Source organism: Methylobacterium sp. HJ2 (assembly GCF_056431005.1).
This window is the reverse complement of the sequence record NZ_JBWJYM010000004.1, coordinates 385,379-440,540: the sequence shown is the minus strand read 5'-3', so window position 1 is coordinate 440,540 and position 55,162 is coordinate 385,379. Positions and strand designations below refer to the sequence as shown.

The following is a 55,162-nucleotide window of genomic DNA, read 5'->3' as shown; positions in this document are numbered from 1 at the left end:
GATCGTGAACTCGCCCGGATTGCCGATGTTGATCGGGCCGGTCACCTCGGGGCCGGTCTCCATCAGCCGGACGAAGCCGTCGATCAGGTCGTCGACGTAGCAGAAGGAGCGCGTCTGCTGGCCGTCCCCGTAGAGCGTGATGTCCTCGCCGCGCAGCGCCTGCAGCACGATGTTCGAGACGACGCGGCCGTCGTTCGGGTGCATGCGCGGCCCATAGGTGTTGAAGATCCGCACGACCTTGATCGCCAGCCCGTGCTGCCGGCGGTAATCGAAGAACAGGGTCTCGGCGCAGCGCTTGCCCTCGTCGTAGCACGAGCGGAACCCGATCGGGTTGACCCGACCCCAGTATTCCTCCGGCTGCGGATGGACCTCCGGATCGCCGTAGACCTCCGAGGTCGAGGCCTGGAAGATCTTGGCTTTCACCCGCTTGGCGAGGCCCAGCATGTTGATCGCCCCGATCACGCTCGTCTTGGTCGTCTGCACGGGGTCGAACTGGTAGTGGACGGGCGAAGCGGGGCAGGCGAGGTTGTAGATCTCGTCGACCTCCACGTAGAGCGGAAACGTCACGTCGTGGCGCATCAGCTCGAACCGGGCATGCCCCAGCAGGTGGGCGACGTTGCGCCGGGTCCCCGTGAAGAAGTTGTCGACGCACAGAACCTCGTGGCCCTGCGACAGCAGGCGCTCGCATAAATGCGAGCCGAGGAAGCCCGCGCCGCCCGTCACCAGGATCTTCTTGACGGTGTCGTACCGCATCGGGTGCCTTCCGGGGAAATTCTCGCCGCCGAGCCTGCGCCGACGGAGCGCCCGAAAGCAATCTCCGGTCCCGTCCGCGCCCGCCGTCGTCGCGGCCGGGCTGGATTCGGCGGCCCGCCTGTGCGACGCGGTGGGCCAGGCGCCGCCGCACGGGCGCGAACCGACAGGGAGTGTGGAAAGATGTTGCCCGAGCTGCGCGTTCTGTACTTCGAGGATCTGGAGGTCGGCCTGTCCGAGACGCTCTCGAAGGTGATCGCCTCCTCGGACGTGGTGGGCTTCGCCGAGATCACCGGCGACCGCAACCCGATCCACCTGTCCGAGCACTTCGCCGCGCGCACGCCCTTCGGCACCCGCATCGCCCACGGCCTCTACACCGCGGGCCTGATCTCGGCGGTGCTCGGCACCCGCCTGCCCGGCCCCGGCGCCGTCTATATCAGCCAGACCCTGAACTTCCGCGCGCCGGTGCGCATCGGCGACACCGTCGACGTGACCGTCGAGGTGGCCGAACTCGTGCCGGAGCGCCGCCGCGCCCGGCTCAAATGCACCTGCGCCGTGGCGGGCGAGATCGTGCTCGACGGCGAGGCCCTGGTGAAGGTGCCGACCAAGGCCGAGGCCGATCCGCTGGCCGTGCGCACCGGGCGCCCCGCCTGACGTGACCCCGGTCGCGATCGACGATCCGGCCGACCCGCGCCTCGCCCCCTACGCCGCCATGCGCGAGCGCGACCTCGTGGGCCGGGCCGGGCGCTTCATCGTCGAGGGCGAGGTCACGCTCCGGCTGCTCGCCTCGGCGCGGGCGCGCTTCCGGGCGGAATCGGTGCTGCTCGTGCCCGAGCGCTGGCCCGGCCTCGCGGGCGCGCTCGCCGGCCTCGACGCCCCCGTCTACCTCGCGGGCAAGGCGGTGATGAGCGCCGTGACCGGCTTCCCGATCCATCGCGGCGTGCTGGCGGTCGGCCTGCGCGGGGCGGATGCGGCGCCCGCGGCGCTCGTCCCGCCCGCCCCGGCCCCGGCGCTCGTGCTCGGGCTCGCCGGCCTGACGAACCACGACAACGTCGGCGCCTGCCTTCGCAACGCCGCCGCCTTCGGGGCCGACGCGGTGCTCCTCGACGCCGCCACCTGCGATCCGCTCTACCGCAAGGCGATCCGGGTCTCGGCGGGCGCCGCGCTGGTCACGCCCTTCGCGCGGCTCCCGGCCGGTGCGGACTGGGCGATGCTCGCCGAAACCCTCGCCCTCGTGCCGCTGGCGCTGAGCCCGTCCGGCCGCGAGAGCCTCGACGGCCTCGCGGCGCCGCCCCGCGCGCTTCTGATCCTCGGCACCGAGGGGCCGGGCCTGCCGGACGCGGTCCTGGCCCGCACCCGGACCCTGCGCATCCCGATGGCCCCGGGCTTCGACAGCCTCAACGTCGCCACCGCCGGCGCCGTCGCGCTGCACCGCCTCGCGGGCGCGCGGACGGCCTGAGCGGCGGGCCGCATTCCACGGGGCGGAGTGCGGAGATCCCCGGGCCCGGGGCCGTATCGCGGCCTTGACAGCGCCGCCCCGGCACGCGCGACAAAGGGATGCAATTGCCGGACGCGCAAAGGTCTCTAGCTTGGCCGCAGAGATGGCGGTCGATAGCGCGGCGTGCGACGGTCGGTCCCGACGCGGAGCGTCGCGCGCGAGCCTGACGCGGAGCGTCGCGCGCGAGATTGAGGAGTCGAGAGCGTTGCTTCACTCGGGAGAGGGCCTTCGGACGCTGTCCGGACGCCGGGTCGTCGTCGTCGGGGCCGGCCCCGGCGGCCTGGCATCGGCGCTGCTCCTGGCGCGGGCGGGCATCCACGTCACGCTGATCGAGAAGGACACGCAGGTCGGCGGGCGCACCAAGACCGTGGAGACGCCGGGCGGCTACCGCTTCGACATCGGCCCGACCTTCTTCCTCTATCCCCAGATCCTGGCCGACATCTTCGAGAGCTGCGGCGAGCGCCTCGAGGACCACGTCAAGCTCGAGCGGCTCGATCCGCAATACCACCTCGTCTTCGAGGGCGGCGGCGAGATCCGCGCCACCGGCGACGTCGCGCGGCTGGAGGCCGAGATCGCCCGGATCGCCCCGGACGACGCGAAGAACGTCCGGGCCTTCTTCTCCGAGAACCGTCAGAAGCTGACCTACTTCAAGCCCGTGCTGGAGCAGGCCTTCCACAAGCTGCGCAGCATGGCGAGCCCGGCCATGCTCGCCGCCCTCCCCCATCTGCATCCCGGCCGCAGCGTCGACCGCGACCTGCGCCGCTACTTCGCCGATCCGCGGGTGCGCCTCGCCTTCTCGTTCCAGACCAAATACCTCGGGATGTCGCCCTTCCGCTGCCCGAGCCTGTTCACCATCCTGTCGTTCCTCGAGTACGAGCACGGCGTCTATCATCCGGTCGGCGGCTGCGGCGCGGTCTCGGAGGCGATGGCGGGGCTCGCCCGCCGCATGGGCGTCGACATCCGCCTCGGCCAGAGCGTCGAGCGGGTGACCTTCGCGGGCAAGACGGCGAACGGCGTGATCGTCGGGGGCGAGCACCTGCGCGCCGACGCGGTGATGATCAACGGCGACTTCGCCAAGGTGGTGCCGGAGCTGGTGCCGGAGGCGCACCGGCCGCGCTGGCGCGACGCCAAGGTGGCCAAGGCGCGGCTCTCCTGCTCGACCTTCATGCTCTATCTCGGCATCGAGGGCCCGATGCCGGAGGCGCTCGGCCATCACACCATCCTGCTGGCGAAGGACTACGCCCGCAACATCCGCGAGATCACCGAGGGCACGCTGTCGATGCAGCCCTCGATCTACGTCCAGCACGCGGGCTACACCGACGGCGGCATGGCGCCCCCCGGCCACACCGCCCTCTACGTGCTGGTGCCGGTGCCGAACCTGAAGGCCGGGATCGACTGGCCGGCGACGCGGGCGCGCTACCGCGCCCTGGTGCTGGAGCGCCTGCAGGCGCTCGGGATCACGGACCTCGAATCGCGCATCCGCTACGAGCGCATCGTCGACCCGACCGAGTGGCGCGACGAGTTCGCGGTCCACGAGGGCGCCACCTTCAACCTCGCCCACGACCTGATGCAGATGCTCTATTTCCGGCCCCACAACCGCTTCGGGCCGGGCCTCTACCTCGTGGGCGGCGGCACCCATCCGGGCTCGGGCCTGCCGGTGATCTACGAGGGCGCGCGCATCTCGGCCCGCCTGCTGATCGAGGAGCTGCTGGGCGCCCGCGTGCCGGCCGGCGCCGGCCTGCCCGAGACCGCCCCGCTGGCGGCCGGCGGCGAGGCCTCGTGACGGGAACGGCGCGCAGGCGCGGGGCGGGGCTGGTCGCGCTCGGCCTCTGCCTCGCCGCGCCCGCCCGGGCCGCCACGCTCCAGGTCGAGGTCGACGGCATCGAGCCCGGCGCGGGCACCGTCTACGTCACGCTCTGCCAGGGCGGCTTGTCCGAGGCGTCCTGCACCCGCGGCGACAGGGTGCCGGCGAGCGGTCCGGCCGCCGCCGTCGCGTTCCGGGACGTGGCGCCCGGCACCTACGCGGTCGCCGCCTTCCAGGACCAGAACGGCGACGGCCGCCTCGACCGCACCGGGCTCGGCCTGCCGCTCGAGCCCTACGCCCTCTCGGGCGGGGCCGGGCGCAGGGGCCGGCCCGATTTCGCCGAGGCGGCCTTCGGCCTGCGCGAGCCGGGCGCCGCCATCCGGCTGCGCCTCGCCCGCGCCCTGCCCCGGCGCTGAGGCGGTGTCGCCCCATCCCAGCCCGGCGGAGCCGCTGCTCGCGGCGGCGGGCGTCGCCCTGTCCTATCGCGGGCGGCGTGTGCTCGACGGGATCGACCTCGCCCTCGCCCCCGGCGCGACCCTGGCGCTGCTCGGGCCGAATGGGGCCGGCAAGACCTCGCTGATGCGCCTGGCCGCCGGGCGCCTCGCCCCGGAGGCCGGGACGATCCGGGTCGCGGGCCGCGATCCCTTCGCCGAGCGCGCGGTGCGCAGCGCCATCGGCTGGGTGCCCCAGGAGATCGCGCTCTATCCCCGGCTCACCGTGGCGGAGAATCTCGGGATCTTCGCCCGGCTCGCGGGCCTCCCCCGGCGCGAGCGGGCCCGGGCGGTGGCGGCGGCCCTCGCCCTGACCGACGTCGCCGACGTCGCCGACCGCCTCGTCGGCCAGCTCTCGGGCGGCTACCAGCGCCGGGTCAACATCGCCGCGAGCCTGATGGGCCGGCCCCGCCTCGTCCTCCTCGACGAGCCGACGCAGGGGGTCGATCTCGCGGCGCGCGCGGCGATCCACGCGGTGCTCGCGCGGCTGCGGGCCGAGGGCACCGCGATCCTGATCGCCACCCACGACTTCGCCGAGGCCGAGCGGCTGGCCGACCGCGTCGCCTTCGTGGCGCAGGGCCGGATCGTGCTGGAGGGCGCACTCGCCGACCTGCTCGCCACCTTGCGGACCGGGACGCCGGAGCGCGAGGTGGTGCTGACGGGAAGCCCCGATCCCGGCGCCGAGGCGGTCCTGCGCCGCGCCGGCTTCGCGCCCCACGAGGGCGGGCTGCTCTGGCGGGCCGAGCGCGCCGCCTCGGGCCTCGACGGGGCGGCGCTCCTCGGGCAATTGCGGGCGCAGGGCGTCCCGGCCTCGGAGGTGCGGGTGCGCGCGCCGGGCCTCGAGGCGCTCTATCTCGACGCGCTGCGCCCGCGCCCGGTCGCCGAGGTGGCGCGCGCCCGGATCGGGGGCGCGCGATGATCGGCGCGGCCTTCCGGGTGATGCTGCTGACGCTCCTGCGCGACCGGGCCGCCCTGGTGATGGCCTTCGTGCTGCCGACGGTGATCTTCGTGATCTTCGCGGCGATCTTCTCGGGCGCCGTCGGCGACCGCATCCGCATCCATCTCGGGCTCGCCGACCTCGCCCGCACCCCGACGACGGAGCGCCTGATGGGCGCCCTCGAGGCCGACCCCACCCTGCGCGTCAGCCGCCTGCCGGGCGACGACCTCGCGGCTTTGGCCCGCGCCGTGCGCTCGGGCGAGGTCGACGTCGCCCTGGTCCTGCGCGGCGACCTCTCCGCCGCGCCGTCCGCCCCCGTGGCTGCGCCCGCCGGTCCGCCGGCGGAGCCCGCCGGTTCGCAGGCGGAGGCCGTCCGCCCGCCGGCTGAGGCCCTCCGCCCGCCGGCTGAGGCCCTCCGCCCGGTGGTGCTAGTCGAGAACCCCGCCAAGGCGCTCGCCACCCCGATCGCGCTGGGCCAGCTCCAGCGCGTCCTGAACGAGGCCCTGCCCGACGTGGTGCTCTCGCGCGTCGTCGCCGACGTGGAGCGCACCGGCAAGATCGGACCGGACGAGCGCGCCTTCCTCGACGCGGCCTTCGCCGAGCAGCGCGCCAAGAAGGAGCCGTTCAGCTTCTCCAACCTCGTGGAGCGACGCAGCACCGCGGCGGCGGCCGGCAATGCCCGGGTGAGCTACTACGCGGGCGCGATCACCGCCGTGTTCCTGCTGTTCGCCGCCATGCAGGGCGCGATGTCGCTGGTGGAGGAGCGCGGCTCCGGGCTCGCCGACCGGCTGATGGCGGGGCCCGGCGGCCTCGCGGTGATCGTGCTCGGCAAGTTCGCCTTCCTCACCCTGCAGGGCGTCGTGCAGGCCGGGCTGATCTTCGGCGCCGCGGGCCTGCTCTACGGCGTCGCCATCGGCCCGCACTGGCCGGCCTTCCTGGTCACCTGCCTCCTCGTCTCGGCGATGGCCGCGGGGCTCGCCCTCGCGGCCTGCGCCGCCTCGGCCACCCGCCAGCAGGCCCATCTCGCCTCGACCTTCGGCGTGCTGCTGCTCTCGGCCGTGGGCGGCAGCATGGTGCCGCGCTTCCTGATGCCGCCCTGGCTGCAGCAGGCGGGCTGGCTCACCCCCAACGCCTGGGCGATCGAGGCCTATCAGGGCGCGCTGGGCGACGGCCTGCCCGCCGCGCTCGCCGCCTGGGGCGTGCTGGCGGCGCTCAGCCTCGCCGGGCTCGCCGCGGCTCTGGGACTGGTCTCGCGGCGTGCGGCCTGATGGCTGTGCACCGTCATCGGCGCGACCGGGTAGCACGTTGACCGTGCCGCCGCCGCGCTTAGCTTGCTCGGGCGGAACCCCGCCCGGGCGTTTCGTTGGAGCGTAACACGATGCAGTCCGGATCCTCGGTCGCCGTCATCGGCAGCGGTTTGGGCGGCCTCGCGGCGGCCTGCGTCTCGGCCGCGCGGGGGCATGCCGTCACCCTCTACGACAAGAACGACTGGCTCGGCGGCAAGGCGGCGGTGCTGCACGAGGGCGGCTTCCGCTTCGACATGGGGCCGACCATCCTGACCGTGCCGCGCGTGCTGGAGCGCATCTTCGCGGAGGCCGGGCGCGACATCAACGACTACCTCGACCTGCGCCGGCTCGACCCGCAATGGCGCTGCTTCTTCGATGACGGCCGCCACATCGACCTGATGCAGGACGTCGAGCGGATGGCCGCCGACATGGACCGCTTCGTGCCGGGCACGGGCGCCGGGGACGGCTACAAGAAATTCATCGCCATCTCCGAGCACCTGCACGGGGTGTCCGAGCGGTTCTTCTTCTGGAAGCCGGTCGAGGACCTGTTCGACACGATCAACATCCGCGCCAACATGAATCCCGGCACGCTGCGCGACGTGCTCTCCCTGCGCATGCACGCCTCGGTGGCCTCCACCATCCGCGGCAAGGTCAAGGACGCGCGCCTCGCGCAGATGCTCGACCATTTCGTGCAGTATGTCGGCTCCTCGCCCTACGGCGCGCCGGCCGTGCTCTGCGCCATCGCCCACATGCAGACGGCGGACGGGGTCTGGTACCCGATGGGCGGCACCCGCGCGGTGGCCGAGGCCCTGGCCAAGCTCGCGGGCGAGCTCGGGGCCACCCTGAAGCCCGGCTCCGAGGTGACCGGCCTCGACATCCGCGACGGCGCGGTGCGGGGCGTGCGCACCCAGGACGGCACGACCGCCCCCTACGACGCCGTGATCTCCAACATGGATTCGGTGCGCACCTACCGGGAGCTGGTCGGCGGCGAGGCGGGCCGCGCCTACGAGAAGAAGAACCCCGAGCCGGCCTGCTCGGGCGTGGTGCTCTATCTCGGCCTGAACAAGCGCTACGAGCACCTGAACCACCACGATTTCGTCTTCTCCCGCGATCCCGAGGAGGAGTTCGACTGGATCTACCGCAAGGGCGAGCCCGCCCCCGACCCGACCGCCTATCTCGCCGCCCCCTCCTCCACCGATCCGAGCGTGGCGCCCGAGGGCGGCGAGGCGCTCTACGTCCTCGTCCACACCCCCTATCTGCGCCCGCACCACGACTGGTCGAAGATGTTCCCGGCCTACCGGCAGGTGATCCTGGACAAGCTCAAGCGCACCGCCGGGATGCCGGACCTCGAAGAGCGCATCGTCGTCGAGCGCCACCTGACGCCGCAGGACATCCACGACCGCTACAAGGTGCTGAACGGGGCGATCTACGGCCTGGCCTCGCACGGTAAGGTTATGGGCGCCTTCAAGCCCGGCAACCGCTCGCGGCAGGTGCGCGGCCTCTATCTCGCGGGCGGCGCCGCCCATCCCGGACCCGGGATGCCGATGGTGATGATGTCGGGCTGGATCGCGGCCGACGCCCACGACCAGGATGCCCGCGGCGCCTCGGGCACGCCCGATCTGCGCAAGTCGGCCTGAGCGCGCGGGCGTGAGCCTCGACGAACTCCGCGCTCCGCCCCGGATTGACCCCGTGGGCGAGGCGGACCGGGCCCCGCCGGAGCGCGGCATGGGCGAGCCACCGAGACCCGACCGGGCCGTCCGGCACCGTGGCGTCGCCGAGCCGGTCCCGGTCTCGCCCGCGCTCTGGCGCTTCATGGTCGGCTATTTCGACCGCTTCGTGCGCCGCCACCTCAATGCCGTGCGGCTCGCCCGCTGGGGCGTGCCGGGCTTCGCCGCTCATCCGGGCCCGATCGTGGTCTATTGCAACCACCCGGCGTGGTGGGACGCCGCCGTGGTGATCCTGCTCGCCGGGCGTCTGTTCCCGGAGCGCGAGGGCCGGGCGCCCTTCGACGCGAAGATGCTCGCGCGCTACCGCATCTTCCAGCGCATGGGCGCCTTCGGGGTCGATCTCGACAGCCCGCGCGGGGCGGCGCAGTTCCTCGCCGCCTCGCGCGGCATCCTGGCCGGCCGGCACCGCATGATGTGGATCACCGCGCAGGGCCGCTTCGCCGACGTGCGGGCCCGCCCGCTTGGCCTGCGCCCCGGCGTGGCGCATCTCGCCGAGCTCGCCGAGGACACGCTGTTCGTGCCGCTGGCCCTCGAATACGCCCTCTGGGAGGAGCGCGGGGCCGAGGCCTTCGTCGGGTTCGGCGAGCCCGTCCACGCCCGCGACCTGCGCGCCCTGCCCCGGGCCGAGCGCCTCGCCCGGCTCGAGCAGGACCTGACGCGGACCCTCGACCGGCTCAGCGCCGACGTGATCGCCCGCGATCCGGAGCGCTTCGTGCCGCTCGTCTCGGGCGCCAAGGGGATCGGCGGCGTCTACGACGTCTGGCGCCGCCTGCGGGCCCTGCTCGCCGGGCGCCCCTTCGACCCGGCCCACAACGCCGCCGCCGGGGCGCCGGCCGGCGCGCCGGAGCGGGAGCCCGCCCGGTGAGCCTCGACGCGCTGTTCTGGGGCCTCGCCCTCGTCTGCCTCGTGGTCGCCGGGCAGCCGGCCCTGTTCTGCGCGATCAACCTCGCGCTGCTGCGCACGCCCGCGATCGAGCCCGGCGGCGCCGGCCTCGTCTCGATCCTGATCCCGGCGCGCAACGAGGCGCACAACATCGCCGGCACCCTCGCGGCCGCGCTCGCCAGCACCGGCACCCCGGTCGAGGTGGTGGTGGGCGACGACCACTCCACCGACGCCACCGCCGAGATCGTGCGGGCGATGGCCGCGGCCGATCCGCGCCTGCGCCTCGCCGCCGTGCCGCCGCTCCCCGAGGGCTGGACCGGCAAGAACAACGCCTGCGCCTTCCTCGCCACCCAGGCGCGGGGCGAGCACCTGCTCTTCCTCGACGCCGACGTGCGGCTCGCCCCCGAGGGCGCCGCGCGGCTCGCGGGCTACGCCCGCCGCACCGGCACGGCGCTGCTGAGCACGGTTCCGCGCCAGCGCATGGACACCCTGGGCGAGCGCCTGACCGTGCCGATGATCAACTTCCTGCTCGTCGGCTACCTGCCGGTGGCGGCGATGCGGGCCTCGCTGCATCCGAGCCTCGGGGCCGCCTGCGGCCAGCTGATCCTGGCCTCCCGCGCGGCCTACGCCGAGACCGGCGGCCATGGCGGCATCCGCGCCTCGCTGCACGACGGGGTGCGCCTGCCCCGCCTGTTCCGCCGCCACGGCCTGCGCACCGATCTGGTGGCGGGGCGCGATCTCGCCCTCTGTCACATGTACGGGGGCTTTCGCGAGGCCTGGGCCGGGTTCTCCAAGAACGCCCAGGAGGGCATGGCGACGCCCCGGGCGCTCCCGGTCTGGACGGCGCTGCTGCTGCTCGGGCAGGTGCTGCCGTTCTGCCTCGCCCTCGCCGGGCTGGCGGGCGCCCTGCCGCCGGCCGCGATCCCCCTCGCGCTCGCCGCGGCGGGCCTCGCGCTGGCCACCCGCGCGGCGATCACGCTCGGCACCCGCGAGCCGCCGCTGACGATCCTGCTGCACCCGCTGATCGTGCTGACCGCGCTGGCCATCCAGTGGAACGTGCTGCTGCGCCGCGAGCGCGCCGGCGCCGCGACCTGGAAGGGCCGGAGCTACCCGGTCGGCGGCGCCTGAGTCTCGGCCAGGATCCAGGCCAGCGTGTCCGGATCGGCCGCCTCCACCGGCAGGTGCAGCAGGATCGGCGTCTCGTAGGGGTGGCGGGCCTTCAGCGCCGCCGCGAGCGCCTCCCCGAGGGAGGCCCGGCTCTTGACGAGCGCCGCCACCTCCTCGCCCCGCTCCACCGCGCCCTTCCAGGCATAGACCGAGCGCATCCCCGGCAGCACGTTGACGCAGGCCGCGAGCCGGTCGCGCACGAGGCCCTCGCCGATGTCGAGCGCCGTCGCGGCATCCGGGAAGGTGGTGTAGAGGAGGAGCGCGCGCTCCATGCCGGATTCTCCGTTCGGGTCTGGACCGCGCGTTGGTACGGGCCTCGCGAGTGGGGCCCGGGAGTGGAGCCGGCGTCAAGCCGGACGTCGCGAGCAGGGCGGATCCGACGCGCATGCGCTTCAAGACGATCGCCTTCATCGCGAGCCCGACACCGGATGCGCGCGAGGCCGCCGCAGCGCTGATGCGCCGCTACGACCACGTCGCGCCCGAGGAGGCGGACGTCGTGGTGGCGCTCGGCGGCGACGGCCTGATGCTGCAGGTGCTGCACCGCTTCATGGACGCCTCCAAGCCGATCTACGGCATGAACCGCGGCACCGTCGGCTTCATGATGAACGAGTACCGCCGGGAGGGCCTGCTGGAGCGCCTGGAGGCGGCCCATCGCAGCGTGATCCACCCGCTGCTGATGGAGGCGCAGGATACCGAGGGGCGCAGCCACACGGCGCGGGCGATCAACGAGGTCTACCTGCTGCGCCAGACCCACCAGACCGCCAAGCTGAAGATCGCCGTCGACGGGCATGTCCGCCTGGAGGAGCTGATCGCCGACGGCGTGCTCTGCGCCACCGCGGCGGGCTCCACCGCCTACAACCTCTCGGTCGGCGGCCCGATCCTGCCGCTCAACGCCCAGCTCCTGGCGCTGACCCCGATCTCGGCCTTCCGCCCGCGGCGCTGGCGCGGGGCCCTGCTGCCCGACCACGCCCGCATCCGCGTCGAGGTGCTCGACGCCGCCCACCGCCCCGTGGCGGCGGTGGCCGACCACACCGAGTTCCGCCGGGTCTGCACCGTGGAGACCTGGCTCGATCAGGCGACGAACCTCGTCCTCCTGCACGATCCCGGGCACAGCCTCGACGAGCGGATCCTGCGCGAGCAGTTCGGCTGAGCCGCCGGCACGGCGTCGCCCGGCCCGCAAGCGGGCGTTAACCGTCAATCTTTGCGGAGTCTTGAGCGGCCGGCCCCACTCTCGGCCGACGCCCTCGCGGGGGCGGGACTCGGCCCGCTCGCGCGGGCGCAGCGCGGATCCGGTCCCATGCAGGTCGTCCTCGTCGCCGATCACGCCTTCATCAACGGCGGACAGGCCAAGGTCGTGGTCGAGAGCGCGCTGGGCCTCGCCGGGCGGGGCCACGCCGTCACGGTCTTCGCCGCGGTCGGCCCGGCCGATCCGCGCCTGGAGGCGGCGGGCGTCCGGGTGGTGCTCACCGGGCAGACCGATGTCGGCCGCGCCCGCTCGCTCGCCCGCTTCGGCGTGCAGTGGCTCTGGAACCGGCCCGCGGCCGCGGCCCTCGGCGCGCTCCTCGCCACCCTCGATCCGCGCGAGAGCGTGGTGCATGTCCACGGCTGGGCCAAGGCGCTGTCGCCCTCGATCGGGCCGGTGCTGCGCGGCTGCGGCCTGCCGGTGGTGTTCACCATGCACGAGTACTATCTCGCCTGCCCGAACGGCGGCTTCTACGATTATCCGGTCGCCGCGCCCTGCACCCGCGTCCCGGGCTCGCTCGCCTGCATCGGCCACAATTGCGATTCCCGCAGCTACGCCCGCAAGCTGATGCGGGTCGGCCGGCACTGGCTGATGCAGGAGACCGGGCTGCCCGAGAGCCCGTCGGCGATCATCACCATCAGCCGGCTGCAGCGCGAGGCCATCGCCCCCTACCTGCCGCGCGACGCCCGCTACGCCGACGTGGCGAACCCGATCGACGCCGAGCCGCTCGGCCGCAAGACGCAGGCGCCCGGCGACTTCGTCTTCGTCGGCCGGATCTCGCCCGAGAAGGGCCCCGGGATCTTCGCCGAGGCCGCGCGGCGCGCGGGCGTGCGGGCGGTCTTCGTCGGCGACGGGCCCCAGGCCGCGGCGCTCGGCGCGCAGTATCCCGAGGCGGAGTTCCTCGGCTGGAAGGATCCGGCCGCGGTCAAGCGGGCGCTCCGGGCCGCCCGCGCCCTGGTCTTCCCCTCGGTCTGGTACGAGGGCCAGCCCCTCACGGTGCTCGAGGCGCTGGCGCAGGGAACGCCGGTGATCGTCAGCGACGTCTGCGCCGGCCGCGAGGCGGTGCGCCACGGCGTCAACGGGCTGTGGTTCCGCTCGGCCGATCCCGATGCCCTGGCCCAAGCGCTGCGCGACCTCGCCGACGACGCCACGGCGCGCGCCATGGCGGATGCGGCCTACGACCTGTTCTGGGCCGATCCCCTGACCCTGGCGCGCCATCTCGACGGGCTCGAGGCGGTGTATGACGGCGTGCGGGCACCCGCCGGGAGCCGCGCGCCCGCGGCCGGCCGGGCGGCGCGCGCGGTGGAGAGCGCCGCCTCACGCTGAGGCGGGCATACCCGGCCGGCGCATCCGGGCCCATATGCGGGGCGGCCGCAAGGGTCGCAGGGTCCGCAAGGGTCGCAGGGTCCGCAAGGGTCGCAGGGTCCGCAAGGGTCGCAGGGTCCGCAAGGGTCGCAGGGTCCGCAAGGGCGCGCCACGCGGGCCGTCAACGAGGAGCGGCGACGCCACGGGCGGCCGTCAGGGGGGAGAATCGGACGTGGGGGGCATCGCAGCCGAGGGCGAGGGCCAGGATCTCGCCCGCCTGATCGCGGCCGTGGCCGCGGGCGATCAGGCGGCCCTGCGCCGGCTCTACGAGCGCACGGCGCCGAAACTTCTCGGCATCCTGCTGCGTATGCTCAAGGATCGGGCGGCGGCCGAGGACGCGCTCCAGGACGTGTTCGTGCGGATCTGGCAGCGGGCCGGCAGCTACGACCCGCGGGCGGGCCGCCCGCTGGCCTGGCTCGTCGCGGTCGCGCGCTACCGCGCCATCGACACCTTGCGGCAGGAACGGGCACGACGGATGAGCGCGGGCGAGGACGAGGACTGGCAGGAGCGCCTGGTCGACGCCCATGACGGCGAGACCGATCTCGCGCGGCGCGACGCCCTCGCCCATTGCCTCGACGGGATCGAGCCGCTCCAGCGCGATTGCCTCGTCCTCGCCTATTGCGAGGGCTATTCCCGGGAGGAGCTGGCCGCGCGAGTCGGCCGCCCGGTCAACACCGTGAAGACCTGGCTGCGCCGCGGCCTCGCCAGCCTGCGCGGCTGCCTGGAGGCCGCATGAGCGCGCAGACGCCCTGGTCCGAGGATCCCGACGGCGCGGCGGGCGAGTACGTGCTCGGCACCCTGCCGACGCCGGAGCGCGCCGCCTTCGCCCACGCCCTCGCCGACGATCCGGGCCTCCGCGCCGCGGTGGCGGCCTGGGAGGCGCGCCTCGCCCCGCTCGCGGGCGGCGCCGCGGTCGCGCCCGATCCGCGCATTTGGGCAGCGATCAGCGCCCGGCTCGACGGGGCCTCCGCCGCGCCGGCCGATCCCGGCGCCCGCATCGTGCGGTTGGAGCGCGGCCTGCGGCGCTGGCAGTTCGCCGCCGGCACTGCGGCGGCCATGGCCGCTGGCCTCGCGCTGTGGATCGCGATCGCTCCGCGCCTGCCCGTGCCTGCTCTGGAGCGCGCGCCCCAGTACGTCGCCGTGGTCGATCGCGGCGGGGCGCTGCCCGCCCTGCTGGTGCGGGTGGATCTCGGTGCGCGGACCGTGCAGGTGCGCAGCCTGGCGGCCGAGACGCCTGCCGGACATAGCCTGGAGCTCTGGTACGTCGCCGCCGGGGCCGCTCCCCGCTCCCTCGGTCTCGTCGCCGATGGGGACGGTCGCCTGCCCATCCCGGCGGCCCTGCGCGGCGGGGATGCGGAGGGAGCGAGCCTCGCGGTCTCCGTCGAGCCGCCGGGCGGCTCGCCGACCGGGGCGCCGACCGGGCCGGTGGTCTATTCGGGCCGGCTCGTGCGGGATTGAGATCGAGGCCGGTCGCGTGGGCCGGTCGGATCACGGATCCGTATGCCGTCCGCGCGGATCCCCTCGCCCTGCGTCGGGGCGCGCGGGATCCGCACGTCGTCCTCTCACGCTCGGGTCCGTCCTGCCGAGGCGCGAGATCTTCCCTCCCCCTCCGCGGGGGAGGGTGCCTGCGGAGCAGGCGGGGTCGGGACGAAGTCCCGCAGAGAGGGGAGCGCCGGTGCAGGACGGCGCTCCGCATCGACGCTGCGCTCTCACCGGAAGCCGGGTTCCCCTCTCCCGCCTCACACCGCTCGGCACCCTCCCCCGCAGAGGGGGGAGGGAAGAACCGGCGCCTCAGTCGGTCATGCCCGAGCACGGGACGATCCGTGAATCCGCCAGCCCGCGCAGCGGAGCGGGAAGCGCGCGGGTTTCATCCGAAATGCGTGACCCTCCTAGCCGCGGAGGTGGGAGGGACGATCCCGAGTCTGGGCGCGATGGACCACCTGTCGATCCGCCTGTCGAATGCCGGGCCCTGCAAGCGAGGGCCCGGCAGCCGGATCAGGGCATCATCACGCCGTTGATGACGTGGATCACGCCGTTCGACTGCATCACGTTGGCGATCGTGACGCGGGCGACGTTGCCCTTGGTGTCGACCAGGGTCAGGCCCTTGCCGCCGCGGGCCATCTCGACGGTGAGGGGCTCGCCCTGCACGGTCTTGAGCTCGGCCTTGCCGCCGCCCTGCCGGACCATCGCCATCAGCTCCTTGGCCGTCAGCGCGCCCGGGACCACGTGGTAGGTCAGGATCGCGGTGAGCTGAGCCTTGTTCTGCGGCTGCACCAGGGTCTCGACGGTGCCCGGCGGCAGCTTGCCGAAGGCGGCGTTGGTCGGCGCGAACACCGTGAACGGGCCCGGGCCCGACAGGGTGTCGACGAGGCCCGCGGCCTTCACGGCGGCGACCAGCGTGGTGTGGTCCTTCGAGTTGACCGCGTTCTCGACGATGGTCTTGCTGGCATACATCGGCGCGCCGCCGACCATCGGGTTCTTGGCGAGCGCGGGGGCGGCCGAGAGCAGGGCCGCGCCGAGGACGAGATTGCGGAGAAGGGATCGGGTCATGGGTCTGAGTCCTGTGAAAGCGTCCTGTCGCGGACGTCACGGGGCTCTACGGACGGGCCGGGCCGAAAAGTTTCAGCGCGGATCGCGAAAAATGCCGGGTTCTGTGATCGGGCCTGCGCTGCCACTGGGTGCCACGTCACCGTGTTTGTCAGAGACTCCGCACAGGGTTGTGGCTGTGTGAAAACGCAGAGGCTGTGGAAGGACCTCCCCTCGCAAACCCCGGGGCATCGCCTTTATGCCGCCCTGGCGGTCTCTCGGTCGTCGTCCGGGGGACTCGACTGACCATAGCGCAGACCATGGTGATGCAAATTCCGCGTGCGCCAAAGATTTCATGCAACTTTGGGGGGAAGAGACGGAAATTTGAGAGCAAGAAACGGGACGCGCGCCGTCCAGGCGGAGGCGTAAGACGGATCGAACCAGGAAGAGATCTGTCATGACGCTCGCCGTGAACCGCACGATGTCCGCGCTTGAATGGGCGATGCTGCTCAGCCTGTCCGTATTATGGGGTGGATCGTTCTTCTTCACGGGCGTGGCGCTCTCAGCCCTGCCGCCCGTCACCCTCGTCGTCCTGCGCGTGGGGCTCGCCGCGTTGATCCTGAACGCCGTCGTGCCCCTGCTGGGTCTCAGGATGCCACGCGAGGCTCGGGCCTGGGCTGCCTTCTTCGGCATGGGCCTCCTCAACAATGCGGTTCCGTTCTGCCTCATCGTGTGGGGGCAGACCCACATAGCCTCGGGGCTCGCCGCCATCCTGAACGCGACCACACCGCTCTTCACCGTCGCCGCCGCTCACGTGCTCACCTCGGACGAGAGGATGACCGGCAACCGTCTCGTTGGGCTGCTCATCGGCCTCGCCGGTGTCGCCGTGATGGTTGGGCCTGTGGTGCTCGCGGGCCTTGGAGCCGACCTCCTGGCCCAGATCGCTGTCCTCTGCGCGGCCATGTCCTACGCGTTTGCGGGCCTGTTCGGACGGCGGTTCCGGCGAATGGGCGTTCCGCCTCTCGCGACAGCGGCCGGGCAGGTGACGGCGTCCACGCTCATGCTTTTGCCCATCGCCCTCGTCGTGGATCGGCCCTGGATTCTGCCGGTGCCGGGTGCGTCGGTGTGGGGTGCAGTCCTGGGCATCGCGGCTTTGTCTACGGCGCTCGCCTACGTCCTGTACTTCCGCATCCTGGCGACCGCTGGCGCAACCAACCTCACTCTCGTCACCTTCCTGATTCCGGTATCGGCCATTCTGCTCGGCGCACTGGTGTTGGGCGAGCATCTCGATGGGCGGCATTACCTCGGGATGGTCCTCATCGGGTGTGGTCTCGCGGCCATTGACGGTCGCCTCTTGCGGCGGATCCAAGCCCCGAGAGCCGACACCTCTGAGGTCTACCAGGGACGAGACATCCAGCAGGCTGCCGAAAAGGCGCGAGCGGTAGAACGATCCTCTCCAAGTCGATCGGATGCGTGAGACGGTTGCCTCGGGAGCCGCTGCGTCGCACCGGAGCGAGGCCGCACGCATCGTCAAGCTCGGTCTTACGACTCATCGCGACCACCGCGTCGCGTGCATGGCAGGCGGCCATGCACGCGACGTCGGGAAGGCCGAATTAGAGCATCGCTTCGGAGAGGCGGCCCGCCAGCATCCCGGTCTTCAGTCCGACGCGGGCGAGCGGCGGGCCGAGGCCGCAAGGCCAGGTCGCCAGGGCCTCCGGCTCGCTCGCGATCCTGGCCTCGCGGAGGATTTTGCCATCCTCATCGACGACCCACACCGAGGTCTCGGTCAGGGAGACGTCGAGACCGGCATGGGTGCGCATGACCCTGCTTCCGGATGATCGGTCGCGGGCCGATCCAGGCAGACCGGATGGCATTTCGGGCAGCTTGCCACGATCCGCGACGGGGAAGGCTGGCGACGGCCCGATTCCCCGATCTGCGCGGATCAGGCCGCCTGCACCCGGATCACGCCCTCGCCGCGGCGATGCCCGATCGCCGTCACCGCGACCTCGCCGAGGCCGCGCTCGGAGACGAGGGCCGCCGCGAGCGCGGCGCCGAACGGGGCGGTGACCTCGAGCCCGTGGCCGATCAGGTCGCCCAGCGCCCGCACCGGCACGTCCGGCGCCAGGGCGGCGAGCGCCTCCGCCTCCGCCGCCGTCGCCGGCGCGGTGCCGGTGGCCCCCGACAGGACGAGATCCGGCCGTGCCGGGCCGGCCTGCGCCCAGAGCGCGGCGAGGCTCGCGCCCGGATCGACCGCGGCGCGGCGGGTGAGGTCGCTCGCCACCGGGGCGAGCCGGGCGAGGGCCCGCGCGCCGCGGGCGCGCGCACCCTCGGCGCTCTCGAGCATCAGGAAGGCGGCGCAGCTGCCCAGGATGAAGCCCGGCGCGGCCTCGCGGTCGAAGACCGGGGCGTAATCGCCGTGGCGCAGGTAGCCGCCCATCTCGTGGATCACGAGCACGTCCGGCCGCTCGGCGTTGTAGGAGCCGCCGACGAGCACGGCGTCGATCTGCCCGGAGGCGACCCGGGCCGCGCCGATGCGCAGGGCGTCCACCCCGGCCGATTCCTCGCCCATGAAGGTGCGCGAGGCGCCCGTCACCCCGTGCACGATGGCGATGTTGCCCGCGAGCAGGTTCGAGAGCTGGGCCAGGAACAGGGTCGGGCGCAGGTCGTTCTGCAGGTGCTCGTTGAGGTAGGCCCCCGCATCCCCCGCCTCGCGCAGGCCGGTGAGGATGGCGCCGTCGACCGCGTAGTCGCGCTCGCCCCCGCCCGCCGCCACCACGAGGTGGAGCGCCTGCTTGAAGGCCGCGTCGTCCTTGACCCCGGCCGAATCGAGGGCGAGGCCCGCCGCGTAGACGCCGAGGCGCTGCCACGCCTCCATCTGGCGCTGGTCGGACTTCTTGGGGATCTGGCCGTCCCAGGCGATCGCGGGCGCCGGGTGGACCGGGTAGGGCGCGAAGCGCTCCGTGTCGGTCGGGGGCGCGCCTCCGGCATCCAGGGCGGCGAGGTGGGCGGCGACGCCCTCCCCCGCGCAGGAGACGAGCCCGAGCCCGGTGACGACGACGTCGCGGGTCGCGCCGCTCACGGCCGGGCTCCGGTCAGCGCGGAGAGGCCGATCCGCTCGGCGCGCGCGCGCATCGGCGCGTCGAGGCCCTCGGGGAACGGCATGGTGCGGAAGCGCAGCTCCGCGTCGGCGAGCGCCTTGTCGCCGACCCGGATCGCCGCCTTGGTGACGGCGTAGCCCGAGCCGTCATGCACGAGCTCGGCCGTGACGGTGAGCTCGGCGCCGGGCCCCACGAAGGAGCGGAAGCGCGCCTTGTCGACCGCCATCAGGAACGGCATCAGCGCGAAGTCGAGATGGGCGAGGACGAGGTAGCCGGAGGCCTGCGCCATCGTCTCGGTCAGGAGCACGCCGGGCACCAGCGGGTAGCCGGGGAAATGGCCCTCGAAGACCGGGCTGGCGTCGGGCACCCGCGCGAGCGCCTCGATCCGGCCGGACGCGCGGTCGAGGAGCCGCACGGAATCGATCATCTCGAAATATTCGAGGCGCATGGCGGGCGGCCCGGCTCGGGGGTTCAGGCCCTGGTCAGGCCTTGGCGGCCTTCTCGGCCACCAGGGCGTCGATGCGGGCGCAGAGGTTCTTCAGCACGAAGTACTCCTCGGCCGGGACCTTGCCCTCGTTCACTTCCTGGGTCCAGCGCTCGAGCGGCAGCTTGATCCCGAAGGCCTTGTCGACCGCGAAGGCGATGTCGAGGAAGGCGAGGCTGTCGATGCCGAGATCGTCGATGGCGTGGCTCTCGGGCGTGATCTTCTCGCGCGGGATGTCGGCGGTCTCGGCTATGATGTCGGCCACGCGCTCGAAGGTGGCCGTGCTGCCGTTCTGGGGCTCAGACATGCGTTCTCGCCGACTCTCGTCAGTCCTGATCGGCCTGCGGGTGCGAATCGGCGCCGGGCCGGCACTGGTTCCGCGCAGCCTAGGTCGCGTCACGGGGGCCGCGCGCGCCGCCCCCTTCGGATGGGCGCGACCTCTACACGAGGGCCGGGGGGGCGGCAACCGTGTCGCTTTCGTGAACGGGAACGCGGGCGCGGGCGTTCGCTCCCCATACCGGGCCTGACCCGCGCGTCCTAGTTCCCTCTCGCACCGTGCGTACCGGAGTCGCCGCCATGGACATGCCCCTTCGCGAGAGCCCCGCCCGGGGCGTCGATGCCGGCCCCGCCGCGCCCCCCGAGAGCCCGCGTGCCCAGGGCGCCGCGCGCGTCGCCCTCGTCCTGGCGCTCGCCGCGCTCGGCCTCTGGATCCTGCACAACTTCCTGCCCGCCCTCGCCTGGGCGCTGGTTCTGGCGATCGCGCTCGGGCCGCTCTACGCCCGCGCCGAGCAGCGCCTGCCGCGCGACCGGCACAACATCGTCCTGCCGGCGCTCGCAACGCTCCTCGTGGCGCTGGTGTTTCTCGCACCCCTCATCGTGCTGGGAATCCAGGCGGCGCGCGAGGCGCACGAGGTGATCGCCTTCGTCCGCACCGCCGACCGCACCGGCATCCCGGCGCCCGAATTCCTGAACCACCTACCCTATGGGGGAGTCCAGGCCACTGGCTGGTGGAACGACACACTGGGGCATCCCGATGCCGGCAAGGATCTGTTGCGCCGATTCGACAACGGCCGGACGCTTGGGATCTCGCGCAATCTCGGGCGCGAGGTGGTTCATCGGTCTGTGCTGTTCGGGTTCAGTCTGCTCGCCTTGTTCTTCCTTTTTCGCGACCGGACAATTGTTAGGGCGCAGGCGCTCGCCGCCTGCAATCGTCTGTTTGGGCCGCGTGGCGAGCGGGTCGGACGTCAGATGGTCGCCTCAGTGCACGGCACGGTCGACGGCCTTGTGCTTGTCGGGCTAGGCGAGGGCTTGCTGCTCGGTCTCGTCTACCTCTTCGCCGGCGTACCGCACCCGGCCCTGCTCGGTGCTTTCACGGCGGTTGCAGCCATTATCCCGTTCGGCGCACCTGTGGCCTTTGGCCTAGCCGCGCTGCTCCTTCTCGGTCAGGCGTCAACAGTGCCAGCGATCATTGTCGTCGCCGCGGGCTTTGTAGTCACTTTCGTAGCCGACCATTTCGTCCGGCCGGTCTTGATCGGCGGCACGACCAAGCTGCCGTTTCTTTGGGTGCTGCTGGGCATCCTCGGCGGTGTCGAGACCTTCGGGCTGCTTGGCCTGTTCGTCGGCCCCGCCGTCATGGCGGCGCTGATCCTGCTGTGGCGGGATCTTACTGCGGGTGCTGATAAGATCGCTTGATCAGTACCTTATGGCCTCGGCGAGCTTGATCACCTCGATGGGCAGCTCAGTCCTGCGAGGCCGTTCGCGCGCTGCCGATGGTGTCGGAGAGGCCCGATGCAGCCCTCGATTCTTGCTGCTCAGGCCTCTTAGCGCTGGCCGTCAGACCCGGTACTTACCGTTGCGCTTTACCATCACTCGCGCCCCGACCGGCACGCGCTCGTAGAGATCGACAATGTCCTCGTTGAGCATGCGTACGCAGCCCGACGACATTTGTTCGCCGATGCTCCAGGGTTCGTTCGTGCCGTGTATCCGGAACAGGATGTCCCGATTACCCTGGTAGAGATAGAGCGCCCGGGCGCCGAGTGGATTGTCGAGGCCGCCCTTGCGGTTCCGAGGTAGGTCAGGGTTGAGCGACACCATGGTCGCCGTCGGGGTCCAATCTGGCCAGACACCCTTGCGCCCGATCCTAGCCTCGCCTTTCCAAGAAAAGCCGAGCTTTCCTACTCCGACGCCATACTGGATTGCGGTGCCGTCTTCCTGGACCAAAGCGAGTTGGCGCTTATCGATGTCCACCACGATAGTACCAGGACGCTCGGGACCAAAATAGCTCACCACTTGGCGACGAAATTTTGGGTCGAGACGACTTGTATCGACCAACGGCACGTCGTGAGGCTTGTCCGGCTGGATGCCGATGTACCAAGCTGCCTCGTTGTCCATCGCTGCAACTTGCACCGGGCTGCGCGGCTGGCATGCGGCAAGCGGGCCGATGGCGAGGGCGGCAAGCAGTATCCTGCGGGAGAGCATCGGCACCTCAAGCTTCCGTCACAAGCGGCCTGCCTAGCTCTTCCCCCGCTTGGCCGATGTAGCATTTTCGCCTCACGCCAACGTTGAAGCGCCCGGTGCACTCTTGCCCTAACTTGACCGCACGACCCACGCAGGAGGCTATCAATGCCCGAAACCGAAACCCTGCCGGAGAATGATCCGGCCCTGCCGCTCACTGAAATCCCGACCCGCGCAGCGGTCCATCTCGACCATTGCGTAATTCATGTCACCGACTGGGCGCGCTCCACGGCCTTCTACCGCGACGTGATAGGTGCCGAGGTTGTGGAACGTGGCAACGGGGTCGCCTTCCGCTTCGGCGGCGTACAACTGAATTGCCACGGACCCGGAATCGCGCCGGAACCTTTGGCCGAGAAACCGGTCATGCCCGGCAACAGCGATCTCTGCTTCCGCTGGTCCGGCACGATTGAGGAGGCGATGGCCCACCTTGCCAGCAACAGAATCATGGTTGAGCGCGGACCGGTGGAGCGGTATGGCGCCGCAGGTGCCGGGATCAGCATCTATTTCCGTGATCCTGATGGGTCGTTGATGGAGTTCATAATATACGAACAGGCAAGCGGCTTTTGATTTCCAATTAGATGGAACAGCATAACTTTCGAAAAGCTATGACATGCTTTGGGCAAGCGCTTGGTTGGTCTGTTCGAGGCGGAGGGCAAGCTCTCGCATTACCGCAATACTAATCTGCGGGAACTGCGCCAGCAATTCTAGGAAGACACCCCGGTCGATGCGCAAAGCAGTGGTCGGCGAATTCGCCGTCACCGTAGCCGAGCGCGGCTGGTCGGCAAGGATGCCCATCTCGCCAACCAAGGCATCTGGGCCGAGCAGTGCCAGCCGAATCGGACCTGACGGTCCGTCTATGCTCACCGCGGCCGAGCCGTCGAGGATCAGATAGGCGGCGTCGGCTGCATCTCCTCGGGTGAAAAAATGTTGGCCCGGCTCAAAATGCACGCGCTCGCTGGTGAAGGCGAGGAGCTTCAATCGTGCGGGCTCGACATCACGAAAGAGCGGCACCTGCCGCAGCGAAGAAACCTCAGTATCGAGCGTCATGGCGTCGCGGGGCTCGGCGTTCAAGGGCTGGGGGGCGGCAGCGAAGCGCTCTGGGTAAAGGATTACGGCTGTGATCCGAAGTGCGGTGCATCCATGCGGAAGGCTGCGGACTTGTCCAGTGTGGCACACGGACGATGCCGGGCGGCGATAAGCGTAGAGAGGTTCCAATGGGAATCGCGTGGACAGCATCCTGATGATACCGTGGACCGTCATGCGACGACATCTCTGGATGTGGCTGCTCGCAGGTTGCCTCGTTCTCCTCGCGATCGGTCCGGTCTTGGCCCGCCTGTCTCAGGCCGAAATTGCCCGTGTCGGCATTGCCCCACCCCCGGAGGCTCGGGCACCCCTCAACCTCATGTTCACCGACGTTGCTGCCGCAACTCCCTCCCATCTGACCCTTGAGGCAGTTGGGTCGGGGCGGCTAATCCTACTGCTTCCGGTTGACTACACATGCGCCAATGTGTGCGATCCGATGCTATCGCTCACTGCTGCTGCACTGGCATCGACAGGCCTCGACGCGGCTCGTGACTACGCCTTCGTGCTGGTCGGACTTGATCCGCGAGACGACGCGGTAGCCGCGCGCAGGATGTTAACGCAGGATCTGAACGACAGCGGGGTGCGACCTCGCGCCCTAATCGGATCGGCTGCCTCCATCGCTGCATTGACCAGTGCTCTTGGATATACCTTCGTCGAAGATACCGAGGCCGGCCGTATCGCCCACCCGGAAGCGGCCGTGCTGCTGACGGTGGATGGCCGGGTTGCCCGCATTCTCTCGCCACTGGCCCTCAATGGCCGCGATCTTAGACTCGCACTCTTGGAAGCTGGTAATGGCCAGATAGGAACTCTGAGCGACCGCCTTGTCTTGCTCTGCTACGGCTTCGATACGGTCAAAGGCATTTACACGCCCTTGATACTCCGCATTCTCAGTGCTGCTGCACTCGTAACGATAGTGATTATCGGCGTATTTCTGCTCTGGCTAAACTCTCTGTCCCGCCAAGCTTAAACGTGCGACTTTGGGATGGACTAGCGCTCCGTTGTTAGTCCTATAGCACCGTTTCCAGACGCTTGGCGTTTCCCGCTGGCATTAGGCTGAGGCGAATCGATTGGTTCAATCTCAACCGTGGCCATCGCGCCGCCCTCGGGCGCCGGCATCGCCGGAAGTTTTATACGGCTCTGTTCTAAGACCGTTGTTCCCTTGGCCGCCGCGCCCTTCACCATCTCGCGATTTGTCATATTCGAAATTTCTCCTTCGCACTGTGGTCAAGCTTGCTGTGAGGCCGCAACAATCGCCTGCCTGGCAATCAACGGGCGAGGGCAGGCACGGTTTCCGATAGACCCGGATCGGAGCGTCTCAGGAACCATCGGTTATTGGCGAAGGTTGTGTCAGTGTGAAGCGAAGCCTGAGGAGGGACTGATGGCATCAGGAAATTCGACCTCGAAGAGAGGTTTTGCGTCGATGGATCTCGAGCGCCAGCGGGAGATTGCGAGCAAGGGCGGTCGCAGCGTTCCCGCCGAGAAGCGCTCATTTTCACAGGATCGCGAGCTTGCTTCGTCTGCGGGGCGCAAGGGCGGGCAATCAACCGGTACAGGTCGCGGTGGGGCTGAATAGCACTCGCTCTAAGACCTGTGGAAAGGCTAACACCGACCTCATTGCTGCGGGGTCGGTGTTTTCGTTTGTAATAGCAATTTACCAACTGCCGTATCACGGTATGAAGAGTCGAGTTTATCGCGGTACGACGAACCGAGGCGAAGAGGGTCCCGTCTAAAAGACGGGACCCTCTTCGCCTCGGTTCGATCAGAGGGCCGTGCAGTTCACGAGATGCAGCGTCCAGGCTGCATGCGACGAGCTTCTGGGCCGACAAGTGAGCTGAGCACGGCCTCGCACCCTTCCCGCATCGTGCGACGCGGCTTTGGAATTGCCCGCTCCTCAGCTTGGCTCTGAGAGGCGCCGGCGCCTGGGTGGGTATACAGTCGTGGGACGCCAGCGACCCGCGTAGGTCGCACGACAATCGAAGCTGGCCGCATCCCAGGGAGAACAACCGGTGTCGGTGCAGTTGCGGGAGCAGAAAACATGATTGGGGTGGTCATCCGATCGGCGGTATCGCGCACCATTGGCTGCACTACCAGCGTTAGGATCGCGGCAGGTCCACTCATGCTCAGGATGAAACCAGACCGAAGCATCGCCGTGTCCTCCGATGGGAGCTTGACAGGATGATCGCTCAACGCGCCCGCGACCTACGAGTTCCTCGACTGCGGAATTGGCGCGGGATCAGTATCAGTCAGTCGGCAAGCCCTGATCAGTGTGCGGGCGTAACGTTATCCACAGACTGGATGTAACATAAATGACACATATCTTCAAAAAACATGCTTGGGAGGCGGAACTCCAGGCGCAATGGTTCGTTTTCCTTCAACCCGGCCACTTGGTCCTCCCCGCATTCCCCTTGTGCATCGGCCGGAACCTCGAAACCGGGCTGGAGTCTGCTCCGGCCCGTTTTTTTGTGCGCAGATCATTGGCACTGTAGTGTCAGGGCATGCAAAAAAGCCCCGGCGCAGGACCGGGGCTCAGTTGAATTAGTTTAGCGCTAATTCGCGGCAACAGCGATTTTAGTGGAGTGTTAGGCGGACTTGGTCTCTCTGCGGCGAGCTGTCTGCTGAAAGAATAGAGCTTGGCTAATCACCGCAGACACGTTTGCGGGCTGAAACGGCTTAGCGATAAGAAATGCCGGCTCCGGACGCTCGCCCGTGAGGAAACGCTCAGGGTAGGCGGTGATGAAAATCACCGGAACCTCGAAGGTCTTCAGCAGATCATTAACTGCGTCGAGGCCCGAAGAGCCGTCTGCAAGTTGGATGTCAGCCAATATCAGGCCCGGTCGCTTGCCCCCCCCTGCGATATTGATGGCCTCCGTCCGGGTGCGGGCAACCCCAATGACATTGTGGCCAAGACCTTCTACTAAAGCCTCTAGGTCCATGGCGATAAGAGGCTCGTCCTCGATAATCAGAATCTCAGTGGCCATGTCGGCAGCGAGTTCGCGGCCAGCCTCGTCCACGAGGTCTCGCACTTGTGTAACGTCAACATCAAGGATGATCGCTGCATCCTCCTCGGAAAATCCTTCGAGGCAAGACAGCAGGAAAGCCTGACGCGGCAGGGGTGTAATCTGCCCGAGGCGAACCTCTGCTGGCAAGTCGTGCTGCACCTGCTCGCGGCGTCCGTTAACCGATAGAGAGTTCCAGATGCGAGTGAAAACCCTAAACAAATCCGCTTTGACGTTGGTGCTGCGCCCGAGTGTTTCGGGCTCGTTGACTAGCGTTTCCAGGGTCGCAGCGACGTAGGCGTCTCCCGCCACTTGGCTGCCCGTCAGCGCGCGCGCGTATCGGCGCAGGTATGGCAGATGCTGCACAACGAGTTGCGATGTCGACATTATATCCCCTGTGCCTTGCCGTGTTCTTAAGCGTGCCCTCGGCCCCAACGCTGGCGATCCGGCTCCGTTCCGGCGCTGAAGCGGAACCGGACGGGAAGGTCAGCGTTGCTGAGGGAGCCATGAACCATGTCAGGCCGCAAGACAATGCGGCGGGTCCGCATCTCGGATCCAAGGGGACGCGAGTGCATGAACCAAGGCAGGATCGGTCGCGGACAAAGGGGCGGAGCAGCGCTTACGACCGACGAGTCCGTGCCGAGTAAAGCTCCTGAGAACCGGGCGCCAGACGCGAAGCAAGGCCGAAGAGCGGATTCGGACTTAGGTCTTGCAGATTTTACACGTACGCGAATCGGTGTTGGCCTGCGGACCCTGTACGATAAAATGGTCTGCCAACCCGTCCCCGATCGCTTCCTAGATTTGATTGCCCGCTTGGAGGTGGGCGGTTCAGTTCGCTCGGCGACTACAGACCCAGAGCCCGAGGCGTAAAGCCCCGGGCTCGCTTGATTGTCAGAGCGTAGGCGACCGGCCGCGCATCAAGCCGATAACGGCCGAGATAGCGAATAGCACGATGGCTACGAAGAAGACGAGCTTCGCAGCTTCCATTGCGGTCCCAGCAATACCGCCGAACCCGAGCAGCGCGGCCACGAGGGCCACGACGAGGAATGTTACGGCCCAACCCAGCATGGCTTTGTCCTCGATAAGTCTGATCGCGGTCCGTTCCGCGACTTTCTGATGCTTAAAACGCTAAGGTTCGAGACCGGTTCCCGCTCTAGAAACCAATGCTCGTCAGCGAACGCGAGGAGTCTCAACCCGGTCCACCGCGTCAGACCGTCCCGCTGCCGGTCCACGTTTCTCCCCTCGCATCTTGAGGCGGACGCAACCATATCGGATCCTATTGGGGGCGCCTTAGCGGAACGGAGACGGTCCGGCGGCGTTCGTCAGAACGACGAGTTGTATGAGAAATTCGCTCGAGAGATCTGCGATGAGACAGACATCTGCGCTTGCCGTGCGCCTTGTAGAGACTGTGGCCAAAGTTGTCGCTCGCACTGCGGAGCGCCTGCTAGGCTCCTTGGTGCCACAGCCGCAAGTTCGCCTCGTCCCTGCCCGGGTTCGTCGACAACGGGATGCAGGTCGTAGTTGAAAGATTGGCGCCGCATTCTGACCAATTCGGGAATTTGAAGGGCTGCCCCGCGGCGTAGCCCTTCGCCTGTCGACCGCGTGATTAATGACTTGTCCACTGTCCTGTAGCGGAACAGACCAACAGATTTAAGCGGGAGGTTCATCGACGATCGGATACTGGAAGTCTATGTTAGGAACAGTTGTGTCCCAAACGTGATCGCGCCCGGCATGTTTAAACGCGTGAAGCGATGCCGAGGAGCAGATATCCGTGGTCTGCTGCACTTGCCTGCTGCCGCTAACGAGTTCTATGAACGAACTCGGACCCTGCATGGTCTCTTTAGCCCAGATCCATCCTGTATTCGCAGATCGGTGCAGGAGTTGGTTCTTTCGGACTCGGATGGGTCGCATCGCGGCCGACATTGGGACGCGGCGGCATGTCAGTGACGGCTCAGATCTGGCAGAGGCTGACTTCGGGTACCGCACCGCGGCAGATGTTTGGAACCGCGTTGGCGGGCTTGGTCCTAGGTCTCGGCAGCGTAACCATCGGCTCCAGCCTCGTTCATGCTTCGGAACGTGGGGGGCTGCTGGGGTTCTTCGAGCAGATTTTTGGTGCAGCTTCGGAACCCGCGCCGGTACGGGCGCCGCCACGGCCCGTGCGCTACACCACCCTTCCGGATCCAGGCCGAGTCGGGACCCGACATCGTGTCGTGGAGAGGCCGCACTTGAGGCTGTCGCTCGCGAGCGCCCGCTTCCGTCGCGGCCACGCCACGAGCCATATCGCTATGACGGCTCCAACGGGTGCCTCTGTCGGCGACGGCACCCGAACGGTCTGCGTGCGGACCTGTGATGGTTACCTATTCCCCCTCGGAGGCCTGCGTAGCCGAGGTGATCTGCCAGTGCACGCCGCAGCCTGCGCCGCTGCTTGCCCAGGCGCGGCAACGGAGGTTTATACGCTCGCGCCCAGCGCTGGTGAACTCGATCAGGCGGTGAACCTGCACGGCCTTCCCTACAAGGGGTCCACCCTCGCCAACATTTACCGCCAGCGTCGGGTGGCCGAGTGCTCTTGCCAGCCGGCAGCAGGGGCCGTGGTTCTGCCCGTGAAACAGGATCTGACCCTGCAGCAGGGTGACGTGATTGCGACTCGGGGTTCGGCCCGTGTGGTCGCGCCAATGCGATCCGGTAACCTCGCCCTGATTGATTACCGCACTGCGCCAATCTCTCGCGGCTTCGGTCGCCAGATCGAAGGCCGCGTCGGCGCGCTGCAGCGCGAGCAGCGCATGCAGGCTTTTAGGCAGGCGCTGCGCGTGGCAGCACGTGAGAATTTAATCCGGATCGCTGGCGGTGGCCCCGGGCTGCTGCTGCCCGAGCGTTCTCCTAGCGGCTTTCGTCCGATCCGCATCGTGGAGGCCTCGCCATTTCGGCCCTAGTGGCTGCACTTGCCGACCAGATCCCGTTTGCGATGCGGCGCGAAATGGCTTGGGATGGCAGATCGAAGGGACCGGGCGATGGCAGATACGGACGTAGCGGAACGGCCGGTTTTCGACACCGTGATGCCGCCGGTCGGTCGCTTAGAGCGCATGACGCCTTTGGTTCGTCGTCGCGTGGCGGACAACGCTTCGCCCTTCACTGCCAGCGGCACTTGCACCTACGTAGTTGGCAATGGCGAAGTCGCGGTCATTGATCCGGGCCCCGAGGAGGCGAAACATGTCGAGGCGCTACTGGCCGACCTGTCAGGCGAGCGCATCATCGCGATCCTTGTCACCCACACCCACCGCGACCATTCTCCTGGAGCACGCTTGCTGCGAGCGCTCTGTGGTGCGCCGATCGTTGGCTGTAGTCCGCATCGAGCGGCGCGAGCCCTCAGCGCGGGCGAGTGGCCCGCTCTCGACGCCAGCGCCGACAAGGCACACCAGCCGGATCGGGAACTCGCTGAGGGCGGTACGGTCTCTGGGCCGACCTGGACGCTAGAGGCCGTGGAGACCCCGGGCCACACCATGAATCATCTGGCCTTCGCACTGCCAGAGGAGAATGCTTTGTTCTCGGGCGACCATGTGATGGCTTGGTCAACAAGTATCGTCGCGCCTCCCGACGGGTCGATGCGGGCCTATATGGCCTCACTCGAGCGGCTGCGGGCCCGGACTGAGTCTGTGTACTGGCCGGGGCACGGTGGGCCAGTGCGCGATCCGCGACGCTTCGTCCGAGCCCTAGGCCATCATCGCCGCCAACGTGAAGCTGCAATACGCGCTCGGGTGACAGCAGGCGACAGCAGGATCGCGGATATCGTCGCGGCAATCTACCAGGGGCTCGACCCGCACCTGACCGGGGCTGCCATGCTTTCGGTCCTAGCCCACATCGAAGATCTAGTTGAACGCGGCCTCGTCGTGAGTGAGGGTCCGCCGCGCCTCGACGCGCGCTACCGGCTTGGCGCGGCGTGAGTTACTTTACCGCCAGAGCGAGGTTAGCGACGTCATCAAGATAGGTCCGGATCCGATCGGCGTTAACGCCGAAGTCGCGAGTGCCGAGGCGCGAGGCCGAGCGGACGTCGATGCGGGACCCGTCCGCTCTGGGATGCACGCGGACAGTGACGTCGTCAGGCAGGTTGAGAAGCAAGCTGCGCGATACCGCTTCGATCCGTCCGTTGCCAAGGCGCCCACCTGGACGGATTGCCTCCACGATCTGCCAACGCCGCGCAACGGCTGCTTTGCGAGCGAGCTCGAATGCCTCATCGGCGCCGATATCTAAAGTAAGCGGCGCGATCTGCGGGTATGCAGCTCGCTGTCGCTCCCGCGCCGCCGGCCCAGGATCGGCCGGGTATCGTCCTTCCCTAGCCGCGAAGGCCACGCGCGAACGTGAGAAAGCTGGCGGGTTGTCGATGTCGGTCGAGATGTCGGTAAGCGCGGGCAGGCCAAGGCCTCGGATCGCCGCATAGGTTGGGTAAGCAAGCACCGCCAGCGCCAGGCAAAAGCCCGAGATAGCCCCGCCGAGGCCGCGTGCCCCTTCCTGCCAGACCCGTACGAACGCGAAGCCCGCGATCATAATCGAGAGCAGCGCCAACCCAAATCCGGCTCCGAGTGTCGCCAGCGCCGGTCCAGTCTCGATCGCTGGGTTGCGCACGAGCAGTAGGGCGAGCCCGGAGACGATGATAGAAAACAGAGCGAGTCGGCGCGCAATCGGACCGGCGCGTGTGACGGGCTGTTCGAGCAACAGGCGACGCATCAAAACTCGACCGGATCCCAGAGCCCGCTCTTAAAGCCCCCCGCATGAAGGGGGGGTGAAGGACTCTACTCTCGCACATCCTACAGTCGAGCGCCCGTCCGCGCCACCGGGAACACGACAAGGTCGTATCACGCGACGGACCGTTCTGAATGGCGTGCACGTGGCGCGTGCTGCCCGCGGTAGCGTCTGATATAGGCTCGGACCGTGATGTCGCGTCCTACTGCTGAGCCAAGTCTCCCTTCCGCCGACCCGCTTCGGGTTTGGTTCCGATTCATCCGGTTGAACCGCCGAGTGAGCGCGGCGATTGGGGCAGAACTGCGCGCTCTCGGCCTCTCGATTCCCCAATTCGACGTGCTCTCAACGCTCACGGAGCGCGAGGGCCTGACTCAGCAGGATTTGGCAGCCCGCCTCTACGTCACCAAAGGCAATGTCTCTGGCCTAGTCGACCGCTTGGTCGAAGCTGCACTTGTTGAGCGCCGCGCGAGTCCCGGAGACCGGCGCTCGCATGCACTCTACCTGACCGAGACCGGTGCCGCGCTGGCTGCCCGGGGCATCGCCGTGCAAAAGGCCTATGTGGGGCGCACTCTGGGGCGCCTCAGGCCTGAGGAACTCGAAACCTTCGAGCGCTTGGTATTGTCCTGGCGTGCGCTGGCGCGCGAGGATGTCGGCGTCGGCCAAGCCGGAGCGCGCGAACCCTAACGCGGCGCAGTGCGCGAATCAGGGTGCGTATGCCCGCAGCGCTCCCGGCAGCCCCTCTCTGCCTCGATGTATCGCATCAGGAAAGTCGACCTCAGAACCATCATCGTGCGCTATCCGGGCGGTGATTGCATCGAATGGTCCAGTCAAATCGAATAGAGGCCCGCTGCCCGGCCCTGTCGCCGATCTCGGGATCAGCGCGGCTCGGGCATCGAAGCGTCGATCCTTGAGGGAGACCCTGCCCCGCAACGTCGCCGTGAGGTTGGCGGCCTGAAGCGCACCATCACCAATCTCGCCGATACCCTCGGCAAATCGCAGAGAGACCGCGGCCCGCTCGAACGGGGTCCGACTGTTGCGTCTGGCGAGCGCGCCCGTAGCGATCCCTCCGTGGCGCTGGATCACGTCCGCTAGGTCGAGTCCGAGTATGGTCCCGCGATCGATGGCGATCTGGGCCCGCCCGGCGAGATGAGCGAGAAGATCCGCGCCGTCGCGTCCTGTGCTCTCCAAATTGACGTGACCTTGCCCCGGGCCGAGCACCCACCGCTCCGAGCCGAGATCGGAAAGAACCGCGCCGAGATCGACTTGGTCCATAGTTCCCTGCAGCTTCAGGTCGGTCTCAACCGTTTCTTGTCCCGCGCTTGAGAGGGCGAGGCGGCCCTTCAAGATGCCACCCTGGAGGCTCGCGCGGTTAAGTGACAACTCGATAGCATCCATACGCACCAGTATGCTTGCGGCGATGTCCCCGAACTGGATCGGACCAGCTCGCGCTGCTGCTGCCGACAGTCGTAGGTCGAGATCGCCGCCCGTGAGTTGGCCGGGCGCCATTGGACGTCGCTTAGCGTCCGATTGCTCAATTAAATGTGATAGGCTACCAAGAAGGGGGGTGAGGTTCAGGCTCTCGGCCGCGAGCGTGGCCTGGACAGCCGGACGGACGCTCGCAAAGCTCGCTGAGGCCGCCCCGTCGAGCACGTTAGCACCGAGGGTCAAACGAAGGCGCGGCAGCATCACCGAAGCGTTCGTCGTCTGGAAGCTACCTTCCAGCGTGAAACCTTCAGCTAGTGGCAGGAGCGTGGCGTCCTGTCCAAGCCACTCCAAGGTCCGCGGAAGCGAAGAGGTCTCGAATCGTCCCTCGCCGTCGAGATATAGGCCGCCTCCGAACTGGGCCCGACCCTCAGCACCAAGGCTACCACCGGGCCACAACACCTGCCCAGAGAAGCTCGACGGCGCTCCGGCCGCGAGCGTCGTTGGTCTCGCGGCGCGGAGCCGGATATGCGTTCGCTCTCCCTTCCAAGTCAAGCTCGCCCGTCCCTCAAGCACCGTCCGCCAGCGCGGCCAGGACAGGTCGAGGTCCAAGTCGCGCATCTGTGACCACGGCCCCTCCCCAGATAGGGTCGTCCGCTTCAAAACGATTTGGTGGGGTACCGTGCCCTCGCGGATCCGTTCAGGCAGTTGCTGCAGCAGGCCGGACCAGCGTCCGTCCCAAGCTGCCTCAAGCAGCTGGATTCGTGCCCCGTCTAGGGCGAAACTGCCAATTTCGATGTGGCCGGTCAGGAGGCCGAGTGGATCAAGCACGATGCTGAGGCGCCCGTCCTCGGCGAGCGCCAGCTTGTCGGGGCCGGCTGTGAGGCGTGTGCGGGCGAAATCGAGCCGCGGGAGCGGGAGAAACCGAACCGTGGCAGGACCTTCGGCCGTGAGCGTCACGCCGAAACTGCGCAACGCGCGGCCGACAAGACGCGTCGCGGCGTCCGTGTCGACGGTCCAAGGCTGCGCGGCGGCAAAGCCGGCGCCGACCAACGCGGCGAGGCAGAGGGCAAGGATCAGGCGGTGCGGGGACATCGCACTCCGGTGGCGGCGGACGGCCGGGTCTCGTCCCGAGCCGCATGGATGCGGACGCGGCCTCGCTGAGGCACGGGCGCGCAGGCGTCGACACGCGCGCCGGTTTCAGGCCGCCCCCAGCCGTCACACGACGCGTACGTGATCGATGGCCATAACCCCTTCGATCCGGTTTGTCTGCCCGTCACGGGTCGGGCCATGCGGACGCGGCGATCTGGACTGTGCACGCGCGCGAGGAGGAGCGGCGAATGGCCACGATTCTTGCGTGCACCCACCGCCAGGGACCGTTGCGAATGTCCGGCACCTGACGGTTCGGTCCCGGGTTCATCCGCTCCCCCTGGACCGGAGCGTCGGAATCGGGGACAGCGGCGGGGACACGGGACGGAACCATCGCGCGCAGTCGGGCGCGGCGCCTCGGGAGGAGATGTGATGAAGAAGGTTTACGCGGATCCGGCCTCGGCGCTTGCGGGCCTGCTGCGGGACGACATGATGATCATGTGCGGCGGCTTCGGCCTCTGCGGCATCCCGGACGAGCTGATCGAGGCGGTCAAGGCCACGGGCGTGAAGGGGCTGACCATCGTCTCGAACAATGCCGGCATCGACGGCGTCGGCCTCGGGAAGCTGCTCGAGACCCGCCAGGTCGCCAAGATGATCTCGTCCTACGTGGGCGAGAACAAGGAGTTCGCCCGCCAGTATCTCGGCGGCGAGCTGGAGATCGAGTTCAACCCGCAGGGCACCCTGGCCGAGCGCATCCGCGCCGGGGGCGCGGGCATTCCGGCCTTCTTCACCAAGACCGGCGTCGGCACCAAGGTCGCCGAGGGCAAGGAGGTGCGCGAGTTCGATGGCGAGCACTACGTGATGGAGCGCGGCCTGTTCGCCGACCTCGCCCTCGTCCACGCCTACCGGGGCGACACCGAGGGCAACCTCGCCTACCGGCTGACCGCGCGCAACTTCAACCCGATGATGGCCACGGCCGCGAAGGTCACGGTCGCGCAGGTCGAGCACCTCGTGCAGCCGGGCGAGATCGATGCCGAGAACATCCACACGCCGGGCATCTACGTGAAGCGCATCATCCACGTGCCGGTACGCGAGAAGCGCATCGAGCAGCGCACCACGCGCAAGCGCCCCGACGCCGCCTCGGCGGCGGCCGGCGGCGGCCAGATCTGAGCGGATCGAGAGGGAGATCGCACCATGGCTTGGACCCGCGAGCAGATGGCCGCGCGCGCCGCGCGTGAGCTGGAGGACGGCTTCTACGTGAATCTCGGCATCGGCATCCCGACGCTGGTGTCGAACTACATCCCGGACGGCATGTCGGTGCAGCTGCAATCCGAGAACGGCATGCTCGGCATGGGCCCCTTCCCGTACGAGGGCGAGGAGGATGCCGACCTGATCAATGCCGGCAAGCAGACCATCACGGCGCTGCCGACCACGAGCTATTTCTCCTCGGCCGATTCCTTCGCGATGATCCGGGGCGGGCACATCAACCTGTCGATCCTCGGCGCCATGCAGGTGGCGGAGAACGGGGATCTCGCCAACTGGATGATCCCCGGCAAGATGGTGAAGGGCATGGGCGGCGCCATGGACCTCGTGGCGGGCGTGAAGCGCGTCGTCGTGGTGATGGAGCACGTCGCCAAGAACAAGGACGGCACGGAGAGCCCCAAGCTCCTCAAGGCCTGCGACCTGCCGCTCACCGGCACCCACGTGGTCGACATGGTGATCACCGATCTCGGCGTCTTCACCATCGACAAGCGGGGCGACGGCGGCATGGCGCTGATCGAGCTCGCCGACGGCGTCACCGAGGAGGAGGTCCGGTCCAAGACCGAGGCCGCCTACACGGTGAAGCTCGCGGCCTGAGCCCGGCTTCCGGACGTCGCATCCGGCTCCCGCGGCGGTCACGCGCCGCGGGGCCTCTGGACTCGGGCACGGAAGTTGCGAATTCTCCGGTAACTACAACCGGAGGATGAGATGCCAGGGACTGAACGGAAGCGCTGGGTGCAGCTCCTCTTGGGGCTTGCCGTCATGATGACGATCTCCAGCCCGCAATACGTCTGGACGCTCTTCGTGAAGCCGTTTCAGGGCAGCACCGGCGGCTCGCTCGCCGCGGTGCAGGTCACCTTCACGATCCTCATCGTACTCCAGACCTTCTTCTCGCCCGTCCAGGGCTACCTGATCGATCGGTTCAGCCCGCGCCTGATGATCGCGCTCGGCGCCGGTCTCAGCGGCCTCGGCTGGGTGCTCGCCGCGCAAGCGGAGAGCCTGCTGGCGCTGTATGCGACCTACGGCCTGCTCTGCGGCCTCGGGACGGGCATCGTCTACGTGGGCGTCGTCGGGCTGATGGTGTGTTGGTTTCCCGACCGGCGCGGCTTCGCCGCGGGAATCGTCGCGGCCGGGTACGGCATGGGTGCGATGATCACCACCTTCCCGATCACCGGCATGATGGAGGCCGCCGGATTCCGGCAGACGCTCCTCGTGTTCGGCCTGATCCTCGGTGCCGTCGGCGTGCTGGCCGCTCTCGGCCTGCGCGCGCCACGGGCCGGCGAGGTGCCGGCCGCCGGCCCCACCGGCCTCCTCGGCACCACCCGGGACACCCCTCCGGGGCGAATGCTCCGCACGCCGCTGTTCTGGCTGATGTTCGTCATGATGGCGATGATGTCGACGGGGGGCTTGATGGTGGTGGCGAACTTCGCGGCCTTCGCGCGCGATTTCGGTGTCGCCGACGCGCTGGTCTTCGGCCTGGCCGCCCTGCCCTTCGCCCTAACCTTCGACCGGATCACCAACGGCCTGACCCGCCCGTTCTTCGGCTGGGTCTCCGACCGGATCGGCCGCGAGAACACCATGGGCATCGCCTTCGCCCTGGAAGCCTGCGCCATCGCGCTGCTGCTGTTCAATCGCCAGAACGCCTACGCCTTCGCCTTGCTCTCGGGCGTGGTGTTCTTCGCCTGGGGCGAGATCTTCTCCCTGTTCCCCTCGCTCCTGACCGATACCTTCGGCACCCGCCACGCCACCACGAATTACGGCTTCCTCTACATGGCGCAGGGTGTGGGCTCACTCCTCGGCGGGCCGATCGCGGCCCTGATCCACGACGCGCTCGGGAGCTGGGTTCCGGTTTTCGGCATCGCCATCGTGTTCGACCTGACGACCGCGATCCTGGCGATCCTGGTGCTGAAGCCGATGCGGGCGGCGTGGCACGGCGCGGAGGTGCCCGCGACACCCGCGCCCGCGATCACGGGCGCGGTGGCCGGTACCTGACTCCCGTCTCGCCGATTACGACCGATGGTCGAGGTCGGCGAGGTTCGGCGGACGGCCGCACATGCAGGACGGTGCAGCATCTCGGCGACGGGCGTTGGTGGGACACCGAGGCGACCCGATGGCGGGATGGCTGGGGCCGCTTGGAGCGGTGCACCCCGTCCGCGCCCGAGGCGATGGAGGTCGGCCGGGTGAAGATCACCTGCGTCGTGTTGGCAACCGCACACCGCAACGACGACGCGGCCGACAACGCGGACGCCAAGCTCGCTGCGCTCTGTCAGCGGTGCCATATGCTCCACGACCGGCCGGAGGATCAGCGGCGTCGCCGTCTCACCCTGCTGGCGCGCAAGGCGATCGGCGACCTAAATTGCGGCATGGATCGTCGCAATTAGCAGCTACAGCATCACTTGATTAAGTCGAAGATCGAGGATTGGTGAGCGGGCGAGCTGACCCGGCGATCGCTGAACTTATACCCCTTGATGCCACCAATATCCCGTACAACACGGGTGATGTGATGAGTAGTGTTGATCTCGCGCCAGGTGGTTCCGTTCCCCGGCCCATCCCAGCCCTGAGCGCAGCGATAGATGTAATCATCTGCTGCCGAAAACTCACGACCCGCAAAACCGATATTGCCAATGATGCGCGTACAAACGTGTTGCATTGCTTCCTTGGCTTCGCCTGTTGGGACGCCTCTAACAACAAGCCAGCTATCTAGCAGAGTGTATCGATAGTGACGGATCGGGATGCCGCCCCCCTGCTTTCTGAACTCAATTTTAGAACAATCTGCCGCATAATCCCCGAAAACTAAGCTGTCCGGTGATTTTCCATTCAAATTCACCGCCGCCTTCCAAGCGAGCCACTCGTTACGCGGAACCTCGAATGAGCTATTGTCATCGGCAGGGTTTTTAACCGGGTAGTTGCTACCCTGAAACACAATCGCCGGCCAACGACCAGCAACTTGTAGATTTTCCAGCACACTCTGCGCAATTTCACCCACTACATCGGGGCTAGCGAAGTCAGCCTCAGAGAAGTCTGCGAGGATTACGCACTGTTGATCGCTTAGTCCGAGAGCAGACAGCGCGGCTACAAGATGTGCAGTGATATCACCATCAACTTCATCGAATCGGACGCGCAACGCTGCTCTGATTGGGCCGGTGGCAAGAACACTTTGAAAAGCTAACAAGCGCGCACCTAGCGCATCACCCAGTGTAAGGACTGGGATTAGGTTTGCTCCCGCGTACCTAGCGACGCTAAAGATGCGGCTAAGCCATTCGGGCGAGCCGTCTTCACCAAATTCTCTAAATAGAAATCTTGTATCAAGGAAGGCGTCCCGCAGCGGCCAGTGCTCTGCAATTCGCTTCCCTGTCCCGTATACAATTTCTTCCTGGGTGAGTTGCCGTTGCTTCTCAGGATCAATGTCTTTGGGCGGCGGCACAATGAGGTGCGGCTTAATCACATCTGCTACATCGGGGGATAGTCGCTGCAAACCCCTTTCTTCGCCAGTTTTGGCGCGTAATGCGGGAGCATACAGAAAGGGTTTGATTGGACTCACGACTTACCTCATCTTGTTGCTGCCAACTGATTTCTCACAGTGCCCATTCCGAGCATGTCCGAGAAGATAGCGTAGTTTTTTCTTTCTTTTCGAATTCGACCGAATACAATAGCAGAGTGGATGCCTAGGTCTTGGGCGAATTTCTCAATTGGTCCGGCTGATTTAGAAATACGAGCCGGTGATATTTTCCATTTCTCATCGGGTATTAGCATGTTGGAGGCAAATTCATTGGCCTCGCGTTCGACCTCTTCCAAGCCTGGCGCCTCGACATCATCGAAAAAACCTGCGCTCAGGCCGGATCGGTAATGCAGAAGCGCATGGCCAACTTCGTGCAGAAGGGTAAACCAAAAATTATCTATGGTGTCCTTTAGCAAAGTAAGGCCGATAACAGGAACGCCATCCACAAGAAAGGCGGCTCCATCCACCTTCATTCCCTGTATCTGACGCTCAACAATTAAAACAATGCCTTTGCTCAGTAGAAGCTCTCTAGCGCGCTTCGGCCCATCAGGGAGTTTGCTGAGGTGAACTAAATCCAGTAGCCACTTCGCATCGCCCATGCGATAATTAACTTTATGTTTCTTTATCACGTCGCTGGCTAATCTTGCTACACGAGATTTCCATGCAATAAGCAATAAATCGTCGGTGCGATCGTCTGTTGTAAGACCAGTGCGAAGTAACGTTGGTGTTCCAAATTTTACAATATGATCTGACACGTCGCGATGTAGATAGGTGAAGCTTACCTCATCGCTCTGGATGTTCTTGCCATCGTCAAACCAGTGATTCTCTTTGGCGTGTTTGAGTATCTTTTTCACGTCTGTGGCTGATATATCCTCGGCCACATTCCACCCACTTGATACCCAATGGGATAGATCAAGCTGCCAGCGTAATCCTAGAACTGCGGCGACCCGCTGAAAATTGGCCAAGCTTATCGAGCGGTACCGCTCGGCTTCATAGCGTTGTATCTGCTGCTCTTTAAGACCTAGCTTCCGGGCTAAGTCTTTCTGTTTTAACCCGCGAGATATCCGTGCAACGATGAGCGCCAGCCCAGGATCACGCCCGGCTCGCCTTTGCAACTCGTGATAGTCGCCTTCGCTTGCAGCATCGTAGGCTGCAATGAGGGAGACGAGTTCGTTGCGCTGAATAGTTATGGATTTTCTGAAAGCGTTGACGACTTGGGGTGGCAGCCCTGCTATAATAGGCTCGAATGTTTTTTCAGAAGATAGGAGTTGGTCAAACTCTGCAGCGATCGCCCGAGCTTCTTTCGCCTCACGTTCATTCAAGACCACATCGACGCCAACCATGGCCAGCTTGTAACGCAACAAAATCGTTGTGTCAATTCTGGATAGATGACCCCCTCCCGTCCGCGAACGGGAGGGAGCGTTCCGCCTCACATCGGCGGCGTCAGGCCGTCCTTGCCGACCGCGATCATCTTGCCCTCGGCCTTGGCGCCGTCCTTGGCAACGACGGCGAAGACCTTCGAGCCGGGCTGCAGGATCGCCCTGTCGGCCGGCTCGAAGGCGACGACCGGGGCCGAGGCCGGCACCACGATCTGCTTGGAACCGCCGTCCTTGCCGTAGCTCACGGTGAGCGTGCGCTCACCGCCGGTGGAGCCCGTGGTGTCGGACTTGACCGTGCCGTTCGTCATCGCGCTCTTCACCTTGGGTGCGTTCGGGCTCTCGGCCTTCACGGTCCCGTTGGTCATCGCGCTCTTCACCTTGGAGCCGCCCGCGGTGTGGTCGGTGATGCTGTCCCAGCCGTAATGGCCCTCGCCGGTGCCGCGCATCGCCTCGGGGAACAGCACGACCTCGAGAGCCGTCATCGGGTTCTCACCCTTGGTGGCGGTGCCGATGAAGACCCCGTCCTTGATCTGGTCGAGGTTCGAGGGAACCACCCAGGCGAACTTCGCGCCGCCGACATCGACGGTCTCCGACTTGCCGTCGTCCGTCTTGATCGTGAGCATGCCGCCCTCGGCCTTCTCGATCGTGCCGCGCACGCGCTCCACCTGGGCCGCGTGTGCTGCGCCGGCGAGCGTCAAGAGCGCGGCGGCGGTGGCGAGTGTCCTGAACTGTTTCATGGGATCCCTTCCCTCTCCGGCGGGCCGTGCCCGCGCTCGGATGGGAAGGTTATGGGGCGCGGAGGACCACCGAACAGGGTTGCGCGCGATGGACTTGTGCTCAAGCTTGGGTGATCGGCCCCGAATCCCGGGCCTCCCGGCTCAGCGCAGCTTGGCGAAGCGCTTGAGCACCCGGTCCCGGCGCAGCCGCGACAGCCGCTCGATCCAGAACAGGCCGTCGAGCTGGTCGATCTCGTGCTGGAGGCAGGCGCCGCGGAAGCCGTCCGCGCGCTCCTCGTGCGGGGTGCCGTCGAGATCCTGGTAGCGCACCCGCACCCAGGCGGCCCGCTCGACCATCTCGGAGACGCCCGGCATCGAGACGCTGCCCTCGCGGGCATCGGCGCGCTCGGGCGCGGCCTCGATGATCTCGGGGTTGCAATAGGTCGTCGCCGGCCCGCCGGGCTCGGGCCGCAGCACCGCGACGCGGCGCGCGACCCCGATATGCAGGGCGGTGAGGCCCGCCGCCATCGCGGCGTCCAGGGTGTCGGCGACGTCCTGCGCCAGCGCCGCCAAGCCGGCGTCGAACGCTGTCACGGGCTCGGCCCGCGCACGCAGGCGCGGGTCCGGATAGAGGACGAGGGGCCGGGCCGGCATCCCGCGTCAGCGCACCAGCGCCAGCGACGCGCCGGACTTGGTGAGCGCCCCGTCGAGGGCCCCGCCGCCCTGCCGCAGCCGGGCCGCGACCGTGCCGCCGGCCTGATAGAGGTAGACCTCGCCGTCGCGGTAATCCCAGGCCGAGACCTTGGCCAGATCCTTGTTCGGGCAGCCCGCGGCGGTGGCCTTGTAGAGGTCGAGAGCCGGGGCGCTCGACAGCGTGACCTTGCAGCTCGCGCCCGTGGCGTCCTTGGCGTCCCAGGTGCCGACCACGGCGGAGCGACCGCTCGCCACCACGGGCGGCGGCGGGGGCGGCGGGATCACCGGCTCGGAGATGACGTTGGAGGCGGGCGGCGCCAGCGCGGCCTGCGGCCCGGGCGGCGGCCCCGCATCCGGCGCGGCGGCGACGCCCGGCGGCGGCGCCAGCGGCGCGCTCGTCACCGCGCCCGAGGGCACGGCCGGGACCGGCGCGTCGAAGGCCGCCTGCGGCGCCGGCCCCCGGGTGCGCGGCCCGTCGAAGCGCTGCGAGGCGCAGGCCCCGAGGCTCAGGCCCAGCGCGAGGGCGGCAATTGTCGGCAGGTACTGACGCGGCATCGACCCTGGTCCCCGAACCGCGCCGCCGGGAGGCTCGCGGCGCGCCCGCCTGCCTCACCGGCAATTGCGATGGCCGCAAGGCGGGCCGGGGCGGATCGCCCGCGCGCCGGTGCGCGGGCGGGGCTTTTCCCCCCGGTGTGGCCGGGGCGCCGCACCGAGGCGCCCCGCGGCGCCGCACCGAGGCGCCCCGCGGCGGGATCAGACCGCGCGCTCGACCATCATCTTCTTGATCTCGGCGATGGCCTTGGCCGGGTTCAGGCTCTTCGGGCAGGTGTTGGCGCAGTTCATGATCGTGTGGCAGCGATAGAGCCGGAACGGGTCGTGCAGGGCGTCGAGCCGCTCGCCGGTGTTCTCGTCGCGGCTGTCGATCAGCCAGCGATAGGCCTGGAGCAGCGCCGCGGGGCCTAGGAAGCGGTCGCCGTTCCACCAGTAGCTCGGGCAGCTCGTGGTGCAGCAGGCGCAGAGGATGCACTCGTAGAGCCCGTCGAGCCGGGCGCGGTCCTCCGGGGTCTGGCGCCACTCGCGCTCGGGCGCGGGCGTCTCGGTCTGGAGCCAGGGCTCGATCGAGGCGTGCTGGGCGTAGAAGTTGGTCAGATCCGGGACGAGGTCCTTCAGCACCGGCATGTGCGGCAGCGGGTAGATCCGGATCGCCCCGTCCTTGTCCTTGCGCGTCAGCAGCGGCAGGGCGTTGTCGGGCGAGCGGCACTCGTCGATGCCCATGGTGCAGGCCAGCGCGTTCTGGCCCTCGATGTTCATGGCGCAGGAGCCGCAGATGCCCTCGCGGCAGGAGCGGCGGAAGACCAGGGTCGAATCGACCTTGTTCTTGATCCACAGCAGCGCGTCGAGCACCATCGGCCCGCAATCCTCGCGATCGACCTGATAGGTGTCGATCCGCGGATTCGCGCCGTCGTCGGGGTTCCAGCGATAGACCCGGAAGGTCTGCAGGGCCTTGGCGCCGGCGGGCGCCGGCCAGGACTTGCCCTCGCGGAGCTGGGAGTTCTTGGGAAGTGCGAACTGGGCCATGCTGAGTTCCCGTCAATCTTCGGAGCGCTGACGCCGCCGGTCCCGTCCCGGCCCTGCCGGCGCGCCTGACCCGGCGCGCGATCTGGCGATGGCTGGACACGCCGAGCCGGCGCGAGAGCCCGCCGCGGATCCGATCCGCGGCGGTCGATGCTTCAGTACACCCGGGCCTTCGGCTCGATGTACTGGATCTCGTTCGACATCGTGTAGGTGTGGACCGGGCGGTAATCGATCGTGACCTGATGCGAGGTCTCGTCGAGCCAGGACAGGGTGTGCTTCATCCACTCCTTGTCGTCGCGGTCGGGGAAGTCCTCGCGCGCATGCGCCCCGCGCGATTCCTTGCGGTTGGCGGCCGATTCCATGGTGACGACGGCCTGACCGATCAGGTTGTCGAACTCCAGAGTCTCCAGGAGATCGGTGTTCCAGATCAGGGAGCGGTCGGTGATCCGCACGTCGGCCGCCGCGTTCCAGACCTTGTGGATCAGGCCCTTGCCCTCCTCCAGCACCTCGCCGGTTCGGAAGACCGCGCAGTTGTTCTGCATGGTCTTCTGCATCTCCAGGCGCAGCTCGGCCGTCGGCGTCGAGCCGTTGGCGTAGCGGAAGCGGTCGAGGCGCGCGAGCGCCTTGTCGGTCGCCTCCTTCGGCAGGTCCATGGTGCGGCCGTTCGGCTCGACGATCTCGGCGCAGCGGTTGCCCGCGGCGCGTCCGAACACCACGAGGTCGATCAGCGAGTTCGAGCCGAGGCGGTTGGCCCCGTGCACCGAGACGCAGGCCGCCTCGCCGATCGCCATCAGGCCCGGCACCACGGTGTCGGGGTTGCCGTCGCGCAGGGTCAGCACCTCGCCGTGATAGTTCGTGGGGATGCCGCCCATGTTGTAGTGCACGGTCGGCAGCACCGGGATCGGCTCCCGGGTGACGTCGACGCCCGCGAAGATCTTGGCGCTCTCCGAGATGCCCGGCAGGCGCTCGTGCAGGATCTTCGGGTCGAGGTGGTCGAGGTGCAGGAAGATGTGGTCGCCGCCCTTGCCGACGCCGCGGCCGGCCCGGATCTCCATGGTCATGGAGCGCGAGACCACGTCGCGCGAGGCGAGGTCCTTGGCGGACGGCGCGTAGCGCTCCATGAAGCGCTCGCCCTCGGAATTCGTGAGGTAGCCGCCCTCGCCGCGGGCGCCCTCGGTGATCAGGCAGCCCGCGCCGTAGATGCCGGTCGGGTGGAACTGCACGAACTCCATGTCCTGCAGCGGCAGGCCGGCGCGCAGCACCATGGCGTTGCCGTCGCCCGTGCAGGTGTGGGCCGAGGTGGCCGAGAAGTAGGAGCGGCCGTACCCGCCGGTGGCCAGGATCACCATCTGGGCGCGGAAGCGGTGGATCTCGCCGGTGGCCTGGTCGATGGCGATGACGCCGCGGCAGCGGCCCTCGTCGTCCATGATCAGGTCGAGGGCGAAGTACTCGATGAAGAAGTTGGTCTGGTTCTTCACCGCCTGCCCGTAGAGGGTGTGCAGCATGGCGTGGCCGGTGCGGTCGGCCGCCGCGCAGGTGCGCTGGGCGGTGCCCTTGCCGTAATCGGTGGTCATGCCGCCGAAGGGCCGCTGGTAGATCTTGCCCTCCTCGGTGCGCGAGAACGGCACGCCCCAGTGCTCGAGCTCGTACACGGCCGCCGGGGCGTTGCGCACGAGATACTCGATGGCGTCCTGGTCGCCGAGCCAGTCCGAGCCCTTCACGGTGTCGTACATGTGCCAGCGCCAGTCGTCCGGGCCCATGTTGCCGAGCGAGGCCGAGATGCCGCCCTGCGCCGCCACGGTGTGCGAGCGGGTCGGGAACACCTTGGTGATGCAGGCGGTGCGCAGGCCGGCCTGGGAGCAGCCGACCGTCGCGCGCAGGCCCGCGCCGCCCGCGCCGACGACGACGACGTCGAAGCTGTGGTCGTGGATGGTGTAGGCGGGCTGGGACCCGTTCGTGCCGGTGGCGGCCATCGGTTGAGCTCCTCGGGGCTTGGGTCAGACGAGGCGGGCGAGCGACACGCGCAGGATCGCGTAGAGGCAGGCCACGGCGACGACGACCGCGTAGAAGTTGTTGGCGAACAGCGCCGCGATGCGCAGCGCCTTGTCGTGCACGTAGTCCTCGATGATCACCTGCATGCCGATGCGCATGTGCAACGTCACCGAGATCACGGAGAGGATCAGGATCAGGGCGGCCAGCGGGTGGCTCATCAGCGCCACCGCCTCCGGGTAGGGCCGGCCCGCCATCATCGCCACGATGACGACGAAGCCGAGCATCAGCGGCGCGTTGGCGGCGGCGGTCAGGCGCTGGACCCACCAATGCTCGGCCCCGTGCCCGGAGGCGCCGAGGCCGCGCACCCGGGCGCGCGGGGTGCGGATCGAGAGGTCGGTGTTCTGGCGGTTGTCGGCCACGGGGCGCCTCCGTTCAGCGCAGGACGAGGGCGAGCGCCCAGATCGCCACGGTGAGGATCACCGAGCCGATCAGGGTGCCGCGCGAGAGGCCGAGCCGGGTGGTGCGGTCGAGGCCGACGCCGAAATCCCACACGAAGTGGCGCAGGCCCCCGAGCATGTGGTGCATCAGGATCCAGGTATAGGCGAACAGCACGATCCGGCCGATCCACGAGCCGAAGAACCACGCCACCCAGCCGTAGCCGGCCGGGCCCGAGGCCAGCGCGACGAGCCAGATCGCCACCAGCGCGGAGCCGCCGTAGAGGGCGGTGCCGGTGATGCGGTGGAACACCGACATCGCCATGGTCCAGGTCCAGCGGTAGATCTGGAGATGGGGCGAGAGGGGTTGTGCCACCGTGGGGCGGGCGGTCGGTGCCATCGTGTCGGGCCTCGCAGTTGCGAACTGAAGCGTCTCTAAACTGGTAGGGCTAGGCCGCCGAGGGCCAAGCCGCAATGCGGCATGAGCGATCGGCCGATCTGTCACGCGCCTGATTCTGAATACGATTCGTCATGGCAGGGCGCCGATCAGCTTCCACCACACGTAGTTCAACGGCGCCGCAACAAGCAGGGAGGCGAGGCCGAACGCCACGGTCAGCCGCGTCGCCTGCCCGAGCGGCACCCCGCCGAGTTCGCGCGCGAACACGATCGGGGGCGCCTGATAGGGGAAGAACACGGTGCTGTAGCCCACGACTTGGATCATCAGCACCATCATCGGGTCGAGGCCGCTGGCGCCCGCCATCTCGGGGCCGAGGGCGGTGTAGAGGGCGGGCGCGCCGTTAGCCGTGACGAGGAGCGTCAGCAGCGTGGCGATGCCGGTGAGCACCGCGTAATCCTGGCCGGGCGCCGCCGCGTCGAGGGGCGCCACCGCGAGCAGCGCGTGCCCGAGCCGGGCGCCGAGCCCGGTCTCGTTGACCAGCGCCACGAGGCCGAGCAGCGCCGCGATGTAGAAGCAGGTGCGCAGCGAGACCTTCTCGAAGGCCTCCGCCGGGATCACGCCCACCCGCGGCATCAGGCAGAGCACCGCCGCCGCGAGGCCGATCCAGGCGGGCGGGATGCCGTGCAGACCGTCGGTGACCCAGAGCGCCAGCGTCGCGGCGAGGATCGCGGCGAGCCGACGCTCCGCGCCGGAGGGCGGAGCGAGCGCGGCGGCGACGGCGCCGTGCGGCTCCAGCCGGTCGGGAAACAGCCGCACCACCAGGACCGTGAGGATCACGCCCTTCACGAGCGCCATCACCGGCAGGTGCAGCCAGAGATAGGGCAGGTAGGCGAGATGCAGGCCCATGACGCGCTCGGCCGCGCCCGCCATCACGAGGTTGGGCACGTTGGCCGGCAGGATCGCCGCCGACAGCATCGGGGTCGCGACCCCCACCGCCATCACCGCCCCCGCCCGTCCCGGCCGGCCGGCCGCGAGCCCGAAGCGGTCGCAGAGCGCCAGCGTCACCGGGATCATCAGGGCGATGCGGCCGAGATTGGAGGGCATCACGAAAGCCAGCGCGAAGCTGAAGCCCACGAGCCCGGCGATGAAGCGCGGGTAGGATCCGTCGAGCCGGCCGGCGAGCTCCCGCGCCAGCCGCGCGCCGAGCCCGGTGCGGGTCATCGCCTGCCCCACCACCATGCCGGAGAGCACGAGCCAGAAGGCCGAGGCCGCGAAGCCCGAGAACACCGTCGCGGCCGACCCGAGCCTCAGCAGCATCGCGAGGGCGAAGAAGAGCAGCACGGTCACGATCTCGGGGATCAGCGCCGTCGCCCACAGCCCCATGCACAGCACGAGGAGGGCGCCGGTCGCCCAGATGGCCGCCTCTCCGGTCATGATGCCTCGTCAGGATTGCAGGGCGCCCTCCATCGGCCGGATTGGAACGGTTCGCAATTCGGGAGTCCTTGACGGTGCCTTCGCGAACGGCGAAGGAAGGGCTGCCGCCTCGCCCTTCCCTCCCCCGCGGACAGCCGGATTCACATCATCGGTTCCGCCGCTTCCCATCTCCCTCTCCCCTCTGCGGGAGAGGGTGCCGAACGCAGTGAGGCGGGAGAGGGGAACCCGGCTTCAGGACAGGGGGCAGGGTCGACGCCGAGCACGGCCCTGAGGCCGGGTTCCCCTCTCCCGGCCCGCTTCGCGGGCCACCCTCCCCCGCGGAAGGGGAGGGAAAGACCGCGGGTGCCGTCCGAGAGGTCTCAATATCGGAGCCCGCGGAGGCGGGAGGGAGATCGGGAGCTGGACCCAGGGACGATATCCGAATGTCATGGTTCGTCCCCCGAGGCTTCGCGGTTCACGGACGCTTGAAGAGAAGGCCGGAAACCGTCCGATGATGCGCTTCGATCTCGTCGACCTGTCCCTGTTCCGGCACGCGGTCGAGGCCGGCTCGATCACCCACGGGGCGGCGCGGGCGCACCTCGCGCTCGCCGCCGCCTCGACCCGGATCCGCGCGATGGAGGAATCCCTCGGCGCGGCCCTGCTGATCCGCAACCGGCAAGGCGTGACGCCGACGCCCGCGGGCCGCGCCCTCCTGGCGCATGCCCGCACGCTGCTCGCCGGGGTGGAGCGGATGCAGACGGAGCTCTCCGCCTTCTCGGGCGGCACGGTCGGCCAGATCCGGGTGGTGGCCAACACCAACGCGCTGACCGAGTTCCTGCCCGAGGCGCTCTCGGCCTACCTCGCCGCCAATCCGGGCGTGAGCGTCGACATCGACGAGCACACCTCGGACGAGATCGTCGGGCTGGTGGCGGAGGGGGCGGCCGATCTCGGCATCCTGTCGGGCAATGTCGACACGGCCGCGCTCCAGACCTTCCCGTTCCGGCAGGACCGCTTCGTGGTGGTGGCCGCGAGCGGCCACCCACTCGCCGGGCGGCCGGCGCTGGGCTTCGCCGAGGTGCTGGAGCACGATCTCGTCGGCCTCGACCGGGCGAGCGCCATCACCCGGTTCCTGGCCGAGCGCGCCGCGCGGATCGGGCGGGTGATGCGGCTGCGGGTGCAGCTGCGCGGGTTCGATGCGGTCTGCCGCCTCGCCGACGCCCGGGTCGGGCTCGGCATCGTGCCCGAGAGCACGGCGCGGCGCGCGGCGCGGGGCCTCGACATCGCGGTGCTGCCGCTGACCGACGCCTGGGCGAGCCGCGACCTCACGCTCTGCCTGCGCGACCTCGCCGCCCTCCCCGCCTTCGCGCAGGATTTCGTGGCGCACCTGCGGGCGTGACCGGGGCTTTTTCCCGCACGAAGGCTCGGCAGCGGTAGGGTGATAACCCAATCCGCTTGACCGTGCGAAGGGCTGCTTAGCGCCAGAAGCGGAACTCCGCTCGCTGGCAGGAAACGGACATTCGGACGCGCGCGCATTTCACCTGTTTAGCTCGTTCCGCGAGTGATGCGGAGAGCAGGCGTACGTACAGGCGACTCGCGGGCTGAGGTGAACGACCGAGTTTGGGCCGATAACCGCCGCTGCAGCGTGCCTAAGGGCGATCGCGCGAGGAGAATGTCGCAAGCGCGACCAACGGACGACAAAGCTGACGATTGCAGATCGAGCTAGAGAGGCTAAGCTGCGACATGGCTATCGCTCCGCATATAAACCCAACGCTGCTCGATTGGAGCCAGGTGCGCACGGGAATTCAGGCTTTCCAGCGCTCGCTAAACCTCAATAGCGAGGCAAGTGCCTTCCAGTACTTTGCCCTCTCTAAAATTCTGAAGATCGACGATGATGAGATCAGGACCACTATAACTGATGGTGGCGATGACCGAGGCGTTGATGCCGTGTTCATCGATGGCCGGCCGGAGCGGCGGGTGATCCACCTATTCCAGTTCAAACACGTGGCTAATTTTGAAAAGGTTGGTAGCTCGTTTCCGTCGAACGAAATCGATAAGATTCAAAGCTTCCTTGAGTGCTGCCTCCGCAAGGACGTCTCGCTCGAGAAGACGTGCAATCCTCTCCTCTGGAACAAAGTACAAGATATATGGGATGCGCTCGAAGAAGCGGTGTATTCGCTTCACATTCATCTTTGCAACAATGCGACAGGACTAATTCAGTCTCACGCATCACGATTTGAAGAGGCTCTTCGCCCCTACCAGCACGCAGTAATTACTCAGCACGATCTAATATGGTTTTCGCGGCACCTCTCAAAAGGCGCGACCGTCGATCGGGAGTATAATCTGGGCTTGGTTGAGGATCAGTATTTTGGTCGCACAGACGGGTTTGCGAAGGGTTTAATAGGAACTGTACGGGGTGACGAAATCGTACGATTGATCACCGATCCCAATTTTCCGCAGGAGGTGGATGATACTCTCTTCGAGGACAATATCCGTCTCTATCTCGGCGAAGAGAACGAAATAAATCGAAAAATTTTGACAACCGCACTTAGCGATAAGAATACACAATTCTGGTATCTCAATAATGGTATTACGATTGTGTGTGATCGTATGGAGTACCAGCCGAGGTCGGCCAGCCCGAAAGTTAGGATGGTCAATCCTCAGATCGTCAACGGGGGGCAAACATCGCATGCGCTCTTCGAGGCGGCACGATCAGATCTATCTAGGATCTATGACGTCAAGCTCCTCTTGCGGGTCATTGAAACCGCGGATCGAGCCTTCACTAATAGAGTGGCGGAGGCTACTAATAGCCAGACGCCTATCAGGAGCCGAGATATCCGTTCCAACGATTCGATACAGATACGGATCGAGAATGCTCTTTTAGGGCACGGCTACTTTTATGAGCGCAAGAACGATCAGCATATAGCGCAACCTGCGGAGACTCGGATCGATGCAGTCAAGCTGGGACAAATTATCCTAGCCTATGTGCTCCGCGAGCCCGACCGTGCCAAAACTTCATCTAACCGTATATTCGGCGAATACTATGGCTGGATATTTGATGAGGCCATTCTCTCTGCCGAGAACATTGTTGCCATGTGGCGTATCTATAGAATGGTAGATGACGACCGCAGGCGCGCTCTGTCTGCCCTAAACTCAAGAATAAAGCGAACTTACGATGAGGCATGGATAATAGAGGGTGTGTTCCACATCTTGTACATGCTGAGTTTAACCTGTGAGCAGCAGGGGACGCGCCTTTATGACTATGCCGAAGTTGAGAAGCACTATGCTTCTGTTAAGGCGCAAATCGACGAGTTCATGACACAGAATAAGGGGCAAGCGGCCTACCGGGTTTTCCGCAGCGCGATGACCAAGCAGCTCTTGGCTCGTTTTTCGAGGGGGCAGCAGCTCACTCTCGCTCTCGAAGGCTCGGAGCAGCCGAGCTGAAGCTCCACCGCGGTTGGCTGTGCGAACGAAATCAAGGCCTTAATCTTGAGAAATTCCGACGAGTGTTGAATTCGTTTTTAGAAAGACCTGGAACCGGTCAATTGGCTAATAGCGCAACTCGTCGTGACCGCCTTAACTTTGAACGTCGAAGCGCACTCTCGGAAGCGGACCTTCTCAGTGCCCGCTTTGGGTCGTGAGCAGAACCCTCGCGAGAGAAGCGGATCGGGTTGTGCCCCCATCCCCTACCTCGGGACAATCGGAGATCCGGCCTCCGCTGCCATTGCCGGTTTTCGCGCCGCGTCCGACAAAGGCAGCGACGGGTCGCGACGACGGGAGCTTGAGATGATCGCCACGGTGGACCAGCCCGGCCGGCGCCGGGGCGCGGACCTGCTCCTCGAGGTGCTGCGCTCGGAGGGGGTGCGATACATCTTCGGCAATCCCGGCACCACCGAGCTGCCCCTCATCGACGCGCTGACCGAGACGCCGGACATCGCCTACGTGCTGGCGCTCCAGGAGGCGAGCGCGGTGGCGATGGCGGATGGCTACGCCCAGGCCGCGCGGCGCCCGGCCTTCCTCAACCTCCACACGGCGGGCGGGCTCGGGCACGGCTTCGGCAACCTCATCAACTCCCACGTCTCGGGCACGCCGCTGGTGGTCACGGCCGGCCAGCAGGATTCGCGGCACGCCATCACCGACCCGCTGCTCTCCGGCGACCTCGTGGCGATCGCGAGCCCGGCCGTGAAATGGGCCCGCGAGGTGACGAACGCCGACCACCTCGCGATCCTGCTGCGCCGCGCCTTCCACGATTGCAGCGCCGCGCCCTCGGGCCCGGTCTTTCTGTCCCTGCCGATGGACGTGATGGAGGCGATGACCGAGGCGCCCGCGGGCGATGTCTCGACCATCGACCGCTGCGCCGTGGCGGGCTCCCTCGACCGGCTGGCCGAATACCTCGCCGCGGTGGCGCCGGGGCGGCTCGCCCTGATCGCGGGCGACGAGATCGACGCGAGCGACGCCTCCGCCCAGGCCGTGGCCCTGGCCGACGCGCTGGGCGCGCCGGTCTACGGCTCGTCCTGGCCGGCCCACATCCCGTTTCCCACCGCCCATCCGCTCTGGGCCGGCAACCTGCCGACCAGCGCCACCGCCATCGCGGAGATCCTCGGCGGCTACGACGCGGTCTTCGCGCTCGGCGGCAAGTCGCTGATCACCATCCTGTACACCGAGGGCTCGGCGGTCCCGGCCGGCACCCAGGTGTTCCAGCTCTCGGCCGACGTGCGCGACCTCGGCCGCACCTACACCACCACGCTCTCGATGGTGGGCGACATCCGCGCCTCCCTCGACGCGCTGCTGCCGCTGCTCGCGCCGCGCCTCGCCCCGCGCGCGGCCGACTACGCGCGGTTGCGGGCCGCGGCCGCCGAGGCCCGCGGCGCCCGGCGCGCCAAGCTCGCGGCGGCGGCCGAGGCCGCCTTCTCCGATCCGGTGATCGCGCCGCTCGTCGCCGCCCGTGAAGTCGCCCGCGCGGTCGGCGCCGAGACCGCCATCGTGGACGAGGCCCCGGCGACGCTGACGCACCTGCGCACCTTCCTCGACAGCCCGAACACCCACCAATACGCGGCGATGCGCGGCGGCGTGCTCGGCTGGGGCATGCCCGCCGCGATCGGGTTCTCCCTCGGGCTCGACCGCGCGCCGGTGGTCTGCGTCGTCGGCGACGGGGCGGCGATGTACTCGCCCCAGGCGCTCTGGACGGCCGCGCACGAGGACCTGCCGATCACCTTCGTGGTGATCAACAACGCCGAGTACAACATCCTCAAGCGCTTCATGAAATCGCAGTCGCACTACGCCTCGGTGCGGGCGAACCGCTTCATCGCCATGGACCTCACCGACCCGCGCATCGACTTCCCGGCGCTCGCCGCCTCGATGGGCGTGCCCGCCCGCCGCGTCGCGCGGGCCGCCGACATCGCCCCGGCGATCGAGGACGGGATCCGCTCGGGCAGGCCGAACCTCGTCGAGGTGATCGTCCAGGCGACCTGAGGGCGCCGGTCCGGCCGGATGGCCCTACCCCGTCAGCGTGTCGCTCAGCAGCTTCAGGTTCAGCGCCACGATGATCCCCGCGATGGCCCAGGCCGCGACCTTGAGCCAGCCCGGCGCCACCAGGGCGCCCATCTTGCCGCGGTCGCAGACGAAGCTGACGAGGGGGATCACCGCGAAGGGGAGCTGCATCGAGAGCACCACCTGGCTCAGCACGAGGAGCCGGGCGGTGCCGGCATCGCCGTAGAGCGCGGCCACGATCACCACCGGGACGATCGCGATCCCGCGGGTGATCAGGCGCCGCGCCCAGTTCGGGATGCGCAGGCGCAGGAAGCCCTCCATCACGATCTGCCCGGCGAGCGTCGCCGTCACCGTCGAGTTGAGGCCCGAGGCCAGCAGCGCCACCGCGAACAGCGTCGAGGCGATGCCCGCGCCGAGGAGCGGCGCGAGCAGCTCGTAGGCCTGCTCGATCTCCTGCACGTCGGTGCGGCCGGCGGCGTGGAAGACCGAGGCCGCCAGGATCAGGATCGCGGCGTTGACGAAGAGCGCCAGCATCAGGGCGATGGTCGAGTCGGTCACCGCGAAGCGCAGCGCCTCGCGCCGCCCGGCGAGGTCGCGCGGGTAGGCACGGGTCTGCACGATGGACGAGTGCAGGTAGAGGTTGTGGGGCATCACGGTGGCGCCGATGATGCCGATGGCGATGTAGAGGGCGGCCGGGTTGGCGACGACCTCCGGCGACGGCAGGAAGCCGGCGAGCACCGCCTTCACCGGCGGGGCGGCCAGCGCGATCTGCGCGGCGAAGCAGACGAAGATCACGCTGAGCAGCCCGATCACGAAGGCCTCGAGCGCGCGGAAGCCGCGCCGCAGCAGCAGCAGGACCACCAGCACGTCGAGCGCCGTGAGCACCGCGCCCCAGACCAGGGGGATGCCGAACAGCAGCTTCAGGGCGATCGCCGTGCCGATCACCTCGGCGAGGTCGCAGGCGAGGATCGCCGCCTCGCAGGCGAGCCAGAGGCCGATGCCGACGGGCTTCGGATAATGGTCGCGGCAGGCCTGGGCGAGGTCGCGGCCCGTGGCGATGCCGAGCCGGGCGGCCAGCGCCTGCAGCACGATCGCCATCAGGTTCGAGAGCAGGATCACGCAGAGCAGCGCGTAGCCGAACTGCGCCCCGCCCGCGATGTCGGTCGCCCAGTTGCCCGGGTCCATGTAGCCGACCGCCACCATGTAGCCGGGGCCGACGAAGCCCAGGAGCCGGCGCAGCCAGGACCCGCCCTGGGCCACGGCGACGCTGCCGTTGAGGGCGCCGAGGCTCGGCTCGGAGGCGGCGAAGCGCCAGCTCGGATCGTGGTGGACGTTCAAGGCGGACCCCGCTCGCGGCGGCGCGCGCCGCTCCATCGTGCGGTGCGAGATATAGCTTATGCTATAACCATTGGGAACAGCTAAACCGCCCGCTCGGGGGCTCCCGGTCCGGCCTGACCTGCGCTAGAAGGTCCCGGTCCAGTTCCCGTCCCGAGGTGTCCCGACCGATGCAGGCTCGCCGATCGACCGCACCCGTGCCGGACCAGCTCGTCGACCCCGAGGTCCACGTGGAGAGCTTCCGGCAGGCCCGCGAGGCGCGCCGCTCCGAGCTGGCCGAGGATTACGTGGAACTGATCGCCGACCTCATCGGCGACGGTGGCGAGGCGCGGCAGGTCGACATCGCGGCCCGGCTCGGAGTGGCCCAGCCGACGGTGGCCAAGATGCTGAAGCGCCTGTCCGAGGACGGCCTCGTGCAGCAGCGGCCCTATCGCGGGGTGTTCCTCACGGAGGCCGGGCGCACGCTCGCCGATCAGGCGCGCGAGCGCCACCGCATCGTCGAGCGCTTCCTCTGCGCGCTCGGCGTCAGCCCGGAGATCGCCCGCCGCGACGCGGAGGGCATCGAGCACCATGTCAGCGGCGAGACCCTGGAGGCGTTCCGGCGCTTCGCCGAGGCGCGGCCGGAAGTCTGACACGGCATCCGCTCGATCGAAGCGGATGCCGGATCGGCAGGCCCGCGCGGCGCCCGAGCGATGCCCCGATCCGCCATCCCGAAGGGATCGACCGGATCGGGTATGATCCGGTCCGGGGACTACTCCGCCAGCGCGAGCAGCTCGGGCTCGGCCGCCTCGCCGTCCGGGATCACGTCGACCTCGACCTTCAGCTTCTGCCGGCCCGAGCTGCTGACGATGCCGTCGATGGGGGCGACGTCGCCGTAGTCGCGCCCGCGCGCCACCACGATGTGATCGTCCTGCACGGCGACGTCGTTCGTCGGGTCGAGGTCGTACCAGGCGTCGCCGCACCAGACCGCGACCCAGGCGTGGCTCGCGTCGGCGCCGCGCAGGCGCGGGCGGCCGGGCGGCGGCGTGGTGCGCAGGTAGCCGCTGACATAGGCCGCCGGCAGGCCCATGCCGCGCAGGCCCGCGATCATCACGTGGGCGAAGTCCTGGCAGACGCCCGCCCGCAGGGCGAAGGCTTCGGCGAGCGGCGTGTGCACGGTGGTCGCCTTGGCGTCGAAGCGGAAGTCGTGCCGGATCCGGCGCATCAGGTCGAAGGCCACGCCGTAGGCGCTGCGCCCGGGGGCGAAGCTCGGCCGGGCGTAGTCGGTGACCTCCGGGATTAGCGGCACGCGCCCGCTCGGGAACAGGAAGTGGATCGGCGCCCGCAGTCCGAGGTCCCGGCTCGCCAGCACGGCGTCCCGCGCCCTGTCCCAGGCCATCCCGTCCGCGCGCCCGGGCGGCGGGTCCCGGGCGACCTCGACCCGCGAGAGAGCCTCGACGGAGAACTCGGTATGGGGGGTGTCGAGGGTGATCCCGACCGCCTCGATCCCGAAATAATCGCGCCGGATCACCGCCGAGGACGGGCTCGGATCCACGGTCACGGCGCTCGAGAGCACGCGCTGCCCCTGGCCCTGCTCCGGCTTGAGGCGCAGCGAGCAGCGGGCGAAGCGCACGGCCTTGCCGTAGCGGTAGGTGGTGCGGTGGCGCAGCGTGTAGATCACCCGAGCCCCGTCAGCTTGTCCGGGCGCATCGCCTGCGGGCCGTTGGGAAAGTAGCGCCCGGCGATCGAATCGGCGAGCCGCTCGAGCTCGCTCTCCATCCGGGCCATGCCGACCGCGTCGAAATCGGCGGCCTCGCCGCTGCGGAACTCCGCCAGGATGCGCGAGGCGAGGCGGCGATGGGGCTCCGGGATGCCGTCGACGGCGAGCGGCGGCAGGTCGGCGAGGT

At 68.2% G+C, this 55,162-nt stretch carries 55 protein-coding genes and 1 pseudogene (2 of these 56 cut by a window edge); 30 read left to right on the top strand and 26 right to left on the bottom strand.

The window, feature by feature from the left end; genetic code table 11:
* Positions 1–753, bottom strand: the 5' portion of a protein-coding gene (locus tag ACS5RC_RS13270; protein ID WP_478344325.1) for a UDP-glucuronic acid decarboxylase family protein. Its footprint begins 195 nt before the window's first position; the window shows 753 of its 948 coding nt (coding positions 1–753); it begins with the start codon at positions 751–753; the stop codon falls past the left edge of the window.
* A gap of 180 nt (positions 754–933) precedes the next feature.
* Between ACS5RC_RS13270 and croR the strand changes: the two genes are divergently transcribed.
* The 9 genes from croR to ACS5RC_RS13225 all read left to right on the top strand — a co-directional run bounded on the left by croR (position 934) and on the right by ACS5RC_RS13225 (position 10,503).
* Positions 934–1,404 carry a 3-hydroxybutyryl-CoA dehydratase gene (gene croR / locus ACS5RC_RS13265; protein WP_478344324.1) on the top strand — a complete coding sequence of 157 codons (471 nt, stop codon included), beginning with the start codon at positions 934–936 and terminating at the stop codon, positions 1,402–1,404.
* Positions 1,405–1,462: 58 nt separating this feature from the next.
* A complete protein-coding gene (locus ACS5RC_RS13260; protein WP_478344365.1) occupies positions 1,463–2,209 on the top strand; it encodes a TrmH family RNA methyltransferase in 747 nt (248 codons plus the stop codon).
* A 244-nt stretch (positions 2,210–2,453) separates the two neighbouring features.
* Entirely contained in the window at positions 2,454–4,031 is a 1,578-nt protein-coding gene (gene crtI / locus ACS5RC_RS13255; RefSeq protein ID WP_478344323.1) for a phytoene desaturase family protein, read from the top strand.
* Entirely contained in the window at positions 4,028–4,468 is a 441-nt protein-coding gene (locus tag ACS5RC_RS13250) for a DUF2141 domain-containing protein (protein ID WP_478344322.1), read from the top strand. The genes crtI and ACS5RC_RS13250 overlap by 4 nt, the downstream gene beginning before the upstream one ends.
* 4 nt (positions 4,469–4,472) lie before the next feature.
* Positions 4,473–5,462, top strand: a complete 990-nt coding sequence (locus ACS5RC_RS13245) for an ABC transporter ATP-binding protein (RefSeq protein WP_478344321.1) — start codon at positions 4,473–4,475, stop codon at positions 5,460–5,462.
* Positions 5,459–6,748, top strand: coding sequence for an ABC transporter permease (locus tag ACS5RC_RS13240; protein ID WP_478344320.1), 1,290 nt, complete (start codon positions 5,459–5,461; stop codon positions 6,746–6,748). The genes ACS5RC_RS13245 and ACS5RC_RS13240 overlap by 4 nt, the downstream gene beginning before the upstream one ends.
* 110 nt (positions 6,749–6,858) lie before the next feature.
* Positions 6,859–8,403, top strand: a complete 1,545-nt coding sequence (locus tag ACS5RC_RS13235) for a phytoene desaturase family protein (RefSeq protein ID WP_478344319.1) — start codon at positions 6,859–6,861, stop codon at positions 8,401–8,403.
* Positions 8,404–8,578: 175 nt separating this feature from the next.
* Entirely contained in the window at positions 8,579–9,358 is a 780-nt protein-coding gene (locus ACS5RC_RS13230) for a lysophospholipid acyltransferase family protein (RefSeq protein ID WP_478344364.1), read from the top strand.
* Positions 9,355–10,503 (top strand): glycosyltransferase, encoded by a 1,149-nt coding sequence (locus ACS5RC_RS13225; protein ID WP_478344318.1) that lies wholly within the window; start codon positions 9,355–9,357, stop codon positions 10,501–10,503. Before ACS5RC_RS13230 ends, ACS5RC_RS13225 begins: the two co-directional genes overlap by 4 nt.
* On the opposite strand, the gene cutA is transcribed toward ACS5RC_RS13225, so the two are convergent.
* The gene (gene cutA / locus ACS5RC_RS13220; protein ID WP_478344317.1) at positions 10,482–10,814 is read right to left on the bottom strand and encodes a divalent-cation tolerance protein CutA; all 333 of its coding nucleotides are present in this window, start codon (positions 10,812–10,814) and stop codon (positions 10,482–10,484) included. The two genes, ACS5RC_RS13225 and cutA, sit on opposite strands and share 22 nt — an antisense overlap.
* A gap of 113 nt (positions 10,815–10,927) precedes the next feature.
* Here cutA and ACS5RC_RS13215 point away from each other — a divergent pair, with 113 nt between their 5' ends.
* From ACS5RC_RS13215 to ACS5RC_RS13200, 4 genes are all read left to right on the top strand, one after another.
* Entirely contained in the window at positions 10,928–11,692 is a 765-nt protein-coding gene (locus ACS5RC_RS13215) for an NAD kinase (RefSeq protein ID WP_478344316.1), read from the top strand.
* 147 nt (positions 11,693–11,839) lie between these two features.
* On the top strand, positions 11,840–13,111 hold the full coding sequence (locus ACS5RC_RS13210; RefSeq protein WP_478344315.1) for a glycosyltransferase family 4 protein: 1,272 nt from the start codon (positions 11,840–11,842) through the stop codon (positions 13,109–13,111).
* A gap of 211 nt (positions 13,112–13,322) precedes the next feature.
* The gene (locus tag ACS5RC_RS13205; RefSeq protein ID WP_478344314.1) at positions 13,323–13,886 is read left to right on the top strand and encodes a sigma-70 family RNA polymerase sigma factor; all 564 of its coding nucleotides are present in this window, start codon (positions 13,323–13,325) and stop codon (positions 13,884–13,886) included.
* Positions 13,883–14,608, top strand: a complete 726-nt coding sequence (locus ACS5RC_RS13200) for an anti-sigma factor (protein WP_478344313.1) — start codon at positions 13,883–13,885, stop codon at positions 14,606–14,608. The genes ACS5RC_RS13205 and ACS5RC_RS13200 overlap by 4 nt, the downstream gene beginning before the upstream one ends.
* A gap of 537 nt (positions 14,609–15,145) precedes the next feature.
* Here ACS5RC_RS13200 and ACS5RC_RS13195 read toward each other — a convergent pair.
* Positions 15,146–15,700, bottom strand: a complete 555-nt coding sequence (locus ACS5RC_RS13195; protein ID WP_478344312.1) for a fasciclin domain-containing protein — start codon at positions 15,698–15,700, stop codon at positions 15,146–15,148.
* A 433-nt stretch (positions 15,701–16,133) separates the two neighbouring features.
* On the opposite strand from ACS5RC_RS13195, the gene ACS5RC_RS13190 reads away from it, so the two are divergent.
* Complete coding sequence (locus tag ACS5RC_RS13190) at positions 16,134–17,153, top strand: DMT family transporter (protein ID WP_478344311.1); 1,020 nt, start codon at positions 16,134–16,136, stop codon at positions 17,151–17,153.
* A gap of 16 nt (positions 17,154–17,169) precedes the next feature.
* Here ACS5RC_RS13190 and ACS5RC_RS13185 read toward each other — a convergent pair.
* The 4 genes and pseudogenes from ACS5RC_RS13185 to ACS5RC_RS13170 form a co-directional block, all read right to left on the bottom strand.
* Positions 17,170–17,496 (bottom strand): annotated as a pseudogene (locus ACS5RC_RS13185) (IS110 family transposase); the annotation flags it as partial.
* Between the two features lie 122 nt (positions 17,497–17,618).
* Entirely contained in the window at positions 17,619–18,755 is a 1,137-nt protein-coding gene (locus ACS5RC_RS13180) for a beta-ketoacyl-ACP synthase (protein WP_478344310.1), read from the bottom strand.
* Positions 18,752–19,222, bottom strand: coding sequence for a 3-hydroxyacyl-ACP dehydratase FabZ family protein (locus tag ACS5RC_RS13175; protein ID WP_478344309.1), 471 nt, complete (start codon positions 19,220–19,222; stop codon positions 18,752–18,754). Before ACS5RC_RS13175 ends, ACS5RC_RS13180 begins: the two co-directional genes overlap by 4 nt.
* Before the next feature lie 34 nt (positions 19,223–19,256).
* Positions 19,257–19,565 (bottom strand): acyl carrier protein, encoded by a 309-nt coding sequence (locus ACS5RC_RS13170; RefSeq protein WP_066918869.1) that lies wholly within the window; start codon positions 19,563–19,565, stop codon positions 19,257–19,259.
* Positions 19,566–19,834: 269 nt separating this feature from the next.
* On the opposite strand from ACS5RC_RS13170, the gene ACS5RC_RS13165 reads away from it, so the two are divergent.
* Positions 19,835–20,950 (top strand): AI-2E family transporter, encoded by a 1,116-nt coding sequence (locus ACS5RC_RS13165; RefSeq protein WP_478344308.1) that lies wholly within the window; start codon positions 19,835–19,837, stop codon positions 20,948–20,950.
* A 141-nt stretch (positions 20,951–21,091) separates the two neighbouring features.
* Here the strand turns inward: ACS5RC_RS13165 and ACS5RC_RS13160 are convergent, their stop codons facing one another.
* Complete coding sequence (locus tag ACS5RC_RS13160) at positions 21,092–21,736, bottom strand: L,D-transpeptidase (RefSeq protein ID WP_478344363.1); 645 nt, start codon at positions 21,734–21,736, stop codon at positions 21,092–21,094.
* Positions 21,737–21,880: 144 nt separating this feature from the next.
* Between ACS5RC_RS13160 and ACS5RC_RS13155 the strand changes: the two genes are divergently transcribed.
* Positions 21,881–22,339, top strand: coding sequence for a VOC family protein (locus tag ACS5RC_RS13155; protein WP_478344307.1), 459 nt, complete (start codon positions 21,881–21,883; stop codon positions 22,337–22,339).
* Positions 22,340–22,375: 36 nt separating this feature from the next.
* Here the strand turns inward: ACS5RC_RS13155 and ACS5RC_RS13150 are convergent, their stop codons facing one another.
* On the bottom strand, positions 22,376–22,819 hold the full coding sequence (locus tag ACS5RC_RS13150) for a Crp/Fnr family transcriptional regulator (RefSeq protein ID WP_478344306.1): 444 nt from the start codon (positions 22,817–22,819) through the stop codon (positions 22,376–22,378).
* A gap of 178 nt (positions 22,820–22,997) precedes the next feature.
* Between ACS5RC_RS13150 and ACS5RC_RS13145 the strand changes: the two genes are divergently transcribed.
* Together ACS5RC_RS13145 and ACS5RC_RS13140 are read left to right on the top strand one after the other, a co-directional pair.
* Entirely contained in the window at positions 22,998–23,822 is an 825-nt protein-coding gene (locus tag ACS5RC_RS13145; RefSeq protein WP_478344305.1) for a thioredoxin domain-containing protein, read from the top strand.
* A 411-nt stretch (positions 23,823–24,233) separates the two neighbouring features.
* Positions 24,234–24,428 carry a con-10 family general stress protein gene (locus ACS5RC_RS13140; protein ID WP_147027425.1) on the top strand — a complete coding sequence of 65 codons (195 nt, stop codon included), beginning with the start codon at positions 24,234–24,236 and terminating at the stop codon, positions 24,426–24,428.
* Positions 24,429–25,434: 1,006 nt separating this feature from the next.
* On the opposite strand, the gene ACS5RC_RS13135 is transcribed toward ACS5RC_RS13140, so the two are convergent.
* Positions 25,435–26,238: a response regulator gene (locus ACS5RC_RS13135; protein WP_478344304.1), complete on the bottom strand. Its 804-nt coding sequence runs from the start codon at positions 26,236–26,238 to the stop codon at positions 25,435–25,437.
* Between the two features lie 126 nt (positions 26,239–26,364).
* On the opposite strand from ACS5RC_RS13135, the gene ACS5RC_RS13130 reads away from it, so the two are divergent.
* Complete coding sequence (locus tag ACS5RC_RS13130) at positions 26,365–26,721, top strand: NepR family anti-sigma factor (RefSeq protein ID WP_478344303.1); 357 nt, start codon at positions 26,365–26,367, stop codon at positions 26,719–26,721.
* A gap of 21 nt (positions 26,722–26,742) precedes the next feature.
* On the opposite strand, the gene ACS5RC_RS13125 is transcribed toward ACS5RC_RS13130, so the two are convergent.
* The gene (locus tag ACS5RC_RS13125; protein ID WP_003599466.1) at positions 26,743–26,919 is read right to left on the bottom strand and encodes a DUF1328 domain-containing protein; all 177 of its coding nucleotides are present in this window, start codon (positions 26,917–26,919) and stop codon (positions 26,743–26,745) included.
* Between the two features lie 869 nt (positions 26,920–27,788).
* On the opposite strand from ACS5RC_RS13125, the gene ACS5RC_RS13120 reads away from it, so the two are divergent.
* Together ACS5RC_RS13120 and ACS5RC_RS13115 are read left to right on the top strand one after the other, a co-directional pair.
* Positions 27,789–28,781 (top strand): DUF2865 domain-containing protein, encoded by a 993-nt coding sequence (locus ACS5RC_RS13120; protein WP_478344302.1) that lies wholly within the window; start codon positions 27,789–27,791, stop codon positions 28,779–28,781.
* A gap of 78 nt (positions 28,782–28,859) precedes the next feature.
* Positions 28,860–29,789, top strand: a complete 930-nt coding sequence (locus ACS5RC_RS13115; protein WP_478344301.1) for an MBL fold metallo-hydrolase — start codon at positions 28,860–28,862, stop codon at positions 29,787–29,789.
* Between the two features lies 1 nt (position 29,790).
* Here ACS5RC_RS13115 and ACS5RC_RS13110 read toward each other — a convergent pair whose 3' ends face one another.
* Positions 29,791–30,570, bottom strand: coding sequence for a DUF1499 domain-containing protein (locus ACS5RC_RS13110; RefSeq protein WP_478344300.1), 780 nt, complete (start codon positions 30,568–30,570; stop codon positions 29,791–29,793).
* Positions 30,571–30,777: 207 nt separating this feature from the next.
* Here ACS5RC_RS13110 and ACS5RC_RS13105 point away from each other — a divergent pair, with 207 nt between their 5' ends.
* Complete coding sequence (locus ACS5RC_RS13105; RefSeq protein ID WP_478344299.1) at positions 30,778–31,269, top strand: MarR family winged helix-turn-helix transcriptional regulator; 492 nt, start codon at positions 30,778–30,780, stop codon at positions 31,267–31,269.
* Positions 31,270–31,287: 18 nt separating this feature from the next.
* On the opposite strand, the gene ACS5RC_RS13100 is transcribed toward ACS5RC_RS13105, so the two are convergent.
* Complete coding sequence (locus tag ACS5RC_RS13100) at positions 31,288–33,102, bottom strand: AsmA family protein (RefSeq protein WP_478344298.1); 1,815 nt, start codon at positions 33,100–33,102, stop codon at positions 31,288–31,290.
* A gap of 426 nt (positions 33,103–33,528) precedes the next feature.
* Here ACS5RC_RS13100 and ACS5RC_RS13095 point away from each other — a divergent pair, with 426 nt between their 5' ends.
* The 4 genes from ACS5RC_RS13095 (at position 33,529) to ACS5RC_RS13080 (ending at position 36,737) form a co-directional block, all read left to right on the top strand.
* Positions 33,529–34,266 (top strand): CoA transferase subunit A, encoded by a 738-nt coding sequence (locus ACS5RC_RS13095; protein ID WP_478344297.1) that lies wholly within the window; start codon positions 33,529–33,531, stop codon positions 34,264–34,266.
* A 24-nt stretch (positions 34,267–34,290) separates the two neighbouring features.
* The gene (locus ACS5RC_RS13090) at positions 34,291–34,953 is read left to right on the top strand and encodes a 3-oxoacid CoA-transferase subunit B (protein ID WP_478344296.1); all 663 of its coding nucleotides are present in this window, start codon (positions 34,291–34,293) and stop codon (positions 34,951–34,953) included.
* 111 nt (positions 34,954–35,064) lie between these two features.
* Positions 35,065–36,348 (top strand): oxalate/formate MFS antiporter, encoded by a 1,284-nt coding sequence (gene oxlT, locus ACS5RC_RS13085; RefSeq protein ID WP_478344295.1) that lies wholly within the window; start codon positions 35,065–35,067, stop codon positions 36,346–36,348.
* 71 nt (positions 36,349–36,419) lie between these two features.
* Positions 36,420–36,737: a hypothetical protein gene (locus ACS5RC_RS13080; RefSeq protein ID WP_478344294.1), complete on the top strand. Its 318-nt coding sequence runs from the start codon at positions 36,420–36,422 to the stop codon at positions 36,735–36,737.
* Positions 36,738–36,748: 11 nt separating this feature from the next.
* Here the strand turns inward: ACS5RC_RS13080 and ACS5RC_RS13075 are convergent, their stop codons facing one another.
* The 10 genes from ACS5RC_RS13075 to ACS5RC_RS13030 all read right to left on the bottom strand — a co-directional run bounded on the left by ACS5RC_RS13075 (position 36,749) and on the right by ACS5RC_RS13030 (position 46,475).
* Complete coding sequence (locus tag ACS5RC_RS13075; protein WP_478344293.1) at positions 36,749–37,897, bottom strand: beta family protein; 1,149 nt, start codon at positions 37,895–37,897, stop codon at positions 36,749–36,751.
* A gap of 8 nt (positions 37,898–37,905) precedes the next feature.
* Positions 37,906–39,216 carry an XRE family transcriptional regulator gene (locus ACS5RC_RS13070; protein ID WP_478344292.1) on the bottom strand — a complete coding sequence of 437 codons (1,311 nt, stop codon included), beginning with the start codon at positions 39,214–39,216 and terminating at the stop codon, positions 37,906–37,908.
* Positions 39,217–39,284: 68 nt separating this feature from the next.
* Complete coding sequence (locus ACS5RC_RS13065) at positions 39,285–39,971, bottom strand: metal ABC transporter permease (RefSeq protein WP_478344291.1); 687 nt, start codon at positions 39,969–39,971, stop codon at positions 39,285–39,287.
* 141 nt (positions 39,972–40,112) lie between these two features.
* On the bottom strand, positions 40,113–40,604 hold the full coding sequence (locus tag ACS5RC_RS13060; RefSeq protein WP_478344290.1) for a peptide deformylase: 492 nt from the start codon (positions 40,602–40,604) through the stop codon (positions 40,113–40,115).
* 6 nt (positions 40,605–40,610) lie between these two features.
* Positions 40,611–41,198 carry an AprI/Inh family metalloprotease inhibitor gene (locus ACS5RC_RS13055; RefSeq protein ID WP_478344289.1) on the bottom strand — a complete coding sequence of 196 codons (588 nt, stop codon included), beginning with the start codon at positions 41,196–41,198 and terminating at the stop codon, positions 40,611–40,613.
* A 198-nt stretch (positions 41,199–41,396) separates the two neighbouring features.
* Positions 41,397–42,221, bottom strand: a complete 825-nt coding sequence (locus ACS5RC_RS13050; RefSeq protein WP_478344288.1) for a succinate dehydrogenase iron-sulfur subunit — start codon at positions 42,219–42,221, stop codon at positions 41,397–41,399.
* A gap of 152 nt (positions 42,222–42,373) precedes the next feature.
* Positions 42,374–44,191: a succinate dehydrogenase flavoprotein subunit gene (gene sdhA / locus ACS5RC_RS13045; RefSeq protein ID WP_478344287.1), complete on the bottom strand. Its 1,818-nt coding sequence runs from the start codon at positions 44,189–44,191 to the stop codon at positions 42,374–42,376.
* Positions 44,192–44,215: 24 nt separating this feature from the next.
* On the bottom strand, positions 44,216–44,629 hold the full coding sequence (sdhD, locus tag ACS5RC_RS13040; protein WP_478344286.1) for a succinate dehydrogenase, hydrophobic membrane anchor protein: 414 nt from the start codon (positions 44,627–44,629) through the stop codon (positions 44,216–44,218).
* A 13-nt stretch (positions 44,630–44,642) separates the two neighbouring features.
* Positions 44,643–45,044, bottom strand: a complete 402-nt coding sequence (gene sdhC / locus ACS5RC_RS13035) for a succinate dehydrogenase, cytochrome b556 subunit (RefSeq protein ID WP_478344285.1) — start codon at positions 45,042–45,044, stop codon at positions 44,643–44,645.
* A 129-nt stretch (positions 45,045–45,173) separates the two neighbouring features.
* A complete protein-coding gene (locus tag ACS5RC_RS13030; protein WP_478344284.1) occupies positions 45,174–46,475 on the bottom strand; it encodes an SLC13 family permease in 1,302 nt (433 codons plus the stop codon).
* Between the two features lie 490 nt (positions 46,476–46,965).
* Here ACS5RC_RS13030 and ACS5RC_RS13025 point away from each other — a divergent pair, with 490 nt between their 5' ends.
* The 3 genes from ACS5RC_RS13025 to ACS5RC_RS13015 all read left to right on the top strand — a co-directional run bounded on the left by ACS5RC_RS13025 (position 46,966) and on the right by ACS5RC_RS13015 (position 51,923).
* On the top strand, positions 46,966–47,850 hold the full coding sequence (locus tag ACS5RC_RS13025) for a LysR family transcriptional regulator (RefSeq protein ID WP_478344283.1): 885 nt from the start codon (positions 46,966–46,968) through the stop codon (positions 47,848–47,850).
* Positions 47,851–48,194: 344 nt separating this feature from the next.
* Positions 48,195–49,895, top strand: coding sequence for an AIPR family protein (locus ACS5RC_RS13020; RefSeq protein ID WP_478344282.1), 1,701 nt, complete (start codon positions 48,195–48,197; stop codon positions 49,893–49,895).
* A 342-nt stretch (positions 49,896–50,237) separates the two neighbouring features.
* On the top strand, positions 50,238–51,923 hold the full coding sequence (locus ACS5RC_RS13015; protein ID WP_478344281.1) for a thiamine pyrophosphate-binding protein: 1,686 nt from the start codon (positions 50,238–50,240) through the stop codon (positions 51,921–51,923).
* A 24-nt stretch (positions 51,924–51,947) separates the two neighbouring features.
* Here ACS5RC_RS13015 and ACS5RC_RS13010 read toward each other — a convergent pair whose 3' ends face one another.
* A complete protein-coding gene (locus ACS5RC_RS13010; RefSeq protein WP_478344280.1) occupies positions 51,948–53,315 on the bottom strand; it encodes an Nramp family divalent metal transporter in 1,368 nt (455 codons plus the stop codon).
* Between the two features lie 131 nt (positions 53,316–53,446).
* Between ACS5RC_RS13010 and mntR the strand changes: the two genes are divergently transcribed.
* Positions 53,447–53,908, top strand: a complete 462-nt coding sequence (gene mntR, locus ACS5RC_RS13005) for a manganese-binding transcriptional regulator MntR (RefSeq protein WP_478344279.1) — start codon at positions 53,447–53,449, stop codon at positions 53,906–53,908.
* Positions 53,909–54,027: 119 nt separating this feature from the next.
* On the opposite strand, the gene ACS5RC_RS13000 is transcribed toward mntR, so the two are convergent.
* Both ACS5RC_RS13000 and ACS5RC_RS12995 read right to left on the bottom strand, forming a co-directional pair.
* On the bottom strand, positions 54,028–54,936 hold the full coding sequence (locus tag ACS5RC_RS13000; RefSeq protein WP_478344278.1) for a transglutaminase family protein: 909 nt from the start codon (positions 54,934–54,936) through the stop codon (positions 54,028–54,030).
* Positions 54,933–55,162: the 3' portion of a circularly permuted type 2 ATP-grasp protein gene (locus ACS5RC_RS12995; RefSeq protein ID WP_478344277.1), read on the bottom strand. The gene runs 2,293 nt beyond the window's last position; the window shows 230 of its 2,523 coding nt (coding positions 2,294–2,523); its start codon lies beyond the right edge, outside the window — the gene reads right to left on this strand; it ends in the stop codon at positions 54,933–54,935. Before ACS5RC_RS12995 ends, ACS5RC_RS13000 begins: the two co-directional genes overlap by 4 nt.

Excerpts from the sequence above, each read along its gene's own strand:
- croR (WP_478344324.1), top strand. The coding sequence starts at position 934 with ATGTTGCCCGAGCTGCGCGTTCTGTACTTCGAGGATCTGGAGGTCGGC.
- ACS5RC_RS13260 (WP_478344365.1), top strand. The coding sequence starts at position 1,463 with ATGCGCGAGCGCGACCTCGTGGGCCGGGCCGGGCGCTTCATCGTCGAG.
- ACS5RC_RS13240 (WP_478344320.1), top strand. The coding sequence starts at position 5,459 with ATGATCGGCGCGGCCTTCCGGGTGATGCTGCTGACGCTCCTGCGCGAC.
- ACS5RC_RS13235 (WP_478344319.1), top strand. The coding sequence starts at position 6,859 with ATGCAGTCCGGATCCTCGGTCGCCGTCATCGGCAGCGGTTTGGGCGGC.
- ACS5RC_RS13230 (WP_478344364.1), top strand. The coding sequence starts at position 8,579 with ATGGTCGGCTATTTCGACCGCTTCGTGCGCCGCCACCTCAATGCCGTG.
- cutA (WP_478344317.1), bottom strand. The coding sequence starts at position 10,814 with ATGGAGCGCGCGCTCCTCCTCTACACCACCTTCCCGGATGCCGCGACG.
- ACS5RC_RS13215 (WP_478344316.1), top strand. The coding sequence starts at position 10,928 with ATGCGCTTCAAGACGATCGCCTTCATCGCGAGCCCGACACCGGATGCG.
- ACS5RC_RS13210 (WP_478344315.1), top strand. The coding sequence starts at position 11,840 with ATGCAGGTCGTCCTCGTCGCCGATCACGCCTTCATCAACGGCGGACAG.
- ACS5RC_RS13200 (WP_478344313.1), top strand. The coding sequence starts at position 13,883 with ATGAGCGCGCAGACGCCCTGGTCCGAGGATCCCGACGGCGCGGCGGGC.
- ACS5RC_RS13195 (WP_478344312.1), bottom strand. The coding sequence starts at position 15,700 with ATGACCCGATCCCTTCTCCGCAATCTCGTCCTCGGCGCGGCCCTGCTC.
- ACS5RC_RS13190 (WP_478344311.1), top strand. The coding sequence starts at position 16,134 with ATGACGCTCGCCGTGAACCGCACGATGTCCGCGCTTGAATGGGCGATG.
- ACS5RC_RS13175 (WP_478344309.1), bottom strand. The coding sequence starts at position 19,222 with ATGCGCCTCGAATATTTCGAGATGATCGATTCCGTGCGGCTCCTCGAC.
- ACS5RC_RS13170 (WP_066918869.1), bottom strand. The coding sequence starts at position 19,565 with ATGTCTGAGCCCCAGAACGGCAGCACGGCCACCTTCGAGCGCGTGGCC.
- ACS5RC_RS13165 (WP_478344308.1), top strand. The coding sequence starts at position 19,835 with ATGGACATGCCCCTTCGCGAGAGCCCCGCCCGGGGCGTCGATGCCGGC.
- ACS5RC_RS13160 (WP_478344363.1), bottom strand. The coding sequence starts at position 21,736 with ATGCTCTCCCGCAGGATACTGCTTGCCGCCCTCGCCATCGGCCCGCTT.
- ACS5RC_RS13155 (WP_478344307.1), top strand. The coding sequence starts at position 21,881 with ATGCCCGAAACCGAAACCCTGCCGGAGAATGATCCGGCCCTGCCGCTC.
- ACS5RC_RS13150 (WP_478344306.1), bottom strand. The coding sequence starts at position 22,819 with ATGACGCTCGATACTGAGGTTTCTTCGCTGCGGCAGGTGCCGCTCTTT.
- ACS5RC_RS13140 (WP_147027425.1), top strand. The coding sequence starts at position 24,234 with ATGGCATCAGGAAATTCGACCTCGAAGAGAGGTTTTGCGTCGATGGAT.
- ACS5RC_RS13135 (WP_478344304.1), bottom strand. The coding sequence starts at position 26,238 with ATGTCGACATCGCAACTCGTTGTGCAGCATCTGCCATACCTGCGCCGA.
- ACS5RC_RS13130 (WP_478344303.1), top strand. The coding sequence starts at position 26,365 with ATGTCAGGCCGCAAGACAATGCGGCGGGTCCGCATCTCGGATCCAAGG.
- ACS5RC_RS13125 (WP_003599466.1), bottom strand. The coding sequence starts at position 26,919 with ATGCTGGGTTGGGCCGTAACATTCCTCGTCGTGGCCCTCGTGGCCGCG.
- ACS5RC_RS13120 (WP_478344302.1), top strand. The coding sequence starts at position 27,789 with ATGTCAGTGACGGCTCAGATCTGGCAGAGGCTGACTTCGGGTACCGCA.
- ACS5RC_RS13115 (WP_478344301.1), top strand. The coding sequence starts at position 28,860 with ATGGCAGATACGGACGTAGCGGAACGGCCGGTTTTCGACACCGTGATG.
- ACS5RC_RS13110 (WP_478344300.1), bottom strand. The coding sequence starts at position 30,570 with ATGCGTCGCCTGTTGCTCGAACAGCCCGTCACACGCGCCGGTCCGATT.
- ACS5RC_RS13105 (WP_478344299.1), top strand. The coding sequence starts at position 30,778 with ATGTCGCGTCCTACTGCTGAGCCAAGTCTCCCTTCCGCCGACCCGCTT.
- ACS5RC_RS13100 (WP_478344298.1), bottom strand. The coding sequence starts at position 33,102 with ATGTCCCCGCACCGCCTGATCCTTGCCCTCTGCCTCGCCGCGTTGGTC.
- ACS5RC_RS13095 (WP_478344297.1), top strand. The coding sequence starts at position 33,529 with ATGAAGAAGGTTTACGCGGATCCGGCCTCGGCGCTTGCGGGCCTGCTG.
- ACS5RC_RS13090 (WP_478344296.1), top strand. The coding sequence starts at position 34,291 with ATGGCTTGGACCCGCGAGCAGATGGCCGCGCGCGCCGCGCGTGAGCTG.
- oxlT (WP_478344295.1), top strand. The coding sequence starts at position 35,065 with ATGCCAGGGACTGAACGGAAGCGCTGGGTGCAGCTCCTCTTGGGGCTT.
- ACS5RC_RS13065 (WP_478344291.1), bottom strand. The coding sequence starts at position 39,971 with ATGAAACAGTTCAGGACACTCGCCACCGCCGCCGCGCTCTTGACGCTC.
- ACS5RC_RS13060 (WP_478344290.1), bottom strand. The coding sequence starts at position 40,604 with ATGCCGGCCCGGCCCCTCGTCCTCTATCCGGACCCGCGCCTGCGTGCG.
- ACS5RC_RS13055 (WP_478344289.1), bottom strand. The coding sequence starts at position 41,198 with ATGCCGCGTCAGTACCTGCCGACAATTGCCGCCCTCGCGCTGGGCCTG.
- ACS5RC_RS13050 (WP_478344288.1), bottom strand. The coding sequence starts at position 42,221 with ATGGCCCAGTTCGCACTTCCCAAGAACTCCCAGCTCCGCGAGGGCAAG.
- sdhA (WP_478344287.1), bottom strand. The coding sequence starts at position 44,191 with ATGGCCGCCACCGGCACGAACGGGTCCCAGCCCGCCTACACCATCCAC.
- sdhC (WP_478344285.1), bottom strand. The coding sequence starts at position 45,044 with ATGGCACCGACCGCCCGCCCCACGGTGGCACAACCCCTCTCGCCCCAT.
- ACS5RC_RS13030 (WP_478344284.1), bottom strand. The coding sequence starts at position 46,475 with ATGACCGGAGAGGCGGCCATCTGGGCGACCGGCGCCCTCCTCGTGCTG.
- ACS5RC_RS13025 (WP_478344283.1), top strand. The coding sequence starts at position 46,966 with ATGATGCGCTTCGATCTCGTCGACCTGTCCCTGTTCCGGCACGCGGTC.
- ACS5RC_RS13020 (WP_478344282.1), top strand. The coding sequence starts at position 48,195 with ATGGCTATCGCTCCGCATATAAACCCAACGCTGCTCGATTGGAGCCAG.
- ACS5RC_RS13015 (WP_478344281.1), top strand. The coding sequence starts at position 50,238 with ATGATCGCCACGGTGGACCAGCCCGGCCGGCGCCGGGGCGCGGACCTG.
- ACS5RC_RS13010 (WP_478344280.1), bottom strand. The coding sequence starts at position 53,315 with ATGGAGCGGCGCGCGCCGCCGCGAGCGGGGTCCGCCTTGAACGTCCAC.
- mntR (WP_478344279.1), top strand. The coding sequence starts at position 53,447 with ATGCAGGCTCGCCGATCGACCGCACCCGTGCCGGACCAGCTCGTCGAC.